Below are 56,981 nucleotides of genomic sequence, written 5' to 3'. Positions count from 1 at the left end.
CGGTGCCGCAAGTCGAGCAATAGGCCGGATGTTGCGGCGGTTGCTGCGCGTAGGAAGGTTGGGCGGGCTGCGGTTGTTGCTGGGCGGCTTGTTGAGCGGCTCGCTGCTGGGCTGCCTGTTGCGCCGCTTGTTGCTGAGCGGCCTGTTGCTGGGCAGCCTGCTGCTGTGCCGCGGCCGATTGCTGCGCCGGGCTGGGCGCCGCCGAGTCCACCACAGGCTGTTGCGCGACCGCAGCCGATTGAGTCTGCGGATTCTGTTCCGAGTTGCTGCTTGCCTTCGGGAAGAGCCCGGTCATGGCCGCCGTGGCGACGAGGCTGGCAACGATCACCGCACCCGCCGCCGTCGCGACGAGCGGATGCAAACGCCGCTGCTGCGGCTGCGCGCCGCTCGAAGCGGGCGAAGTATTGAGTTTATTGGTCCCGTTATCCATTTTCTGAACCTCCTTTCGAGGCAAAGTCCCGCGGCCAGAGCCGACTGTCACAGCCCATTGTCGGGCAAACCCGGATTCTTCGCTTTTTCGGGTTGTAACAATTTCCCGGAATAGCACGGCATGATGAAAAGCACAACGGATGCCAGCCTGAAAGGTCTTCGGCAAAGGGACCGCTCGTGACGACGACTTGAAACTTTTACCCGCAGTAACAGAAAAAGCGTTCAGACGAAAAAAAGCGCGCCCGGAAGGGGCGCGCTTCGAGAGCATGGAAAGCCGGAAGAATCAGTCTTCGCGACGCAGATGCGGGAACAGGATCACATCGCGAATGCTCGGGCTGTCGGTGAGCAGCATGACCAGACGGTCGACGCCGATGCCGCAGCCGCCTGTCGGCGGCATGCCGTATTCGAGCGCGCGGATATAGTCGGCGTCGAAGTACATGGCTTCCTCGTCGCCGGCGTCCTTCTGGTCGACCTGCTTCTGGAAGCGCGCGGCCTGGTCTTCTGGATCGTTCAGCTCCGAGAAGCCATTGGCGATTTCACGGCCCGTGATGAACAGCTCGAAACGCTCGGTGATGCCCGGCACCGAATCCGACGCGCGCGCGAGCGGCGACACTTCAATCGGGTAGTCGACGATATAGGTCGGTTCCCACAGTTGCGATTCCGCCGTCTCTTCGAACAGCGCCAGTTGCAGCGAACCGACTCCGGCATTCAAAAAGGCCGGCTGATTCGTATCGACGCCAAATTTCTTCAGTTCCGTGCGCACGAACGCGCCGTCCGACAACTGCGCGTCGGTGTACTGCGGCGCGTATTTCTGAATGGCCTGGCTGATCGTCAGCCGATGGAACGGCTTGGCCAGGTCCAGTTCGCGCCCTTGATAGGTGATGGTCGCGGTGCCGAGCGCGTCGATGGCCGCCTGGCGGATCAGCTGTTCGGTGAAGTCCATCAGCCAGCGGTAATCCGTGAAGGCCGCGTAGAACTCCATCATCGTGAATTCCGGATTGTGACGCGGCGACACGCCTTCGTTCCGGAAGTTACGGTTGATCTCGAACACGCGTTCGAAGCCGCCGACGATCAGCCGCTTCAGATAAAGCTCCGGCGCGATGCGCAGGAACATCTGCATGTCGAGCGCATTGTGATGCGTGACGAAGGGCTTGGCCGCCGCGCCGCCCGGAATCGGGTGCAGCATCGGCGTTTCGACTTCCATGAAGTTGGCCTGCGCCATGAAGTTGCGGATCGACGTGACGGCTTTGGTGCGCGCCATGAAGGTCTGGCGCGATTCCGGCGTGACGATCAGATCCACATAACGCTGGCGATAGCGCGTTTCCTGGTCGGCGAGGCCATGGAACTTGTCCGGCAGCGGACGCAGTGCTTTGGAGAGCAAACGCAATTCCGTGCAGCGCACCGACAGTTCGCCCTTGTTGGTCCGGAACAGCACGCCCTTCGCGGCAATGATGTCGCCCAGATCCCACTTCTTGAAGGCGTCGTAGGTGTCGGCGCCGACATCTGCGGGCGTCACGAAGAACTGGATCTGGCCGCTGCCGTCCTGAACCGTGGCGAAGCTCGCCTTGCCCATCACACGCTTGAGCATCATCCGTCCGGCCAGCGCGACGGGCAGGGGATTTGCCTCGAGCGCGTCCTTGTCGGTGTCGGCATAGCCGGCTTGCAGCGCGGCGGCCTGGTGCGTCGGGCGGAAGTCGTTCGGATAGGCGACGCCCTGCTCGCGTAGCGCGCGCAGTTTCTCGCGCCGCTCGGCCATGATCTGGTTTTCTTCCAGTTCGGGAGCGGCGCCCGGTTGAGTCGGTTCGGTCATGATGGTGTGGCTTGGATATGAGGCAAAAGCGAGACAAAGGCGCGGCGCAGTGAAACGAACACGGCGCGGCCAAAAAGCCGCGCCGCTTGGGCAGGTCAGACGCCCTGTTTCAGGCTCGCGCTGATGAAGTCGTCGAGGTCGCCGTCGAGCACGGCGCGCGTGTTGCTCATTTCGACGCTGGTGCGCAGGTCCTTCACGCGGCTCTGGTCGAGCACGTAGGAGCGGATCTGATGGCCCCAGCCCACGTCGGTCTTGCTCGATTCGAGCTTGTCCTGTTCGGCCTGGCGCTTGCGCATCTCGAACTCATAGAGACGCGCCTTCAGCATCTGCATGGCTTCCGCGCGGTTGCGGTGCTGCGAGCGGTCGTTCTGGCACTGCACGACGATGCCGGTCGGCGCGTGCGTGAGACGCACGGCGGAGTCGGTCTTGTTGATGTGCTGGCCGCCCGCGCCCGACGCGCGATACGTGTCGGTGCGGATGTCGGCCGGATTGATCTCGATTTCGATGGAATCGTCGATTTCCGGATACACGAACACCGACGAGAACGACGTATGCCGTCCGCCCGACGAATCGAACGGCGACTTGCGCACCAGCCGGTGAATGCCGGTTTCCGTGCGCAGATAGCCGTAGGCGTATTCGCCCTCGACCTTGATGGTCGCGCTCTTGATGCCGGCGACGTCGCCTTCGGATTCTTCCAGCACTTCGGTCTTGAAGCCCTTGCGCTCGCAGTAGCGCAGATACTGGCGCAGCAGCATGGACGCCCAGTCGCAGGCCTCGGTGCCGCCGGCGCCGGCCTGGATGTCGATGAAGCAGTTGTTCGGATCGGCCGGGTTGGAGAACATCCGGCGGAATTCCATGTCCTCGACGCGCACCCGCAAGGCGTCGGCATCGGCTTCGGACGCGACCAGCGTGTCCTCGTCCTCTTCCTCGCGCGCCATCTCGAAGAGTTCGTTGGCGTCGCTCAGGTCGCTGTCGAGCGCGGTGAGCGTCGAGACGACGCCGTCGAGCAGCTTCTTTTCACGACCGAGCGCCTGGGCGTTCTTCGAGTCGTTCCAGACGTTCGGGTCTTCGAGTTCCTTGTTGACTTCAACTAGACGCGCGGACTTGGCGTCGTAGTCAAAGATACCCCCGTAGCTCGCCCGCGCGACGGCGCAGGTCGGCCAGAAGGCTTTCGATCGCGTTGAGACGTTCCGCTTCCATTGTCGATCTTCGGCTTCGTAAAAAGAGCAAATTATAGCCGATCGACCGCGTTTTCCCGCGCAAGACCGGCCGTGGAGGCCGTTTTCAGCCTGCGTGCTCGACAATCAACTGCACCCGCGCGACGCCATTCCACGAATCGCTGACGAGCCGGTACGCGACGGTGGCGCGCGGCGGCAGCAGATCGACGTGGTTGAACCAGATCGCGTTGAAGCGCTGGCGGCCGCGCAGCAGCGAAAGCTTCAGATGCTTGTCCTTCACGAGCGCCTGCGAGGCGACTTCGAATTCGCCGGAGAAGGTGGGCGCGGGAAAGCCCTGGCCCCAGACGGCGGTGTCCAGCATCTCGACGAACTGCGGCGTGAAGTACGCATCCTCCAGTTCGCCGTCGGTTTCGACGGTGCGCGCCAGCGCGTCCGCGGTCAGCCATTCGCGGCCGACCGCTTCGAACGCGGCGGTGAAGCGGGGGATGTCGGCGGTGGCGAGCGTGAGGCCCGCGGCCATTGCGTGGCCGCCGAACTTGTGGATCAGGCCCGGCTCGCGCTTGCTGATGAGATCCACTGCATCGCGCAGATGAAACCCCGGGATCGAGCGGCCGGAGCCCTTGCAGAGCACGCCGCTGTCGTCGGCGTGGGCGAACGTGAAGGAAGGCCGGTGGAAGCGCTCCTTCAGGCGCCCCGCGACAATCCCGATCACGCCCTGATGCCAGCTCGCGTCGTAGAGCGTGAGGGTGGCGCGCTCGCCGCAATCGAGCGTCTGCAGTTCGGCCAGCGCCTGCTGCTGCATGCCGGCTTCGATTTCACGGCGTTCGCGGTTCATGCCATCCAGTTGCTGCGCAAGTTCCCAGGCGCGGCCGATGTCGTCGGTGGTCAGGCATTCGATGCCCAGCGACATGTCCGACAGACGGCCCGCCGCGTTCAGGCGCGGCCCGAGCGCGAAGCCGAGATCGAAACCCGAGGCGGTACGCGCATCGCGGGCGGCGGCGCGGAACAGCGCCGCGATGCCCGGCTGCATGCGCCCCGAGCGGATCCGCTTGAGCCCTTGCGCGACCAGGATGCGATTGTTGCAGTCGAGCTTCACGACATCGGCGACGGTGCCGAGCGCGACCAGATCGAGCAGGCCGTCGAGGCGCGGTTCGGGCACATCCTGATTCTGATAGGCGCCGCGGCGGCGCAGTTCGGCGCGCAACGCGAGCAGCACGTAGAACATCACGCCGACGCCCGCGATGCATTTGCTCGGAAACGCGCAGCCCGGCTGGTTCGGATTGACGATGGCGCGTGCGGCGGGGAGTTCGTCGCCGGGCAGGTGATGATCGGTCACGAGCACGTCGATGCCGAGCGCATTCGCGGCCGCGACGCCGTCCACGCTGGCGATGCCGTTGTCGACCGTGATCAGCAGTTCGGGCAAGCCGGACGTCGAGCGCGCCGCCAGGTCGACGATTTCCGGCGTCAGCCCGTAGCCATATTCAAAGCGGTTCGGCACCAGGTAGTCGATGTTCGCGCCGAACATGCGCAGGCCGCGCACGGCCACGGCGCAGGCGGTGGCGCCGTCGCAGTCGTAGTCCGCGACGACCAGCATGCGCTTGCCCGCTTCAAGCGCGTCGGCGAGCACGACGGCCGCGTCGTCGCAACCCTTGAGGCCGGCGGGGGGATGCAGGCGCTTGAACTCGGTTTCCACCTCGTCGGGCGTGCGCACGCCGCGCGCCGCGTACAGCCGCGCGATGACGGGATGCAGCCCGTGGCGCGCGAGCGCGTCGGCATCGGCGGGGGAGGCAGCGCGGGTAACGATTCGCGTCATTCGGAAAACCTTATTCGATGAGCAGCGCCGCGACCGGCCGGCGGCGCCAGAATTTGCGCAGGTCGCCGCGCGTGACGGTGAGCGTGACCGACCCGGTGTCGCCGCACAGCGTCAGTTCGAGGCGGCCGAGCGAGCCGTCGGTGAGCGCCTGTAGCGCCGGCGCGAACCACGTCTCTTCGAGCGTCCTGAGTGCCGCATTCCAGCCCGCCCAGTCCTGTTCGATGAACGGCGCCGAGAACGGATCGAGTTCGACGAGCGTCGTGCCGGACTTGCCGGACGTATCCGCGCCTGGCAGCGCTGCGAACGACTCCGGCGGCCGCGACGGCTCGATGCCCGCCGCCAGCGCCAGTCCGCGCGTGGCAGCGGCCTCCGACAGCACGCGTGCAAACGGGCTCGTCACCGGACGCAGCGCGCCTTGCGCGTGCAGCCAGATCGAGTTGATGGCGGGCAGGCCGCGCGACTCGCGTTCGAGGTTCAGCGGCTGTTCGAACCAGGCCATCTGCACTTCGTTCTGCAGTTTCATCCACGCGCGCGAACGCTCGCCGGTGCGGGCTTCGTGCGGCAGCCAGATTTCGATATTGCGGCCCGTTGCGCGCAGCGGCGCCGCGCCGGCCAACGTGCCTAGCGCCGCGCCCGACACGTACCAGCGCAAGGGCGTCGGCGCCTGCAACGTCAGGCCCTGATCCTCGATCACCGGGCGCGCGAGTTCGAGCAGCACGCGCGCTTCCTCGGTATGCACGCCGAGCGTGTCCGGATCGATCAGTACCAGATGATCGTGGGCGATCCGCACGTGAACCGGCTCGATGCAGGCCCACGAGGCGTCGCCCGGTGTGCCGCCGTCGGCGAGCAGCATGAAAGGGGCGAGCGGGGCATCGTCTGAATAGCGCTGATCGGCGGGCGTTACTGCGCCGAAACGTCGCGCGATCCAGCGCTCGTGCGGCAGCGTGCGCTGAAAGTCTTCGCCGATCACGCGTTCTTCGAGCGTGGCGCGGGCCAGCAGTTTGTCGAGCGCCGCGCCCTCCAGACCATGCAGGGCGGTGGCCGCATCCGCCGCCGAGGGCAGCGCGAAGGGCAGCAGGAGATGAAGTGCGGGGAGTGCGTGAGCGGGCATGATGCCCGGCATTGTAGGGCAAAGCGCTTTTGCCGATGCCGGGCGCCGCGCGGTTTTTGACTCGTCCGAGAGGCAGGTTCGTGCGTCGCTTTCTTCATATATGGCAAACTTTCGCAAATTTCACGCGCGGGGCGGTGGCATCGGCGTCGTGCGGGGCGGATGTGCGTTGATCGTCATGCATCCACCACGGCCGCCCGGGCGTATTCACACGGTGTCATCGGGGCGCCGCCACGCTTGACCAGCAGCAAAAAAAGGATTCGCTTGAAACTTCCGTACGAATGGCAGATCGGCTGGCGCTACACGCGCGCCAGCAAACGCACCACAGGCAACGGCTTCATTTCGTTCATCGCGCTCGTTTCGATGGCGGGCATCGCGCTCGGCGTCGCCGCGCTGATCGTCGTGCTCTCCGTGATGAACGGCTTCCAGAAGGAAGTGCGCGACCGCATGCTGTCCGTGCTCGCGCACGTCGAGATTTTCTCGCCGTCCGGTTCCATGCCCAACTGGCAACTCACCGCGCAGGAAGCGCGCCGCAATCCGGAAGTGATCGGCGCGGCGCCTTATGTCGAGGCGCAGGCGCTGCTCACGCGCCAGGGCGCGGTCAGCGGCGTCGCGCTGCGCGGCGTGGAGCCTTCGCTGGAACCGGAAGTCTCGGACATCGGCAAGGAGATGCGCGCCGGCAAGCTCACGGATCTCGTGCCGGGCGGCTTCGGCATCGTGCTGGGCAAGGATCTCGCGATGAATCTGGGCGTCATGACCGGCGACAAGATCACGCTGGTCGCGCCCGAAGGCACCATCACGCCCGCCGGGATGATGCCGCGCCTCAAGCAGTTCACGGTGGTAGGCATCTTCGAGTCCGGCCACTACGAGTACGACTCCACGCTGGCGCTGATCGAGATCAAGGACGCGCAAGCGCTGTTCCGCCTGCCCGCGCCCACCGGCGTGCGGCTGCGCCTGAAGGACATGCAGCGCGCGCCGCAAGTGGCGCGCGAGCTGGCGAAGACCCTGTCCGGCGATCTCTACATCCGCGACTGGACGCAGCAGAACAAGACCTGGTTCTCGGCCGTGCAGATCGAGAAGCGCATGATGTTCATCATTCTCACGCTGATCATCGCGGTGGCGGCGTTCAACCTGGTGTCGTCGCTGGTGATGACCGTCACCGACAAGCAGGCCGACATCGCCATCCTGCGCACGCTCGGCGCGCAGCCGGGCTCGATCATGAAGATTTTCGTCGTGCAGGGCGTGACGATCGGTTTCATCGGTACGGCGCTCGGCGTGACCTTCGGCTGCCTGATCGCGTGGAGCATTCCGTGGCTGGTGCCGATGATCGAGCATCTGTTCAACGTGCAGTTCCTGCCGTCCTCGGTGTATTTCATCAGCGAGCTGCCGTCCGAGCTCGTCCCCGGCGATGTCGCGAAGATCGGCGTCATCGCATTCCTGTTGTCGTCGCTCGCGACGCTCTATCCGAGCTGGCGCGGCGCAAAGATTCGTCCGGCGGAGGCGCTGCGCTATGAGTGATCTGATTCCCGCCGACAACGTGGTGCTGAACGCCTCGGCCATTTCGAAGACCTTCGTGCAGGGCGGCTTCAACGTGCCCGTCCTCAACAACGCGCAGTTGCAGGTGATGAAGGGCGAGAAGCTGGCGATCGTCGGCGCGTCGGGTTCGGGCAAGAGCACGTTGCTGCACGTGCTCGGCGGCCTCGACGAACCGAGCGCCGGCAAGGTGTCGCTGCTCGGCAAGCCGTTCACCGAGCTGAAGGAAAAGGAGCGCAACGAACTGCGCAACCGGGCGCTCGGCTTCGTCTATCAGTTTCATCATCTGCTGCCGGAGTTCACCGCGCTCGACAACGTCGGGATGCCGCTGCGCATCCGCCGCATGTCCGAGGAGGCGTCCCGCAAGGAGGCGCAGGAGATGCTGGACCGGGTAGGCGTGGGGCATCGGGCGAAGCATCGTCCGGGCGAGCTGTCGGGCGGCGAGCGGCAGCGCGTCGCGATTGCCCGCGCGCTCGTCACGCGGCCCGCCTGCGTGCTCGCCGACGAGCCCACCGGCAACCTCGACAGCGGCACAGCGGACACGGTGTTCAACCTGATGCTGGAGCTGTCGCAGACGCTGGAGACGAGCTTCGTGATCGTCACGCACGACACGGATCTGGCCGCGCGCTGCGACCGCATCATGCGTCTGCGCGACGGCGTGCTGCACGAAGAGCCGGTGGTGCCGGTCTGAGCGTTCTGGTGCACGGAGGGCGTCATGTGGATCGATACGCACTGTCATCTCGATGCCGGCGAATTCGACGCCGATCGTGACGCCGTCGCCGAGGCCGCGCACGCGGCGAAGGTCGCGCGCATCGTGATTCCGGGCGTGGGGCGCTTCAACTTCGACGCGGTGCGCGAGCTGGCGCATCGGGTCGCGGGCGGGGCGTATGCGCTCGGCATTCATCCGCTGTACACGCCGGGCGCCACCGACGACGACCTGCGCGTGCTGCGCGAGCAAATCGCGGCGAGCATGCACGATCCGCGCTTCGTGGGTATTGGTGAGATCGGGCTCGACTACTTCGTGCCGACGCTCGACGATGCCCGCCAGCAGTTCTTCTTCAATGCGCAACTGAAGCTGGCGCGCGAGTTCGGCCTGCCGGTGATCTGCCACGTGCGCAAGTCGCAGGACAAGGTGCTGAAAGGCCTGCGCGTGCACGACATTCATCAGGGCATCGCGCATGCGTTCAACGGCAGTTTCCAGCAGGCAGAGGCGTTCATCGCGCAGGGCATGCGGCTTGGTTTCGGCGGCAACCTGACCTTCGAACGCGCGCTGCAGATCCGGCGGCTCGCGACCGATCTGCCGCTCGACGCGATCGTGCTCGAAACCGACGCGCCCGATATCGCGCCCGCATGGCGCTACAAGCAGCGCAACACGCCGGATCAGGTGGCGCGCATCGCGCAGGTGCTGGCGCAACTGCGCGGCATCGACGAAACCACGCTTTCCCTAGGCACAACGGCCAGCGCGCACGCGGCGCTGCCACGGCTCGCGCTCGCTTCCTCATAATGTTTCAGTCGAATGCAAAGCGGTTTGCGTTCGCGACGGCAATGAGGACGAGGAAGCGGTGCGGGCGATTCTGCTGGGATATGCGTTGGGCATCGGATGGCTTCAGCAGCAGGCGCACTTGCCGGGCGGCTTCGGGTGGCTCGTTTGCTGTGCCGGCTTCCTTCTCTCGATAGGGTTGGGGATTGCGAAGCCACGGCTGCGCGTGGCGAGCTTCACAATTGCTGTTTGCTTCGCGGGCTTTGCGTATGCGGCATGGCGGGCCGAAGTGCGCTTGCAGCGGCAGTTGCCGGTTGCTTACGAACAGCGGGATATCGAGCTGAGCGGTTTCGTGCGCGGCATGCCCGACGCGCGCGCCGATGGCACGCGTTTGCTCTTCGAAGTCGAATCGAATAGTGCGCGGCTCGAGGACTTTCCACGCATCGTGCGCTTGCTCTGGATGGAGAAGGAGGGCGCGCCGCTGCCAGCCCTTTACGCAGGTGAGCGTTGGCGATTGACTGCGCGCCTGAAACGCCCGCACGCCGAAGCGAACTTCGCGCTTCGGGATGGCGAAGCGAGCTTGCTGGAACGCAATATCCGCGCGACGGGCGTCGTGTCCGCCACGCCCGCGCCGCAGCGTTTGAAGCCAGACGCCAGCGGGCCGCTGCTGGCGCTCGACCGCTTGCGTACGCGGTTGCGTGAGCGCATCGACAGCGTGCTGCACGATGCGCCGCATCGCGGCATCGTCGTCGCACTGGCGGTCGGCGCACAGAACGCCGTCAGCGACGAGGACTGGAGCGTGATGCGCGCCACCGGCACGAGCCATCTCGTCGCGATCTCGGGCTTGCATATCGGCTTCGTTGCGGGACTGGCGGGTTTGCTGTGCGGCTTCGTCTGGAAGCGCCTGAGGCTGCGCGGCGTCGCCGCGCCGCTGATTGCGGCCACGCCGAAGGCGGCGATGCTCGGCGCGGCCGCGTGCGCCGCGTTCTACGCGGCGCTGGCCGGCTTCAACGTGCCCGCGCAACGCACGCTGTGGATGCTGCTGATCGCCGCCTGCGCGCTGTTCAGCGGGCGGCGGCCGGCGTCGTCGCTGGTGCTGCTGTGGGCGCTCGCATGCGTGCTGAGCGCGGATCCGTGGGCGGTGACGTCGCCGGGGTTCTGGCTGTCGTTCGGGGCAGTGGGCGCGATTCTGTTCGCGCTCGCTTCGGCGGGTCGCACCGCCTCCCGGTCGATGACGCCGGATGACGACGACATCGACCCATGGGATCGCGCGGATCCGGGCGAATTGGGCCAGCGGCCCGTGCCAGCTTCCGGCGCGCGGCGCACCGTCGCACGCGTGCTCCACTTCATGCGCCGCTGCGCGCGTCGCGTGCGCGTCCGGATGGCCGCCGGCATGCGCGTGCAGTACGCGGTGACGCTCGCGCTCGCGCCGCTCACGGTCTGGTGGTTCTCGCAGATCCCCTTGCTCGGGCCATTCGCGAACGCCTTCGCCATTCCATGGATCAGCGTGCTCGTCACGCCCGCGACGCTCGCCGGCTTGCTGCTGCCCGAGCCCCTCGACGCGCCTCTGCTGCACGCAGCCCACGCCGCGCTCGCCGTGCTGTGCGACGTGCTCGCGCGCCTCGCCGCCGCGGCGCCCGCGTCGCTCTGGCACTTGCCCCGGCCGGAGCCGTTCGCGCTGGCGGCGGCGTGCATCGGCGTTGCATGGGCGCTGGCGCCGCAGGGCTGGCCGCTGCGCTGGGCCGCGCCGCTGACCTGGCTGCCGCTGCTCGCGCCCGCGCCGCACCCCGCGCCGCCGGGCGCGTTCCGCGTGACCGCGCTGGATATCGGCCAAGGCTCGGCGCTCGTCATCGAGACCGCGCATCATGCGCTGCTGTTCGACGCCGGTCCCGGCCCGGAATCGAACCATGCGGGCGAGCGCATCGTCGCGCCGTATCTGCTCGCCACTGGCGTGACCGCGCTCGATGCGCTCGTCGTCAGTCATTCCGATTCGGATCACGCGGGCGGCGCGCCGGCCGTGTTGCGGACGGTCGTCGTGCGGCAACTGCTCGCCTCGCTGCCGGCGCAGGATGTGCTCTGGGCATCCGCCCGCGCGCGCGGCATCAAGACGCTGCGCTGCGCGGCGGGCCAGCGCTGGGAGTGGGACGGCGTCGAGTTCCGCGTGTTGTGGCCGGAGCCCGCGCCGCTCACAGGCAAGCCGAACCGGCAGTCGTGTGTGCTCAAGGTGACGAGCGCGGCGGGACGGGCGGCGCTGTTCACGGCGGATATCGAAGCCGACGTCGAACGCGCGTTGCTCTTGCGCGACCGCGACGCCCTGCGCGCCGACCTGCTGATCGCGCCGCATCACGGCAGCCGCACGTCGTCGACCGAGCCTTTCCTCGATGCCGTCGAGCCGCGCGCCGCGCTATTTCAGGTAGGCTATCGCAACCGTTTTCATCACCCGAATGCCAGCGTGTTCGCGCGTTACGGCCTGCGCGCCATGCCGCTGTCACGCAGCGACGAAGACGGCGCGGCGCGCGTCGAGATTGGCGCGGACCTTACGCTCGAACGCTTCAGACACACGCACGCCCGCTACTGGATGGGGCGCTGATCAGAACAAAAGGAACGGCACGGAGGCGTCCCCGCGTGAAAGACATCATCCAGTTTTCGCATGCGAACGGCTTTCCCGCATCGACCTATCGCACGATGTTCGCCGAGCTGGCCGACGAATTCGAGATTCGCGGCATCGAATGCATCGGTCACGATCCGCGCTTTCCGGTCACGCAGGATTGGCCGCATCTGGTGGAACAGCTCATCGACGACCTGAACCGCCAGCGCGCCGCCGCCGACGGCGAACCCGCGAAAGTCTGGCTGGTCGGGCATTCGCTGGGTGGCTATCTGTCGCTGCTGGCGGCGCTGAAGCGGCCCAACTGGGTGAAGGGCGTCGTGATGCTCGATTCGCCGGTGATCGCGGGCTGGAAAAGCGGTTTGCTGCGCATCACGCAGTGGACCGGACTGGACGAGCGGCTGTCGCCCGCCGCCGCCACGCGCAAGCGGCGCACGCACTGGGCGGGCCGCGACGAGGCATGGCGGCATTTTCACGCCAAACCCGCTTTCGCGCGCTGGGACGAGCGCATGCTGGCTGACTACATCGACCGCGGCATGCGCGAAGCGCAGCCGGACGGCGGGCGCACGCTGGCCTTCGACCGGCAGGTCGAATATCGGATCTATCGGACCTTGCCGCACACGCTCGGTGCGCGGCTCGCGCACGGCGCGCCGGTGCCGGTGGGCTTCATCGCGGGGACGCGCTCGCGCGAGGTACGCCACGTGGGGCTCGGCATGACGCGGCGCGTGGTCGGCGAGCGGCTCGAATGGCTGGACGGCAGCCATCTGTTCCCGATGGAACGTCCGATCGACACCGCGCGCGCCGTGCAGCGCATGATTACGTCGATGCGCGACACTGTCTGACACCGCGCCGACCAACTCTATGCCGGTTTGTAAAGGGGCACGAGGCCCACATCGCCGTGCAGCGCATGATTACGTCGATGCGCGCCGCCGTCTGAAGCTGCGCCGGAGCGTCCGTATGCGCGCATGAAAAAGGGCACGACGCCCCCATGCCGCGCGGCGAAATGACTTCCCGGAAACCGGATGAAAACGCATGCATTCGCAGCCCGCCCGGCGTCCAGGCACGCTTCGTGGGGCGCGGCCTTTACGGTATAATCCGTTTTTCCCGCGAGCATCTAGCGATGACCAAATATGTATTCGTCACCGGCGGCGTAGTGTCTTCCCTCGGCAAGGGTATTGCCGCCGCCTCCCTCGCCGCGATCCTCGAATCGCGCGGTCTGAAAGTCACCCTCCTCAAGCTCGATCCCTACATCAACGTCGACCCCGGCACGATGTCCCCGTTTCAGCACGGCGAAGTGTTCGTGACGGAAGACGGCGCGGAAACCGACCTCGACCTCGGCCACTACGAGCGCTTCATCAGCACGAAGATGCGCAAGGCCAACAATTTCACCACCGGCCAGATCTACGAATCGGTGATCCGCAAGGAACGCCGCGGCGAGTACCTCGGCAAGACGGTGCAGGTCATTCCGCACATCACCAACGAAATCCAGGCGTTCGTCGAGCGCGGCGCGGCGGCGGCCACCTGCGGCCAGCCGGATGTCGCGATCGTCGAAATCGGCGGCACGGTGGGCGACATCGAGTCGCTGCCGTTCCTCGAAGCCGCGCGGCAGATGAGCCTGCGCATGGGCCGCAACAGCGCGTGCTTCGTGCACCTGACGCTCGTGCCGTTCATCGCCACCGCCGGCGAACTGAAGACCAAACCCACGCAGCACAGCGTGCAGAAGCTGCGCGAAATCGGTATCTATCCGAACGTGCTGCTGTGCCGCGCCGACCGCCCGATTCCCGACGACGAGCGCTCGAAGATCTCGATGTTCTCGAACGTGCCGGAAGACGCCGTGATTTCCGTGTGGGACGCGGACAGCATCTACAAGATTCCGCAGATGCTGAACGACCAGCATCTCGACGACATCATCTGCGAGGAGCTTAAGCTCGCGCCGCCGCCGGCCGACCTCGCGATGTGGGCGGACCTCGTGCGGAAGCTCGAGCATCCGAAGAGCGAAGTGACCATCGGCATGGTCGGCAAGTATGTCGAGCTCACGGAGTCGTACAAGTCGCTGATCGAGGCGCTGCGTCACGCGGCCATCCATACGTCGACCAAGGTCAACATCGAGTACATCGATTCCGAGCAGATCGACGCCGAAGGCACCGACGCCCTCAAGCATCTCGACGCCGTTCTGGTGCCGGGCGGCTTCGGCCGGCGCGGCACGGAAGGCAAGATCAAGGCCATCCGCTACGCGCGCGAATCGAAGACGCCGTATCTCGGCATCTGTCTCGGCATGCAGCTCGCGGTGATCGAGTTCGCGCGCGACGTCGCCGGTCTCGCCGACGCGAACTCCACCGAGTTCGATCAGGACACGCAGAACCCGGTCGTCGCGCTCATCACCGAGTGGTATGACCGCGCGGGCCGCGTCGAAAAGCGCAGCGAGGAATCGGATCTGGGCGGCACCATGCGCCTCGGTTCGCAGAAGTGCCCGATCAAGCCCGGCACCATGGCCGAGCGCATCTATGGCACGGATGTGAATGAGCGTCATCGTCACCGTTATGAAGTCAATAACCGTTTCGTGCCCCAGCTCGAAGCAGGCGGGCTTATCATCAGCGCCCGTACTCCGAGCGAGGACCTGCCCGAAATGATGGAGCTGCCGCAAGCGCTGCATCCGTGGTTCGTCGGCGTGCAGTTCCACCCCGAGTTCACCTCGACGCCGCGCGACGGGCATCCGCTCTTCAAGGCCTTCGTCGAAGCCGCGCGCGCACATGCGCAAGGCGCGGGCGCGGCGTCGCAGGCCAAGGCCACCGCTGGAGCGCAAGCATGAAGCTGTGTCACTTCGAAGCCGGTCTGGACCAGCCGTTCTTCCTGATCGCCGGAACGTGTGTCGTCGAGTCGGAGCAGATGACCATCGACGTCGCCGGACGGCTGAAGGAAATCACCACGAAGCTGGGCATTCCGTTCATCTACAAGTCGTCGTTCGACAAGGCGAACCGTAGCTCCGGCAAGTCTTATCGCGGCCCGGGCATGGACGAAGGCCTGCGCATCCTGGGCGAAGTGAAGAAGCAACTGGGCGTGCCTGTCCTCACGGACGTGCATGCGGAAGAGGAAATCGAAGCCGTGGCATCGGTCGTGGACGTGCTGCAGACGCCCGCGTTCCTCTGCCGCCAGACGGATTTCATCCACGCGTGCGCGCGTTCGGGCAAGCCGGTCAACATCAAGAAGGGCCAGTTTCTCGCGCCGCACGACATGAAGAACGTGATCGACAAGGCACGCGACGCCGCGCGCGAAGCGGGCTTGTCGGATGACCGTTTCATGGCGTGCGAGCGCGGCGTGTCGTTCGGCTATAACAACCTCGTCTCCGACATGCGCTCGCTCGCGATCATGCGCGAGACGAACGCGCCCGTCGTGTTCGACGCCACCCACTCGGTGCAGTTGCCGGGCGGGCAGGGCACCAGCTCCGGCGGCCAGCGCGAGTTCGTGCCGGTGCTGGCGCGCGCGGCCATTGCCACGGGCGTCGCGGGCGTGTTCATGGAGACGCATCCGGACCCGGCCTGCGCGAAGTCGGATGGTCCGAACGCGGTGCCGCTGCATCGCATGGAAGCGCTGCTTGAAACGCTCATCACGATCGATCGCGCCGTCAAGAGCGGTCCGTTTCTCGAAAGCGATTTCAACTGAAACTGAGCGGCAACCGCCATTGCAGTTTCGCGGTGAAGAAGTACGATAGCGGGCGCCCATGTCGGCGCCCGCATGCAGAACAGCGGTCACGTGACGTGGCCGTGCAGGAGGAGCGGGTCGTGCCTGACAGGTTCGAAGGCATGGCCGTCATGACGAACCTGAAGCCGAACTTGGAGCATTCCGCGGTCACGCAGCAGTATCGTGATCGCATGTGCCGGTCCCGCATCGGCCCGACGGGTTCAGTTCACCGCAGCGTCGGCCGCGCTTGTTACGAGTCGCGCAACGCCGTCGCGCCACTGAACCGGCAGGTCGTGCAAAGGGTCCGGGCGAAGCGCAGCAGGCGCGAGCGCCACGGCCAGTCCGGCCGCGCCGCGTCGTAACGCCTGACAGAATTCATCGTCATTTCTTGAGGAAACCATGAGTGCTATCGTAGATATCATCGGCCGCGAGATTCTCGATTCGCGAGGCAATCCCACTGTCGAATGCGACGTGTTGCTCGAATCGGGCACGATGGGCCGCGCCGCGGTGCCGTCGGGTGCGTCCACCGGATCGCGCGAAGCCATCGAACTGCGCGACGACGAAGCCGGCCGCTATAACGGCAAGGGCGTGCTGAAAGCCGTCGAACACATCAATACCGAGATTTCCGAAGCCATCATGGGCCTCGATGCCTCGGAACAAGCCTTCCTCGACAAGACCCTGCTCGAACTCGACGGCACCGACAACAAGTCGCGTCTCGGCGCGAACGCGATGCTGGCCGTGTCCATGGCTGTCGCGAAGGCCGCTGCTGAAGAAGCGGGTCTGCCGCTGTATCGCTACTTCGGCGGCTCGGGCGCGATGCAACTGCCGGTGCCGATGATGAACATCGTCAACGGCGGCGCGCACGCGAACAACAGCCTGGACATCCAGGAATTCATGATCGTGCCGGTGAGCCAGCCGACCTTCCGCGAAGCGCTGCGCTGCGGCGCCGAAGTGTTCCACGCGCTGAAGAAGATCCTGGCCGAGCGCGGCATGAGCACCGCCGTGGGCGACGAAGGCGGCTTCGCGCCGAACTTCGGCAGTAACGACGAGTGCCTGTCGACCATCCTGCAAGCCATCGAAAAGGCGGGTTATCGCGCGGGTGAAGACGTGCTGCTCGCGCTCGACTGCGCGGCGAGCGAGTTCTATCACGACGGCAAGTACCAGCTCGCGGGCGAAGGCCTGCAACTGTCGTCGAGCGAGTTCGCCGACTACCTCGCCACGCTGGCCGACAAGTTCCCGATCGTTTCGATCGAGGACGGCATGCACGAGTCCGACTGGGACGGCTGGAAGACGCTGACCGACAAGCTCGGCAAGAAGATCCAGCTGGTCGGCGACGACCTCTTCGTGACCAACACGCGCATCCTGAAGGAAGGCATCGAGAAGGGCATCGCCAACTCGATCCTCATCAAGATCAACCAGATCGGCACGCTGACGGAAACCTTCGCGGCGATCGAAATGGCGAAGCGCGCGGGCTACACGGCCGTCATCTCGCATCGTTCGGGCGAGACGGAAGATTCGACCATCGCGGATATCGCAGTGGGCCTGAATGCCGGCCAGATCAAGACCGGCTCGCTGTCGCGCAGCGACCGCATCTCGAAGTACAACCAGTTGCTGCGCATCGAGGAAGATCTCGGCGATATCGCGAGCTATCCGGGCAAGTCGGCGTTTTACAACCTGCGCTAAAGCCTTCGCCGCTTTAGTCGATAAAGGTTCGTCAGTCTTATTTTCAGCCCTTCGCCCTCGGTCATCTGTCTTCGCCGTCGGGCGACGCTTCTTTCGGCTACTTGAATGCGGCTCGTCACTGTCGTTCTGATTCTGTTGCTGGCGCTGGTCCAGTACCCGCTCTGGTGGGGACACGGCGGCTGGCTGCGCGTGCATGAATTGCAGCAGCAGCTCGCGCAGCAGACGGACAAGAACACCAATCTGCGCCTGCGCAACGAGCGGGTGCAGGGCGAGGTTCAGGATCTGCAGAACGGCACATCGGCGGTCGAGGAACGGGCGCGCTACGAGATGGGCATGGTGAAGGACAGCGAGGTGTTCGTGCAGTTCGTCTCGCCGAATTCCACCGCGCCCGTCAACTCGGCCAACGTGCCGGGCATGAGCGGGTCGACGCGCGGTCAGGTGTCGTCGGCGCCGTTGCGCGTGGTGCCGAATCCGGTGTCGCGCTCGAAGCAGGAGTTGCGCGATCTCGACCGCAAGGCGCAGAAGGACAAGACGGCTGCAGCGAAGAAAAAACAGGGCGGCGCGCAGTAGGGCGAGCCGTCAGAGCAGACGAAAAAATGGCGCGGTCACTTCAAGTGATCGCGCCATTTTTGTTTTCATGCGCCGTGTGTTGCTGCGCTCACCACCAGGTGCCGATGCCCACTCCCGTGCCCCAGTACGGTCCGCCCCAGCCGCCGCTCGAATAGCCGCCGTACACCGAGACGGGTGCGGGCGCCGGCGCGTAGAACTGCGACATCGTCCGGGCGGCCTCGCTGGCCGTGGCGGCCTGCTGCGATTCGTTGAGCGCCTGTTTGTCGATGGCGTTGTAGCGCGCCATCTGTTGCTGCGGGGTCAGCGCCTGTTGCGGCGCGGGCGCGGCGTCAGGCAGACGGCTATAGATGGGCGACGGGCCGGGCGGTTCCATCGCGCAGCCCGCGACGAGCGCGAACCCCGCGACGAGTGCGAACAACCCCGTCAGCCGTTTCCAGTCGGGCAGTGCGGTTTTCATCTTGCGACCTCCAGCGGGCCGGACATCTGAACGGAAATTCAACCAGAGCCTGCGACGGGCTTTCCGTGAACCGGACCGCAGGCGGCGCTTCATCGCCCTTTTTCAGCCCTGTTTCGCCGACGCTCAATGCCGCCGGTCGGACGCAGGGCTCACGCCTTGTGAGAGCTCTTTCGCGACGAAAAGTTGCGCCACGTCCACCGGGTCGAAGTCATAGCGCTGGTTGCAGAACTCGCAGTGCACCTCGACGCCGCCGCGCTCCTCGATCACGCTGTCCACTTCCTCGCGGCCCAGCATCTTCAGCATGCCGCCCACTTTCTCGCGCGAGCAGCTGCACTGGAAGCGCGCCGGCGCGGGATCGAAATGCTGGACGTTCTCCTGCCAGAAGAGCCGCTTGAACACGGTGTCCGGTTCTTCCTTCAGCAGTTCCTCGTTGGACAGCGTGCTGCCGAGATGGCAGACGCGCTGCCACGTGTCGGCGTCGTGCTCGCCCGGATGCGGGACGATGCCGCCGTCGCCGGGCAGCTTCTGCAGCAGCATGCCGACCGCGCGATCGGTGTCGGCGGCGAGCCACAGGCGCGTGTCGAGCTGTTCGGAATGGTGCATGTAGTGCTCGAGCACCTCGGCCATCGACGCCAGCGGGCCATGCTCGCCCGACAGCGGCACGATGCCCTGATACGGCTGCTGGCCCGGCTTCTTGTCGGACGGATCGAGCGTGATTACGCAGCGGCCGCGGCCATGCTGGTTCAGCAGCTCGCTGAGCGACATTTCGTCCTTCAGCTCGTTTTCAGCGCCGTCGGCCAGCTTGGCCGTGGCGCGCAGCGACAGGTTCGAATGGCACTGCACGACCAGCATCTTCACAGGGCCGTCGCCGTAGATCTGCATGACGAGCGTGCCGTCGAACTTGAGATTGGCTGACAGCAGCGCGCACGCCGCCATCATCTCGCCGAGCACGTTGCGCACGGCAACCGGATACTGGCGGCGCGCGAGCACTTCCTGCCACGTCTGGCGCAGCGAAACGATCTCGCCGCGCACCGGCGCCGCATTGAACATGAATTTCTGCAACTGGTCGTTCACAACTCTTCCTTGGGTGTTGAGACTGGCCCGGATGTCCGGGTCTCAGCCGATGCGCACGAGCTGCGCCTTGTAATATTCGCGCCGGTCGGCATAGCTTGCCGTGGCCCCGCGCATGCGGGCGATATCCGCTTCGCCGATTTCCCGGATGGCTTTCGCCGGCGCGCCGAGAATCAGCATGTTGTCCGGAAAGACCTTGCCTTCGGTGACCACGGCGCCCGCGCCAACCAGACAGTTGCGGCCGATCACCGCACCATTCAAGACCACCGCCTGAATCCCGATCAGCGAGCCTTCCTTGACCGTGCAACCATGCAGCATCGCCTGATGGCCGACGGTGACGTCGTTTTCAATCGTCAGCGGAAAACCCGGGTCGGCGTGCAGCACCGCGCCTTCCTGCACGTTGCTGCCGCGCCCGACGACGATCGGCTCGTTGTCGCCGCGCAGGGCGGCGCCGGGCCACACGCTGGCGTTTTCCGCGAGCGTCACGCGACCGATGATGGTCGCCGTGTCGGCCAGAAACACGCTTTCGTGGATGGTGGGGGCGTCGTCGCCGAGTTTGTAGATGGCCACATTGTCTCCTGAGGCGTGGAATTGTCTGAATGAATGCGAACGGGGCAGGGCCGGGCGGATCCGGCGGCGGCGCTACAATGCGCGCCTGCCGGCACGGCGGCCGACGTCGCTGCGCGCTGCGCGGGCGTGCGCCAGGATGACCATTTTAGCCGTTTGCACCGGATGCCCGCCGATCGGGAATTTTTCGGCATCCTCTCTCCAGACCGCCACCATGCACGAGACCGCCACACCCTCCGACATCGATGTCCGCCTGCTCGCGCTCGAGATCCTGCGCGAGCGCGAGCCCGCTTTGAAGGCTTCGCGCACGCGCGCGTTGTGGGAAGCGGTGCGCGCGCAGGCAGCGCGGATCGATCCGGCAAGCACCCTGGCCGATCCTGGCGATCTTCCCGGTCGTCCGGCGCGGCCCGCGCTGGTCGAGCCGTCGGCGCTGAAGCGGCGCGGCATGCAGTCGGAAGCGGGGCGGGCCGTGCTGCTGCACGCGCTCGCGCACATCGAATTCAACGCGATCAACCTGGCCCTCGATGCCGTCTGGCGCTTCCCGGCCATGCCTGACGATTTCTATCTCGACTGGCTGAAAGTCGCCGCCGAGGAAGCCCATCATTTCTCGCTGCTGAGCGCGAGGCTGGCCGAATTCGGTCATGCCTACGGCGATTTTCCGGCGCACGACGGCTTGTGGGACATGGCGCAGCGCACCCGTGGCGATGTGCTCGGCCGCATGGCGCTGGTGCCACGCACGCTGGAGGCGCGCGGGCTGGACGCTTCGCCGCCCATTCGCAAGCGGCTCGCACAGGCGGGCGATCACGCTTCTGCTGCGATCCTGGATATCATCCTGCGCGATGAAATCGGCCATGTGCTGATCGGCAACCGCTGGTTCCGCTTTCTCTGCGACGCCCGGCAACTCGATCCCCACGCGACCTACGAAGACCTCGCCGCCCACTATCACGCGCCACGGCTGCGCGGACCGTTCAACTTCGAGGCGCGTCGCGAGGCGGGTTTCGACGAAGCGGAATTGCGCGCGCTCTCAGGTCTCGATGACGCGCCGCCGGTATAATCGAACGATCATCCTTTTTTATCTTGAGAAGGCGGGAACATGAAGGAATCGCGCTCCGAATTCGTCGATGCGCACGGCGTGCGTCTGCACGTGCGCCGCTGGGGTCCGCCCGATGCACCGATGCTCTTCATGCTGCACGGCTGGATGGATATCGGCGCATCGTTCCAGTTCGTCGTCGATGCACTCCTGGGCGACTGGCAAGTGCTCGCGCCGGATGCGCGCGGGTTCGGCCTGTCCGATTGGCCGGTGGCCCGCAGCGGCGGCGGCCATTACCACTTTCCGGACTATCTCGCGGATCTCGAACGGCTCCTCGACCACTTCACGCCCGACGCGCCGGCGAATCTCGTCGGTCACAGCATGGGCGCCAATCTCGCGCTGCTGTACGCGGGCGTGCGGCCGGGGCGCGTGCGGCGCGTGGTCGATCTGGAAGGGTTCGGCTTGCCGGCGGCGCGCGCGTCGCAGGCGCCCGGCCGTCTGGCGCAATGGCTGGACGACCAGCGCGCGCCGCCCACGCTGCGCAGCTACGCGAGCCTCGACGAAGTGGCCGAGCGCCTGATCCGCACCAATCCGCGTCTCGCGCCGGACCGCGCACGTCATCTGGCGCAGTATTGGTCGCGCGAGGAAGCGGACGGACGGTTCCACCTGCTCGCCGATCCGGCACACAAGATGCGCGGACCGACGCTGTACCGTCTGGACGAAGTCAGCGCAACCTGGTCGCGCGTCACGGCGCCGGTGCTGCACGTCGAAGCGAAGGATTCCTCGACCCTCGCGGGCTTTGCCGGCCAGACGCCCGTCGCCGAGTTCAAGCAGCGCTTCGAGGTGTTTGCCGACTGGCGCGAGGAGGTCATCGACGACGCCGGCCACATGGTCCATCACGATCAGCCGGAGCGCGTTGCGGCGCTGATCGCGGCGTTCTGTGCGTGAGCCCGCCCGCGCGTCACGATGGGACGCCATGCCCGGACTGTCATGCCATTAAACTAGAATGTCAGTGAACCGCGAGAACCGATGATGAACGCCGATCTGCATTGCCACTCCACTGTGTCCGACGGCCAGTTCGCGCCCGCCGAGGTCGCGGCGCGGGCGCATGCGAACGGCGTGACGCTGTGGTCGCTGACCGATCACGATCAGCTGGGCGGCCAGCGGGAAGCGCGCGCGGCGGCCGAGGCGCTCGGCATGGGCTATCTGGCGGGCGTCGAGATTTCGGTGACGTGGGCGGCGCGGACGGTGCATATCGTCGGCATGAACGTCGATGCCGAACACGAGGGGCTGCAACGCGGCCTCGAATCCACGCGCAACGGCCGGGCGGCGCGCGGCGAGGCGATCGGCGAGGCGCTGGCGGCCGTCGGCATTCCGGACTGTCTCAAAGGCGCGCTGCGCTATACCGACGACCCGGACATGATCTCGCGCACGCACTTCGCGCGCTATCTGGTCGATGCGGGTTACGCGACATCCACGTCCGAGGTGTTCTCGCGCTATCTCGGCGACGGCAAGCCGGGGTTCGTCGAACATCGCTGGGCGAAGCTGGCCGACGCCGTGAAGTGGATCCGGGAGGCGGGCGGCGAGCCGATCATCGCGCATCCCGGCCGCTATGATTTCACGCCGGTGGAATTCGCCGCGCTGTTCGACGAGTTCATCCAGCTCGGCGGGCGCGCCATCGAGGTGGTGACGGGCAGTCACACGCCCGATCAATATCGCGAGTACGCTGACGTCGCCCGGCGCTATGGCTTCGAGGCGTCGCGCGGGTCGGACTTCCACGGCGCGGGCGAAGGCCGCGTCGATCTCGGCCGGCTGCCGCCGCTGCCCGACGACCTCACGCCTGTCTGGGAGCGCTGGCTGTAACGCTCCTTCACGCGCGGCTTTTGCGTGGTTCCGGCGCGGTTCTTTATCGCGCGCACAGTCTTTGCATCACCCGTCATGTCCCCGCACGCGGTCCGCGTGACGGCGCGCGTGCAGGGACCGGCATGTGACCGGCACCTGGCCCGCGCGCCCCGTGCCATGCGCGCAAACGATCGAAACAACAAGGCGTCGTCATGTCCCAATTCTTTCGCATTCATCCGGACAATCCGCAGCCGCGGCTCATCAACCAGGCCGTGCAGATCATCAAGGACGGCGGGCTCGTCGCCTTGCCGACGGATTCGAGCTACGCGCTCGCCTGCCATCTCGACGACAAGGACGCCGTCGAGCGTCTGCGACGCATTCGCGGCATCGACGACAAGCAACTGCTGTCGCTGCTCGTGCGCGACCTGTCCGAGCTGTCCAATTTCGCCCAGGTCGACAACCAGCAATACCGTCTCATCAAGTCGGTGACGCCGGGACCTTATGTGTTCGTGCTGCAGGCCACCAAGGAAGTGCCGCGCCGGCTGTCGCATCCGTCGCGCAAGACCATTGGCCTGCGGGTGCCGGATCACACGATCACGCTCGGACTGCTCGAAGCGCTCGGCGAGCCGCTGCTGGCCTCGACGCTGATCCTGCCGCCCGACACCGAGCCGCTCAACGACGCCGAAGAGATTCGCGAGCGCCTGGAGAAACAGATCGAACTGGTGATCGACGCGGGCGCGTGCCCGGCGGAGCCTTCCACAGTGATCGACCTGTCCGGGGGGGAGCCGGTGCTCGTGCGCGCGGGGAGAGGCAGTCTCGAACCGTTCGGGCTCACGGCCTAGCGCCGCGCAGTGACGCACACGAGCACAAGACCCGCATAAGTCCAGATTAAGTCTCGTGCTGCACCCTGTGGCCAAGAGCGTGCGCGCGCGGCGACACAGCGAGCGCCGGAACCTGCCTGCCTGCTTGATACAATACCGCCCTATGGATTCTTCCCTGATACAAACCATCGCGGTCTACGCGCTCCCGGTGATCTTCGCGATCACGCTGCACGAGGCCGCGCACGGTTACGCCGCGCGCCTGCTCGGCGACAACACGGCCTACGTGCTCGGCCGCGTTTCCATGAATCCGATGCGCCATATCGATCCCATCGGCACGATCGTGATTCCCATCGTCCTGTATTTCGTGACGAGCGGCGCGTTCATGTTCGGCTATGCCAAACCGGTGCCGGTCGCGTTCGGCAATCTGCGCAATCCGCGCTGGGGCAGCCTCTGGGTGGCCGCCGCCGGTCCCGGCAGCAACTTCGTGCAGGCGCTTGTGTGGGGCGTGATCGCGGTGCTGCTCATGGTCTTTCACGTCGACGAACCGTTCTTCACGCGCATGGCGGCCGCAGGCGTCGGCGTGAATCTCGTGCTCGGCGTGCTCAACCTGTTTCCGCTGCCGCCGCTCGACGGCGGACGCGTGCTGATGGCGCTCCTGCCGGTGCGCGCGTCCATCGCGTTCTCGAAGCTCGAACCTTACGGCTTCTTCATCGTGATGGCGCTCGTGGTCACCGGCGTGCTGACGCGCTTCTGGCTCGGGCCGCTCGTGAGCGTCGGCTATGCGGCGGTATCGGCCATCCTGAATCCCCTCGCTTCACTCTTTCCATAACATCATGTTCCCTGACCGTATTTTCTCCGGCATGCGCCCCACTGGGTCGCTGCATCTCGGCCACTATCACGGCGTGCTGAAAAACTGGGTGCGGTTGCAGTCCGAATACCCGTGCTTCTTCGCGGTCGTGGACTGGCATGCGCTCACCACGCACTACGAGACGCCCGAGGTCATCGAGAAAAACGTCTGGGAGGTGCTGATCGACTGGCTGGCGTCGGGCATCGATCCGGCGCAGGCCACGCTGTTCATCCAGAGCCGCGTGCCCGAGCACGCCGAGCTGTCGCTGTTGCTTGGCATGGGCACGCCGCTCGGCTGGCTCGAACGCGTGCCGACCTACAAGGAGCAGATCGAGAAGCTGAAGGAAAAGGATCTCGACACCTACGGCTTCCTCGGTTATCCGGTGCTGATGGCGGCGGACATCCTGCTGTATCGCGCGTCGCTCGTGCCGGTGGGCGAGGATCAGGTGCCGCACGTCGAGATGACGCGTGAAATCGCGCGCCGCTTCAACTATCTCTACGGCCGCGAACCGGGCTTCGACGAGAAGGCGATGGAAGCCGCGAAGAAGCTCGGCGGCAAGCGCTCGAAGCTGTATCACGAGTTGCGCGTCGCGTATCAGCAGGAAGGCGACGACGAAGCGCTCGAACAAGCGCGCGCGATGCTGCAGGAATCGCAGAGCCTCTCGATGAGCGACCGCGAGCGCCTGTTCGGCTATCTGGAAGGCTCGCGCAAGATCATCCTGGTCGAGCCGCAGGTGCTGCTGACCGAAGCGTCGCGCATGCCGGGGCTCGACGGGCAGAAGATGTCGAAGTCCTATGGCAACACCATCGGCTTGCGCGAGGATGCGGCGACCATCGAACAGAAGGTGCGCCGCATGCCGACCGACCCGGCGCGCGTGCGCCGCACCGATCCGGGCGATCCGGACAAGTGCCCGGTCTGGAAGCTGCACGAGGTCTATACCGACGAGACGGTTCACGCGTGGGTGCAGAAGGGCTGCCGCAGCGCGGGCATCGGTTGCCTGGAGTGCAAGCAGCCGGTGATCGAAGGCATCCTGCGCGAACAGCAGCCGATGCTCGAACGCGCGCAGAAATACATGGACGATCCGTCGCTGCTGCGCGCGATCGTCGCGGACGGCTGTGACAAGGCCCGCAAGTTCGCCGTGGAGACGATGCGCGACGTGCGCGAGGCCATGGGCCTGTCCTACAACTGATGGACAGCGTGGCGAGCGCCTGGATCGCGCGCTGGGCGCATCTGATCGCGGCGGGCGGCACGGTGCTCGATGTCGCCGCGGGCAGCGGGCGCCATGCGCGCTGGCTGGCGGCGCGGGGGCATCGCGTGCTGGCAGTCGATCGCGATGCGCCGGCGCTCGAGTCGATGGCATCGGAGCGCGGCATTGACACCTTGCACGCCGATCTCGAAGACGGCTCGCCCTGGCCGCTTTCCGGCCGAACGTTCGATGCAGTCGTCGTCACGAACTATCTGCACCGGCCGTTGTTCGGCGCCCTGGTGGCGTCCCTAGCGCCGGGCGGCGTGCTGCTTTACGAGACCTTCGCGGCGGGCAATGCAAGCGTGGGCAAGCCGTCCAATCCGGCGTTCCTGCTCGCGCCCGGCGAACTGCTCGAGGCGGTGCGCGAACCGTTGCGCGTGATCGGCTACGAAGACGGCTTTCTCGACGATCCGCGGCCCGCTTACGTGCAGCGCATCTGCGCGGTCCGAGAGGCAGATCGGCTCACGATTGGTAACACGCCCCCGGGTCCGCCGCGTTACGCGTTGCACGGCTAATCCGCTACAATCGCGAGAGATCGCGTTTCGCGGCTAAATTCACGATTAAATTCATAGAGTTTCATGACAAACGGCACAAGCGGCACCAACCAGGGCGGTCTTCAGATCCGCGGCAGCATTCCTGCCATCGTTACCCCGATGCACGAAGACGGTAGTCTCGATCTGCCGGCGTTCCGAAAACTGGTGGACTGGCATGTCGAACAGGGTTCGAACGGTCTCGTCGTGGTGGGCACGAGCGGCGAATCGGCCACGCTGTCGGTCGAGGAACACATCCTGATGATCCAGACGGCCGTCGAGCACGCGGCCAAGCGCTTCCCGATCATCGCGGGCGCGGGCGGCAACTCCACCGCTGAAGCCATCGAACTCTCGAAGCACGCGAAGAAGGTCGGCGCCGACGCCACGCTGCAAGTCGTTCCGTATTACAACAAGCCGACGCAGGAAGGCATCTATCGCCATTTCAAGGCGATCGCGGAAGCCGTCGACCTGCCCGTGATCCTCTACAACGTCCCCGGCCGCACGGTCGCGGACATGAGCAACGAAACCATCCTGCGCGCGGCGCAAGTGCCCGGCATCATCGGCGTGAAGGAAGCGACCGGCAACATCGATCGTGCCGCGCACCTGATCAAGCACGCGCCGGCGCACTTCGGCATTTATAGCGGCGACGACCCCACGGCCATCGCGCTGATGCTGCTGGGCGGTCACGGCAACATCTCGGTGACGGCCAACGTCGCGCCGAAGGCCATGAGCCAGCTGTGCCACGCGGCGCTCGAAGGCGACGCGGTCACCGCGCGCCGCATCCACATGCAGTTGCTGTCGCTGCACAAACAGCTCTTCTGCGAATCGAATCCGATTCCGGCCAAGTGGGCGCTCGCCGAACTGGGCCACATGCAGTACGGCATCCGTCTGCCGCTCACGCCGCTCGATGCGCGCTTCCACGACGTCGTGCGCGACGCGCTGCGCGACTCCGGGCTGCTCGGCTGATCGCATGCGGCGGCGCGCCATGGTCACGCTCACGTGATCGCCGTGCCGCCGCAAGCGATCGACATGAATCACTGCCTCCATCCTCAACCCACGCTCCTTGGCCTCATCGGCTGGTCCCGATGAACCGCTCGGCCCGAGCGGGATCCGCGCCAGGATCCAAGCGTCATCAGCAGCAACGAAGGACCTCATGAAACGTTCCGCTCTTCTTGTTCATGCCAAACGCCTGAGCGTGCTGTCGCTTGGCGCCAGTGCCCTGTTTGCCCTCGCCGGTTGCGATACGCTCAACGACTGGCTCGCGCCGGACCGCGTCAACTACAAATCTGCTGAAACCGCGCCGTCGCTCAACGTGCCGTCGGACCTGACCACGGCCAACATCAGCCAGCGTTACGCCGCGCCGCCGAAGATCAATGCGCTGGGCGGCGCTGCCGAGCGTTCGGTCACGCCGGCCGGCAACGCGACGCTCGGCGTGCCGAACACGCAGGATCCCTACGGCATGCACGTCGAGAAGGACGGCGATCGCCGCTGGCTCGTCGTCGACGGCCGCTCGCCCGACCAGATCTGGGACCCGCTCAAGGAGTTCTGGCAGGAGAACGGCTTCACGCTCAAGACCGACGCGCCCGCTACCGGCATCATGGCGACCGACTGGGCTGAGAATCGCGCCAACATTCCGAGCGACTGGTTCAGGAACAGCGTGGGAAAGCTGATCGATTTCGCGTATTCGTCGGGCACGCGCGACATGTTCCGCACCCAGGTGGACCGCGCGCAGGACGGCTCCACGGACATCTCCATCACGCACAGCGCGATGGAAGAAGTGCTGACGGGCCAGGACAAGACCGGCTCGCGCTGGGAAACGCGTCCGCGCAATCCGGAGCTCGAAGCGGCGGTCCTTACGAAGCTGATGCAGAAGTTCGGTCTCACCGAAGAGCAGTCGAAGAAGCTGATCGCCAATGCGCGGCCGGCAGGCGCGAAGGTAGCGGTCGATCCGGGCGCGGGCGGCACGTCGCTCGATCTCGCCGAGCCGTTCGATCGCGCGTGGCTGCGCGTGGGCTTGGCGCTCGATCGCACGAACTTCACGGTCGACAATCGCGATCGCGAGAAGGGCATCTACTACGTGCATTACTCGGACTCGATGGCCGAGCTCAAGAAAGACGGCCTGTTCGGCAAGTTCTTTTCGAGCAACACGCCGAAGCCGACGCGCCAGTTCCTCGTCAACGTGAAGCCGAAGGCGGACGCGGTCACGCAGATCGGCGTCGTGGATGCGAACGGGCAACCGGATACCTCGTCCGATGCGCAGCGCATCGTCTCGTTGCTTCATGCACAGTTGAACTAGACCCGTGCGGGACTTCAGTTGATCAGGGTTGAATCGTGAGATTTGCCAGTCTGGGCAGCGGCAGCGAAGGCAATGCATTGCTCGTCGAGGCGTCGTGCGGCACCACTACGACGCGCGTGCTGCTCGACTGCGGCTTCTCCGCGAAGGAAATCGAGCGGCGTCTCGCGCGGCTCGATTGCCGCGCCGAAGATCTCGACGCCATTGTCATCACGCACGAGCATACGGATCACATCGGCAGCGCCATGACGCTGGCGCGCAAGTTCTCCATTCCGTTGCACATGAGCTGGGGCACGGCGCGCGCGATCGGCGCCGATGAAGGCAAGGTCGAACTGAACGTGCTGTGGGGCGACGAGCGGGTGGCCATCGGCGATCTGAGCGTGTTGCCGTACACCGTGCCGCACGACGCCCGCGAGCCGCTGCAATACGTCTTCTCCGACGGCGCCAGCCGCCTGGGCGTGCTCACTGACGTGGGCGTTTCAACGCCTCACATCACGAACATGCTGAGCGGTTGCGACGCACTCGTGCTCGAATCCAATCACGACCTCGCGATGCTCGCGGCAAGCCGCTATCCGCCTTCGCTGAAGGCGCGCATCGGCGGAACGCACGGACACCTGAATAACGACGCGGCCGCGGCCATTCTCGCTTCGCTGGATCGATCGAAGCTGCGTCATCTCGTGGCCGCTCACCTGAGTCAGCAGAACAACCAGCCGCATCTGGCGCAGGCGGCGCTTGCGTCGGTGCTGGGAGTGTCGGCGCTTGAGGTGGTCGTAGCCACGCAGACGGAAGGCTTCGACTGGCTGACGTTATAAACCGCGTCGAGACCGGCAATACACGGCATGAAGCACGCATAAAAAAACCGGCTCGAAAGCCGGTTTTTTCGTTTGCAGGCCGCGTTAAGCGACCTGCGGGGGCATAGCGCCTGAAGCCTTACTGGCTTGCGCCCGATGCCGGAGCAGCAGCCGAAGCGGCAGCGTCCGAAGCAGCGCCAGCAGCCGAAGCTGCGTCGCTTGCAGCGGCCGAAGCGCTTGATGCTGCAGCGTTTGCGTCCGAAGCGGCAGCAGCCGGTGCCGAAGCAGCCGACGTATCGCTTGCAGCGCTCGGAGCAGCCGAATCGCTAGACTTGTTGCATGCAGCAAGAGCAACAGCAGCCAACAGGGATGCTACGAGGAGGGATTTCTTCATGATCACGTCCTTTTATGGTTAAAGGTAAGCAACAGCGCAAAGTACCGGTAATGTGTGCTCCAACACCGACCTGGGCCGCTGTGGAGACTCACAATTCTTTTTTGTGTGAGACTTCCGACGGCTTGGCCGGAAATTATAGGCACTTTCGCAACGACCGTCGATAAATCGGGGGCCGATACGTTGTCTTTCTCATACAAACTTTCATATTGCGGAACGCCGCATTCTAGCACCTGCAGCGTCTCTGGAAGTCTTGTCGAGCCAAGCCTGTCAAGCCCAAACGCCCAATTGAATCCAGCCCGCACGATACCATTCGTGCAGCAACGCTGTCATTGTCGAATCGTCTGTAAGTGTTACAAAGCGTTTCGCCTCCAGATGCTTTGAATCGGCCAATTCAGGGAGCCACTTTTTCAGCTTCGACGATAACGATGCCGCCTCGCCATTTACGAAATATGACTTCTGGTCATAGAGCAAAATGGCCTTTCTATCCAGCTTTACGCCCGTCTTTTTCGCACGTTCAACAAAGCGTTCTTCATTCAACGCGCGTTCCGGCGAATCGAACACGACATTCGCCTTCGGCTCGCTCAGATAAGTGCCCAGAAACGCAGCGATGTCCTTTTCATTCCAGTCGATGTTCGCAAGGATCGCGCCTACACGCTCCTTCAACAGTCCAGGCAGCGCGGCCGGGTTTGCCACGGGCTCTTGAGCGGGGTCGCGATAACGTGCGCCAGCGCGGGCGCCCTCGGTTGCTTCGCCTGCACGTTCAGCCAGGTGATAGAGGAACTGCGCCGTGAGTTCATGCTCCGACGGCGCGCGAAAGCCAATGGACGCCGTCATGCATTCGCCTTCGGCAATGCCGTCGTGTGCGACGTGCGGCGGCAGATAGAGCATGTCGCCGGGCTCCAGCAGCCATTCTTCCTCGGGCTCGAAGTGCTGTAAAACTTTCAACGGCAGTCCGGGTTTTAGCGAAAGATCGCGCTGTTTCCCAATACGCCAACGACGCTTGCCATGCACTTGCAGCAGAAACACATCGTAGGAGTCGAAGTGCGGACCGACGCCGCCGCCATCGGTGGCATAGGAGATCATCAGATCGTCCAGGCGCGCGTCCGGAATGAAACGGAACGGGTTCATCAGTGCATGGGCGCGGTCGTCGTGCAGATTCGCGCCTTGCACGAGCAGCGTCCATTCACGCTTTTTCACCGACGGCAGTTCGTCAGGCGCGAACGGTCCGTGCTCCATGTCCCATTTGTCGCGAAAATGGGTGATGAGACGCGACTCGACGTCGTCGAGATCGGCGAGCGCGAACAGTTCGTCACGCGGCAGCGGAGCGACAAGACCAGGGAATGCCTGGCGGATCAGCAGCGGTTTTTTCTGCCAGTAGCGACGCATGAACTGAAGCGGCGTGCGGTTGCCCAACAGGGGTGTGGTTTCGTTCGGCAAGGGCGCACGAGTGTGCCCGGGCGGGGTGGAACGGGGGGACGGACTGGCGTGGTGTGGCCGCTTGGGCATCGTATAATCGAGTCTTGTATCTTGGAGGATCCAATGAAAATTGCGAAAGACAAAGTCGTTTCGGTCGCGTACAAGCTATCGGATGCGCAAGGCAATCTGATCGAGGAAAGCGACGAGCCGATGGTCTATCTGCACGGCGGCTATGATGGCACGTTCCCCAAGATCGAGGAAGCGCTGGCCGGGCATGAAGCCGGCTTCGAAACGCTCATCCAGCTCGAGCCGCAGGACGCATTCGGCGAGTACGATCCCGAGCTCGTAAAGGTCGAGGAGCGCAGCCGCTTTCCCGAGCCGCTGGAAGTGGGCATGCAGTTCGAAGGCACGCCGGAGGATGCGGACGACGAACTGGACTCGCTGATCTACACCGTCACCGACGTCGCCGAGGACAAGGTCGTGCTGGACGGCAATCATCCGCTCGCGGGCATGGCCTTGCGTTTCGCGCTGTCGGTGCAGGAAGTGCGCGACGCCACGGATGACGAGATCGAGCATCAGCACGCGCATGGCGCGGACGGACTGCAAGTCGTCGATGAAGACGACGAAGAAGACGATAACGAACCGCGCAAGGACGCGGGCCCCACGCTGCATTGAACGCACGGCGCGAGACCACTCATTGATGAAGAAAGCGCAGCTTCGGCTGCGCTTTTTTATTGGGTCGGCGTTGGCGAGGTCGGGGCCGCGCCGTTCTGCGCGCTCGAGGCCGGTGTCGGATAGATGGGCGGCAGCGACTGCGGTGGCGTCAGGATGGGGGGAAGATCGGACGCGGGCAAGGGCATGGTCGGCGGCGCGGGCACGGCCTCGGGCAGGTCGTTGCGCGGCAGCGCGGTCGGTGTTGGTTGCGATTGAGGCACCGGATACGCCAAGTCCGACGCGCTCGATGGCGCGCTGGACTCCGCGCCGGCCGCTCCGTTCACGGTACGCACGCGCAGACGGAACGGCGGATGCCATTGCGCATCGGTCTGCACGTCGAGCCATTGAGACTGCGGCTTGCCGAAGGCGATGGCCACGCGCGTCAGGTTCGTGACGATCAACCCTTTGTCGTTGCGCAGCGGCTGGTCGATATGAAAGCCGGTGGGCTCGGACGCATCCGTGTCGTGGATCACGATGACCGGTCCGCGAAACGTTTCGGCGGCCTTCACGAGACTGCGTTTGAGTTCGAGGAAGCCGTCGCGCGGCGGGTTCGCACGCGAAAAGCGCAGCCATGCGAAGCGTTCGCGCCGTTCATAGCGCGAGAAATCCGGATCGCCTTGAAGCAGGATGACGAGCGCACGCATGTCCGTGCGCCGCGCGGTTTCCGCCGCATGTTCGAGCCAGAAACTGGTGGCGACGGCGCGGTCTTCGAACTCGCCGTTGCGTCCGCCCGCGGTCAGATAGTGATTGTTCGCACTCGGCACATTGAGGCCGATGAAGGCGACGCCCTGCGACTGCCAGCGCACGATCTCGCGAAAGGTGCGAAACCGCGCGACATCGCTCTGGCGCGACAACGTGAGCGGCGTCTGGCCGAGCGCATTGGCGTCGGCGAAGAACAGCTGGCGTATGAAGTCGAGACGTTCCACGGGGTCGTAGCCCCCCGCGTGAACCTGACCGCAATCGGCCCAGTCGTGCTGGCCCAGCAGGACGATTACCGGCGTGCGCGACGCATCCAGCAGATCATGGCGCGACTGATAGATGCTGTCGCGGCATGCTTCGGCGCCGCCCTTGACATTGCCGTTGTAGACGATAAAAGCGATGTTGTTGTCGCGCCCGATGACATCGAGCATGCGGCGCACCGGGGCTTCGTCGGCGGGACGCGAGAGCGCGTTGGCGAGCACCGCGAAACCGAGCGGCCCGCTGGCCTGCGCATGCCCGGCGGCACTCCACAGGAGCGCCGCCAGCAGCACGGCCGCGCTGGTCAGACGAGGCCCGTAAGAGAGGCGCGAGAATCCGGCACGCTCAACGCGCGTCATCCGGCGGCGCATTCGCCAGCTCGTGCAGTTCGTAGAGCAGATCGAGCGCGTCGCGCGGACGCAGTTCGTTCGGATCGAATCCACGCAGTTTCGCTAACACCGGATGTTCGGGCGCTTCGACAGCGTCAGGCGGCGCCTCCGTTTCGTCTCCATACGGCGCATAAGGCTGGCTCGCGAAGAGATCGAATTGTGCGGCGGGCTGGTTGATGGACTGCTGTTCGAGCAGCACCAGATGCTTGCGCGCCGCCCGGATCACCGCCGACGGCACGCCCGCGAGTTGCGCCACCTGCAGGCCGTAGCTCTGATTGGCCGGCCCTTCGCTGACGGCATGCAGGAACACGATGCCATGGTCGTGCTCGACCGCCGAGAGATGCACGTTCGCCGCCTGCGCGAACTCACTCGGCAGTTGCGTGAGCTCGAAGTAGTGCGTGGCGAACAGCGTGTAGCAGGCGTTGTGCGTGAGCAGATGCCGCGCGATGGCCCACGCGAGCGCGAGGCCGTCGAAGGTCGAGGTGCCGCGGCCGATCTCGTCCATCAGCACGAGACTCGACGCGCTGGCGTCGTTGAGGATCGCGGCGGCTTCGGTCATCTCGACCATGAAGGTGGAGCGGCCGCCGGCGAGGTCGTCGGCGGCGCCGATGCGCGTGAAGATGCGGTCCAGCGCGCCGAAGCGCGCGCGCTTCGCGGGCACGTAGCTGCCGACATAGGCCATCAGCGCAATCAGCGCGGTCTGACGCATGAAGGTGGATTTGCCGCCCATGTTCGGGCCGGTGATGAGCAGGAGCTTGCGATCCTGGCTCAGGCAGCAGTCGTTGGCGATGAACTGCTCGACCTGCGCCTCGACCACCGGATGTCGCCCTTGTTCGATATCGATGCCTGCTTCGGCCGAAAACTGCGGCGCGACCCAGTCGAGCGCGCGGGCGCGTTCGGCGAAAGCACACAGCAGATCCAGCTCGGCGAGCGCGCCGGCCACGCGCTGGCAGTCCGCGATGAAAGGCAGCAGGTTCTGCAGCAACGCTTCATAGAGCGCGCGTTCGCGGGCCAGCGCGCGTTCCTGCGCGGACAGCGCCTTGTCCTCGAAGGTCTTCAGCTCGGGCGTGATATAGCGCTCGGCGTTCTTCAGCGTCTGGCGGCGGCGATAGTCGTCGGGCACTTTGTCCGTCTGGCCACGCGTCACTTCGATATAGAAGCCATGCACCTTGTTGTACTCGACGCGCAGGTTCGCAATGCCGGTGCGCTCGCGCTCGCGTGCTTCGAGATCGATCAGGAACTGGTCGCAGTTCTCCGAGATGCCGCGCAGTTCGTCGAGATCGGGATCGTAGCCACGCGCGATGACGCCGCCGTCGCGGATCAGCGCGGCTGGTTCAGGCGCGATGGCGCTGCTCAGCAGGTCGAGACATTCGTGCGGCGGTTCGAGCGCGGCGCTGATGCGTTCCAGCGCGCTCGCATGCGCCGATACGCCCGCGACCTGCGCACGCAGTTCGGGCAGTGCGGCGAAGGTGTCGCGCAAACTCGACAGGTCACGTGGACGCGCCGAGAGCAGCGCGAGGCGCCCGGTAATGCGCTCGATGTCCGACACCCGGCGCAGTGCCGTGCGCACGGCGTCGAGGCCGCTGGCGGCGGGCGCTTCGATGAGCGCGCCAATGGCCTGCTGGCGCGCCCGTGAGATGGCGGCGTCGCGCGGCGGATGATGCAGCCAGTGGCGCAGCAGCCGGCTGCCCATGGTCGTGCAGCAGGTGTCGAGCAGGGAGAACAAGGTGGGCGATTCCGTGCCGCGCAGCGTCTCGGTCAATTCGAGATTGCGCCGTGTGGCGGGATCCAGCCCGATGTATTCCGACTCGTATTCCACCTTCAGGCTGCGCACATGGCGCAACTGTTGGCCCTGGGTCGCCGCCGCATAGAGCAGCAACGCGCCCGCCGCCCCGCACGCGCAGGTGAGCGTTTGCGCGCCGAAGCCGTCGAGGCTCGCGACATCCAGTTGCTCGCGCAGGCGCTGCGTGCCCGAGCCGACGTCGAAATGCCAGGCGGGCACCCGTGTGATGGCGACGTGACTTGCGCCGAGATTCGTCACGCCGAGCGAGCTTTGCAGGTCCATGATCGCATCCGCGACCAGCGTTTCCGCCGGGCGGATGCGCTCCAGCGCCGCGCCCACTTGAGCGGGCACGACTTCCGCGAGGCGCAGTGCGCCGCTCGCCAGATTGAGCCATGCGAGCCCGACGCTTGTGACCACGCCGCGCCGGTTGTGAGTCGGGCAGAGCGCAAGCAGGTAGACGTCGCTTTTATCGGAGAGCAGGGCGGCGTCGGTCAGCGTGCCCGGCGTGACCACGCGCATGACCTTGCGTTCGACGGGCCCCTTCGAGGTGGCCGGGTCGCCGATCTGTTCGCAGATCGCCACCGACTCGCCGAGCTTCACGAGCTTGGCGAGATACTGCTCGCACGCGTGATGCGGCACGCCCGCCATGCGAATGGGATTGCCGCCGGACGCGCCGCGCTGCGTGAGCGTGAGATCGAGCAGACGCGCGGCTTTCTCGGCGTCCTCGAAGAACAGCTCGTAGAAGTCGCCCATGCGATAGAACACCAGCGTGCCGGGATGCTGCGCCTTGATGCGCAGATACTGCTGCATCATCGGCGTGTGTTGCGACAGGTCCGCAGGCGTGGCGGTTTCGCTGGAGGAGTCGGGAGTTGCCGTTTGATTGCCCATCATGCGTGCTGTGAAAGCCGGAACGTGCCGACGGCCGGACGCAACGTGCGCCCGCCGCGGACGGCGGATAGCGGCGGCGGTGACCAGTCGTGACCGGTTACCACCAACAGGGCATGAGTTTAACCTGTCGTGAAGGGCGGGCGGAGTCGGCCGGATGGGCTAGCCTGGATGGGCATGAGGTAGCCCATTCAACGAGACCGGCTGTATGCCGGCGGTGCGGTCACACCGGGGCTGCCAAGTTGCTCGGGAAAGACGCCGCGACTTACCTGCACCCCCCGCCTACGCAACCAGGGCCACTCGAAAGTGGCCCCAGGATTTGCCGCCGCAGGCTTGGCGCCCCGAACGACTCTTGCGTAATAGCATTGTGCTCAGCGAGGTGTGACGCCTGATGCGCACGCGATTCGGGTTTCAGATTTCGAGGGTGCCCGGTATGCGCGCACGCCCGAACACCGGGCGATCGGACCGCCCGTCCGGAGACAGCAACCCGCCCACCGAACCCGGGCTTTACGCACGCGCGGCCAGGAATCCAACCAGCAGCGCGAGTCCCGCCACCGCGCCCAGCGTGTGCCAAGGCTTGTCATGCACGAATTCATCGGCATAGCCGGCCGCGTCGCCGAGCTTGCCCGAGAACACGCTGCTCGCGCCGTTCATCTGCGAGCGCGCCGACTTCAGCTTGCCTTGCAGGTCGCGCCGCAGCTTGTCCGCGTCGATGTCCTTCGCGCCGTGAATCGAGCTTTCCAGATCATCGAGCAGGCTGCGCAACTGGCTGCTGGCCGAATCGACCGCGTCGCTCGCACCGCGCACCGCGCGCTCGCCGACATTGGCTGCGCCATTGATTTTGCTGTCGAGCGTCGAACGTGTGAACAATCCCATTTCCTTGCTCCTTTATTGACGTTGCCGAATAAGATTAGCGCCGGATTCGCCGCCTGCCACGACTTATTGCAACGGCCTGACGACCGTTCGTTTGCCACCCTGCGCTTGTTTGTCAACAAGGTGCGCAAGGCCTGCGAATCCAGATTCATCCCCGCAGCAAGGATCATTCCTCAACCATCGCGCCCAGGTCGACTTCGCGGCCGTTGCGGGCGTGGCGGCGCATCGCGAGCGCCATCATCAGGCAGACGAACAGGCCGAAGACGACGATGATCCACTGTACCGGCACCTGAATGGTCAGGAGCAACGCGTAAGCGCCGAGCATCGCCAATACGGCAATATTCTGGTTGAAGTTCTGCACCGCGATGGAATGTCCCGCCGACAGCAGGGTAGCACCGCGATGCTGCAGGATTGCGTTCATCGGCACGATGAAGAAGCCGGACAGGCCGCCCAGCGCGATCATCAGCGGATACGCCATCAGGATGAAGGCGGGCGCGAACCACGGACCGATATGCACGCCCGCGCCGGCCGGAAACAGATCCTTGTTGTAGAACGCCATCGCGACCGATACCGCGCCGATCAGCACGCCCACCGGCAGCACCTTCAGCGACTGGCGCAGCACGATCCACGCGGATGCCGCCGCCGCGCCGAGCGCGATGCCCACGCCCGTGATGCCTTGCAGCACGGCCGCCTTCGACAGCGACAAACCGAGGTTCGCGTCGGCCCACTTGAGCACCAGCAGTTGCAGCGTGACGGCGGCGCCCCACAGCAGCGTGGTGACCCACAGCGCAATCTGCGCGAGCCGGTCTTTCCACAGCACCTTGAAGCAGTGCGAGAAGTCGTGCACGAGGCGGGTCGGCTGGTTCAGCAGGTTCGGATAGCGTGCGCCGGTATCGGGAATGAACGCGTTGATCGCCGCCGCCGACGCGTAGATCAGCATCACGGTAAACAGAGCAGCGTGGGCGGCGGTGTGTACGAAGGGCAGGTGCGCCTGCGCCACCCAGTGCGTGACCACCTGGCTCACGAGCGCGCCGCCGATCACGGTGCCGAGGATGGTCGACCCGACCGTCGCGGATTCGAGCCACGCATTCGCCGCGATCAGTTTCTGCGGCGGCAGGAGCTCCGTGAGGATGCCGTATTTGGCGGGCGAGTAGGCCGCCGCGCCGAGACCCACCACGCCATACGCGATCATCGGATGCACGCCCGCGATCATCAGCGCGCAGCCGGCCGCCTTCAGCGCATTCGAGATGAACATGACGTGGCGTTTCTGGAGCGCGTCCGCGAATGCGCCGACGAAGGGCGCGAGCACCACGTAGGAAATCGTGAAGAAGATTTGCAGCAGCGGCGTGACCCAGGGCGCCGACTGCACGACGGCGAGCATGGCGATGGCGGCGATCAGGAGCGCATTGTCGGCGAGCGACGAGACGAACTGCGCGGCGATGATCGTGTAGAAGCCTTTTTTCATGACGGGCTCGATGGCAGGCTCGGCGCGCGGTCCCGAAGCGCAATGCCTGACGCGGACGGGACGCGCATCGCCCGATGCGGCCGGGGCAAAAGAGTGCATCGTAACGGAGCCCCGCGATCGATGCAGACCCGGCGCGCGTGCGCAAACGTGCGGAAAAAGCGGGGCGCGCCCTGCGTACGGCTTATTCGCCGGTCAAACGCGTGCGCGAGTACATGTCGAGGATCTTGATCATCTGCGCGTAGACCTTCGGGTTCGCCGCGACGATCTCGTTCTTGAACAGGAAGTCCGATTCGCCGGTGTAGTTGCCGACCAGGCCGCCCGCTTCCGTGACGATCAGGCTGCCTGCCGCGACGTCCCACGGATGGATGCCCTGCTCGAAGAAGCCGTCGAGCCGGCCCGCCGCGACGTTCGCGAGGTCCAGCGCCGCCGCGCCCGGACGGCGCAGGCCCGCGCACGACAGCGTCATTTCGCTGAACATGCGCATGTAGGCGTTGAGGCCCTGGCCGTCGCGGAACGGGAAGCCCGTGCCGACCAGCGCGTCCGACAGCCGGTCCAGCTTGCCGACGCGGATGCGGCGCTCGTTCAGATAGGCGCCACGGCCGCGCGAGGCGGTGAACAGGTCGTTGCGGGTCGGATCGTAGATGACGGCCTGCTGCACCACGCCCTTGTGCGCGAGCGCAATCGACACGCAGTAATACTGGAAGCCGTGGATGAAGTTGGTGGTGCCGTCGAGCGGGTCGATGATCCACTGGAACTCGGACTCGCGCTCGGTCGCGCCAGATTCTTCGGCAAGGATGGCGTGGTCGGGATAGGCGGTGGTCAGCGTCTCGATGATCGCGGCTTCGGACGCCTTGTCGACTTCCGTCACGAAGTCGTTGTGCTGCTTCTTGCTGATCTGGATGCGGTCCAGGTCCAGCGATGCGCGGTTGATGATCTGTCCGGCGCGGCGCGCGGCCTTGACAGCGATATTGAGCATCGGATGCATGAGCGAAATCCTCTGGCCGCCTGCGCGTTCGAATGGACGCGGCAAGCGAAAAAGTTGGCGACAACGACTGTCGACGAAAGACGAATTGAATAAGAGCGAGGCGGCCGCAAGACAGTCCGGAGTGAATCCGGCCATCATTCACGACGCGCGAGGGCGCCATTTTACCCGAAACTCGGCGCCGGGCTGCGCCCGATGCGGCCGCAACATGCGGCCCGCGCGTCGGATGGCCGGCAAAAGCGCGTTAACATAGCGGGCTCAAACGCTTTATTCCCAGCCCCTTTTCAGCACGAACCGCGCCTTGGACACCATCGATCTTTCCCCGCCCGCCGGAGGCTTCACCTCCACCCGCTTCGTCCTCGTCGAGCCGAGCCATCCGGGCAATGTCGGCGCGGCCGCGCGCGCGCTCAAGACCATGGGCTTCGCACGACTCGTGCTGGTCGCGCCGCGGATCGCGGACGTCAAGAACACGCCGGAAGCCATCGCGATGGCCTCCGGCGCCGATGACGTGCTCGCCTCCGCGCACGTCGTCGACACGCTCGCCGACGCGCTCACCGGCGTCCGCTGGTCCGTCGCGCTGACGGCGCGCACGCGCGAATACGGCCCGCCGCAGATGCCGCCGCGCGCGCTGGCCGAGCGCGCGCACGAGTTCGTGCGGCACGGCGATATCGCGCTCGTGTTCGGCAACGAGCGCACCGGGCTCTCGAATGCGGACGTCGAACGCTGCAGCGCGCTCGCGCACATCCCGGCCAATCCGGCCTACAGCTCGCTCAATCTCGCGCAGGCCGTGCAGGTGCTGGCGTACGAACTGCGTCTCGCGTTCCAGGCGCCGGCCAGTCCGCTCGCGCTCGTCGAAACGGCGGAGCCGGGCGCGTCGAGCGATGAAATCGAAGGCATGTATGCGCATCTCGAAGAAGCGCTCATCGCGCTGGCGTTTCTCGATCCGGCCAACCCGAAGAAGCTAATGTCGCGTATTCGGCAGATGTTCGCGCGTGCCGGACTCGAGCACGAGGAAGTCAATATCCTGCGCGGCATCGCCAAGCACGTGCTGCTGCAGGCGGGCAAGGATCGCAACGGATAAAGGACCGACCGGCCGACCGCATTCGCATCGTGGGCATCACGGCAGACTCCGCGCGCGCGCCCTACAATCGCCGGAAAACGGCCCGAGCCGATATAAGCTTTGCGCGTTCCGTGCTATGCAGGCAGCTGCCGCACGGAACGGCGCGGGCCCCGTCCCTGTCCCTCAATCGAGACCTCGCCATGTTCGACCGACTTCGCGAAGACATCGCCGCCATCCGCGAGCGCGATCCCGCCGCCCGCAGCGCGTGGGAAGTCGCCACCTGCTATCCGGGGCTGCACGCCATCGTGCTGCATCGGTTCGCGCATGCATGCTGGCGCGGACAGTGGCGCTGGCTCGCACGCTTCGTGTCGCAGGTCGCGCGCTTTCTCACCGGTATCGAGATCCATCCGGGCGCGACGCTCGGCCGGCGCGTGTTCATCGATCACGGCATGGGCGTCGTGATCGGCGAAACCGCCGAGATCGGCGACGATTGCACGATCTATCAAGGCGTGACGCTGGGCGGCACTTCGCTCACACGCGGCGCGAAGCGCCATCCGACACTCGAACGCGGCGTGATCGTCGGGGCGGGGGCGAAGGTGCTCGGCGGCTTCACGGTGGGCGCGGAGGCCAAGATCGGCTCGAATGCCGTGGTGGTGAAGCCGGTGCCGGCAGGCGGCACGGCGGTCGGCAATCCGGCGCGCATCGTGATGCCTGCGGTCGGCGGGAAACCGGCCGAAGCGCCGGCGCGCAGCGGCTTCTGCGCCTACGGCATCACGCCGAACGCCGACGATCCCATGTCGCTCGCCATCCACGGCCTGATCGATCACGCCTCGACGCAGACCCAGCGCATCGACGAGATCGTCGCGGCGCTGGAGCGGCTCGGCGCGCGCATGGAGGCGTTGAATCCGGCGGACGGCGCGACGCTCATCGACCTCAAGCGCCTGTGTACGTCGATGGACGGCAAGACCAACGCCGCCGCCGTACACACGGCGGACGCCGCGCGCTGACCCTTCACAGCGGCAACGCGCGCAGGCCCTGTTCGTCCAGACGCAGATAGCCGCCGCGCGGCGCCGCGACATCGAGTTCCCAATCCGGCAACACCCAGCGCACGCCTTCGACTTCACGATGCATCGCGGGCCGGTGCGTGTGCCCGTGAATCAGCGTATGCGTATGGCTCGCGATGAAGAGCTCGGACACGGCCTTTCTCGTGACATCGTACTTGGGCGCGGCGCCCGCCATGCGGCCGCCTTCGCGCTGCGTGCTCTTCGTGCGCATGCGTTGGCCGATGCCCATGCGCGTGTCGAGCGGCAACGCGAGAAACAGCCGTTGCGCGATGCGGTTGCGCGCGAGCGCACGGAAGGCCTGGTAACCGCGATCGGCCGTGCAGAGCCCGTCGCCGTGCGCGAGCACGATGCGCTTGCCGAAGCCGGTGATGACGAACGGCTCGGGCAGCAGCATGGCGCCTGCGTCCTTCATGAAGCGCGGCCCGAGCAGGAAATCGCGGTTGCCGTGCATCACATACAGACCGATGCCGCGTTCCGACAGCGTATGCATCAGGCGCGTCATGCGGCGCGCGAAGGCGGCGCGCGGGTGGGACGAGGGCGCATCGAGGATATCGTCGCCGATCCAGAATTCGAACAGGTCGCCGAGAATGAAGACGGAATCCGCCTCGTTCGCGGTGACCTCGACGAAATGCTCGAACGCCGTGACCGTGTTCGGCAGCGCCTCGCTCAAGTGCAGGTCGGAAATGAAAAACAGCGGGCGCGGCTGTTTCGCCGCACCCGCTGCGCCGCGATCGAATGACGCGTTCGTAGCGATCATGCAGTGACCGCGATCAGACCACCACGGCCTTCTCGATCACCACGTCGTCCGCCGGCACGTCCTGATGGAAACCCTTCGAGCCGGTCTTCACCTTCTTGATCTTGTCGACCACGTCCATGCCCTCGACCACGCGGCCGAACACGGTGTAGCCCCAGCCTTGCGGCGTCGGCGACGAGTGGTTCAGGAAGTCGTTGTCCTTCACGTTGATGAAGAACTGCGCGGTGGCCGAATGCGGATCATTCGTGCGGGCCATCGCGACCGTGTAGTTGTCGTTCGCGAGGCCGTTGTTGGCTTCGTTGGTGATCGGCGCGTCGGTGGGCTTCTGCTTCATGCCCGGCTCGAAACCGCCGCCCTGAATCATGAAGCCGTCGATCACGCGGTGGAACACGGTGTTGTCGTAGTGTCCCTTCTTCACGTAGTTGAGGAAGTTTTCCACCGACTTCGGCGCCTTTTCAGCGTCCAGTTCGATCTTGATGACGCCGTGGTTCGTATGCAGTTCGACCATGATTGTGTTCTCCAGTGTTCCAGTATGTTGATGGGGGCCGTGGCGCGGCCTGAAGCACGATGGCGCCACGAGCGCGAAGGGCGTTGCAGCTTACGGCGAGACCACGCTGGCCGATTCGATCACGACCGGCTTCTGCGGCACGTCCTGCATCGGGCCGCGCGTGGTGGTCGGACTTCCTTCGATCTTCTTCACGACATCCATCCCGGCGACGACCTTGCCGAACACGGCATAGCCGTTGCCGTCGGGGCTCGGATAGTCGAGACCCGCATTATCGACCGTATTGATGAAGAACTGGGCCGTGGCCGAATTCGGGTCGCTGGTGCGCGCCATCGCGAGGGTGCCCGTCAGGTTCTTCAGGCCGTTCTTGCTTTCGAGCGGGATCGGCGCGCGCGTGGGCTTCTCAGCAAAACTCGTGCTGAAGCCGCCGCCCTGGATCATGAAGCCCGGAATCACGCGATGAAAGATCGTGCCGCTGTATTGACCGGACTTCACGTAGCTCAGAAAGTTCGCCACGGTCTTCGGCGCCTTTTCGGGATACAGCTCGACCTTGATGTCGCCTTGCGTGGTCTTGAGGAGCACGGTGGGGTGCGCCGCCTGTGCGTTGGGCTGGGCGAACGACGGCGCGCTCGCGATCAGGGCAGCGCCGGAAAGCGCCAGCATCAGGAATTTCATGAAGGATCGATCCTCGTGTGGTGAATGCAATGCGTCAGCCGCGGCAACCGGTTTGCAAAACAAGCGCGCCGGAATCAAGCCGCAAGCGCGTGGTCAGCGCCGCGAGGCGACAGCTTACCGTGCGCGCCGCGCCGGATGCCGAACCGGCGCGTGTCCAGCGTCGTGTGCTCAGTGTTGCGTGAAGGCTGCGTGCTCAAGGCTGCGCGTTCGGCGCGATGTAGGGCGTGCTCGGCAGCGGGCTGCTCGGGCCGCCGAAGGGCGAGTAATCGTCGGGCGAGGGCATGGTCGAGGTCGGGCTGCTCCCTGATGTCGTCCCCGATGCCGTTCCTGAAGCCGGCGCCCATTCGTCCGCCGTGCCGCGCGCGGCCGCGGCCCCCGAGGCGCCCGATGCCGCCGCGGCCTCCGCCCCGCGCTTGCGCGCCGGCGGCGTATAGATGTTCTGGATGGCCGCGATGCGCCGGGCCGTGAGCGGGCTCTTCGAGCCGAGCGTCTGCGCGCGCTTGTACGACTCGCTCGCGAGCCGCAGGTACAGGTCGCCGAGATTGTCGTAGGCGAGCGCATAGCCGGGGTTCGCCTTCACCGCTGTTTCGAGCGCGACGCGCGCGTCGTCATAGCGGCCTTTCTTCGCGTAGAGCGCGGCCAGGTTGTTGTACGGCTCCGGCAGTTCGGGATAGGCCTGCGTGAGCTCGGTGAACGCGGCGATGGCGTCGTCGTCGCGGTTCAGGCGGGCGAGCACGGTGGCGCGCTTGAACTTCGCCTGAACGTCGCGCGGATGGCTCGCGATGCGCGCATCGAGTTGCGTAAGCGCCGCGTTCCAGTCCTTGTTCGCAATGGCCGAGTCGATTTGCGGCGTATCGTCGCGCGTGGCGGGCGAAGTCTGCGCGAACGCGGCGGTCGAGACGCCGATGCAGAGCGCGGCCACGGCGAGCGAGCGCGCCGCGAATGCACTGAGGGTCCCGGGCAGGAGCCCGCGGGAGAGTGGCGAAGCCATGCGCGCTGAGCGATGAGTCACTTGGGATCGATTCAATGAATGATGCTGCGAAGGATGCCGGAAAGCGGCGAAAGCGTGCGGCAAGAAAAACGCCGGCGGCTTCGGCGCACGGACCGTGACGGAGTCTGAAACAATCCCTTCGGCGGGTGCTTCGAGCGGGCTTGGCGCCCGGCCCGGAACGCGCCTTGCAAGGCGCGCTGCCCGGCCGCCTGGGGTTTTCATAGGCTCAAGTCCCGGTGTTATACTCCGACCCATTCTAACAAAAGGTCTGCACGTCCCGCGCACGCATCTTGCCCCTTGTCTCCGGGTTCGTTCCCGCGAGCAATGCATGCGGCGCCGAGTCCAGACTTTCCTTTGCCACTCGTGGCCGTGTCCGTCCAGGTCGCATGACCGTCGTGTTCGCGCTCGCGTGTGGGTCTCGTCCGCTCCCCGTCCACGCCGCTCTCGTGCACGCCGCTTTTGCCTGGCGTTACCCGGCACACGGTGATTTCCGTTCTACGTTTTGCCTTCTATGAACTCGCTGCGCATCTACAACACGCTCGCCCGTGACAAGCAAACCTTCACGCCGCTTCGCGCCGGCGAGGTGCGCATGTATGTCTGCGGAATGACGGTGTATGACTACTGTCACATCGGTCATGCGCGCGTGATGGTGGTGTTCGACATCGTGCAACGCTGGCTGCGCGCGCTCGGCTACAAGGTCACGTATGTGCAGAACATCACGGACATCGACGACAAGATCATTCGTCGCGCCGTGGAGAACAACGAGCCCATCAAGGCGCTCACGCATCGCTTCATCGAGGCCATGCATGAAGACGCGGCGGCGCTCGGCGTCGCGCGTCCGGACCTCGAGCCGCGCGCGACCGACTACATCCCGCAGATGCTCGGCATGATCGATGCATTGCAGTCGAACGGCTATGCCTACCAGGCGAAGGACGGCGACGTGAACTTCGCCGTGCGCAAGTTCGCCGACTACGGCAAGCTGTCCGGCAAGTCGATCGAGGACCTGCGCGCCGGCGAGCGCGTTGCCGCGAACGATGCGAAGGAAGATCCGCTCGACTTCGTGCTGTGGAAGCAGGCGAAGGCGGATGAGCCCGCCGACTCCGGCTGGGACTCGCGCTGGGGCCGCGGCCGTCCGGGCTGGCACATCGAATGTTCGGCGATGGGCTGCACGCTGCTCGGCGACCAGTTCGACATCCACGGCGGCGGACAGGACCTGCAGTTTCCGCATCACGAGAACGAGATTGCGCAGAGCGAAGGCGCGACCGGCCAGACCTTCGTGAACTACTGGATGCACAACGGCTATGTGCAGATCGATAACGAGAAGATGTCGAAGTCGCTCGGCAACTTCTTCACGATCCGCGAAGTGCTGAAGAAATTCGATGCCGAAGTGGTGCGTTTCTTTATTGCACGGGCACACTATCGTTCGCCGCTGAACTACAGCGACGTGCACATCGACGACGCCCGCAACGGACTCACGAGGCTGTACACGGCGTTGAAGGATGCCGAGCCGGACAATCAGCCACTTGACTGGAACGAGCCGAACGCGCAGCGTTTCCAGTCAGCAATGAACGATGATTTCAATACGCCGCTGGCGGTATCCGTGCTGTTCGATCTCGCGGGCCAGGTGAACCGCTCGCGCGACCCGGCGTCCGCACGGCAGCTGAAGGGTCTCGCCGGCGTGCTCGGCCTGCTCGTGCGCGAGCCGCGCGTGTTCCTGCAGCAGGCCGCCGGCACGGACGAGGCGCCGGGACTGACGCCGCAGGAGATCGAAGCGAAGATCGCCGGGCGCGTCGCCGCCAAGCAGGCGAAGAACTATGCCGAAGCAGACCGGATTCGTGCCGAATTGCTCGAAGCCGGTATTGCCCTTGAAGACAAACCGGGTGGGTCGACCGAATGGCGCCGCGTCTGAACGCGGACCTTCAAACCCTCTGATCGACTCACCAGGCAGGAGGCACGATGGCAACGGCCAGGAAGACGCCGGTCAAACGACCCGCGTCTGTTAGCGATGCGTCGCGCGCAACGAAGCGAACGCGCGTCGCGCGAACGGAAACACACGTGGAAGGTCAGGCTGCAACGGACACGCGCAAGATCGACGGCGCGGGCGCGGTGAACGGCCGCAAGAGCACGCTCAAGCGCGCGGACGGCGGCAAGCCGGCCATCGACGTGACGCGCGCCGCGAAAGCTGCGCCCGTGCGTGTGAATGGAACCGCGGGTGCGGCAGGTAACGCGCGCGCCACGAAGGCCAACGGCCGCGCCGCGGACGACGCGCACGCGCAAGCGCTCGTGCCGGACACGCGCGAGGGCGAGATCATCCGCAAGTCGCACGTCGTCACCGCCGACGCGGCGAAGCCGGTACAGATCGGCGGTCTCACGCGCGAAGCCGTGCGTCCCGATTACTGGGATCGCGCGTGTGCGGACCTGATGAAGCGCGACCGCATTCTCAAGAAGCTGATCCCGAAGTTCGGCGAGATTCATCTCGTGAATCTGGGCGATCCGTTCTCGACGCTCGCACGTTCCGTCGCGGGCCAGCAGATCTCGACCAAAGCCGCGCAGGCCATCTGGGAACGCGTGAAGACCGCATGTCCGGAGATTCATCCCGCGCGCTTCATCCGGCTCGGCCACGACAAGTTGCAGGCGTGCGGACTGTCGCGGCGCAAGGCCGAATACATTCTCGATCTCGCGCAGCATTTCGAGAACGGCGCGCTGCACGTCGACGCGTGGACCTCGATGGACGACGAAGCCGTGATCGCCGAACTCACGCAGATTCGCGGCATCGGCCGCTGGACGGCGGAGATGTTCCTGATCTTCAACCTGTCGCGCCCGGACGTGCTGCCGCTCGACGACCTCGGCCTGATCCAGGCGATCAGCGTCAACTATTTCAGCGGCGAACCGGTCACGCGCAGCGAGGCGCGCGAAGTGGCGGCCAACTGGGAGCCGTGGCGCACGGTCGCGACCTGGTACATGTGGCGCAGCCTCAATCCGATCCCGGCCGATCACTAGACCGGACTCAAGTTACGACTCAAGGAAGGACGCGCGCAGGGGCGCGCGTGGCAGGCGCGCAAGGGCGGACTATCGTTGCTTTATAATCGATAGTTCGCGCGCGAATTTTAGAGGGACGGACGCGGTTAGAATACGCGCTGCCCGATGTTTCCCAGGACTCGAACACATGAAGACCACGTTTCTGGATTTCGAGCAGCCGATCGCTGAACTCGAAGCGAAGATCGAAGAACTCCGCTTCGTTCAGGACGATTCCGCTGTCGATATTTCGGAAGAAATCGAGCGGCTGTCGAAAAAGAGCCAGCAGCTTACGAAGGATCTCTACCAGAACCTGTCGCCCTGGCAGGTGTCGCAAATCGCGCGTCATCCGCAGCGTCCTTACACGCTGGACTATGTCAGCGAGCTGTTCACCGACTTCCACGAACTGCATGGCGACCGCTCCTTCGCGGACGACCTCGCGATCGTCGGCGGCTTCGCGCGTTTCAATGGCCAGCCGTGCATGGTGATCGGCCATCAGAAGGGCCGCGACACGAAGGAACGCGCGCTGCGCAACTTCGGCATGCCGCGTCCGGAAGGCTATCGCAAGGCCGTGCGCCTGATGCGCACGGCCGAGAAGTTCAATCTGCCCATCTTCACCTTCGTCGATACGCCGGGCGCGTATCCGGGCATCGGCGCGGAAGAGCGCGGGCAGTCGGAAGCCATCGGGCGCAATCTGTATGTGATGGCCGAGCTCAAGACGCCGATCATCACGACGATCATTGGCGAAGGCGGTTCGGGCGGGGCGCTCGCCGTCGCTGTCGCGGACGTCGTCATGATGCTGCAGTTCTCCACCTATTCGGTGATCTCGCCGGAAGGCTGCGCGTCGATCCTCTGGAAGAGCGCGGCCAAGGCGCCGGAAGCGGCCGAGGCGCTCGGTCTGACTGCGCATCGGCTGAAGGCGCTCGGTCTGATCGACAAGATCATCAACGAGCCGCTCGGCGGCGCGCATCGCGATCCGAAGGGCATGGCCGCGCTGCTGCGCCGCGGACTCGCCGACTCGCTGCGTCAGTTCCAGGGCATGAGCGCGACCGAACTGCGCGATCGCCGCTTCGACAAGCTGATGGCTTACGGCAAGTTCAAGGAATCGATCCCGGGCGCGTAAGCGGCCCGAGGCATCCTTCCACAGCGCTTTTCATTCCTCACTCACGAAACCATCGTGACCTCCGATCGTGACACGCCCGCCGGCCGCCTCGTCCTCGAGGCGGTGCGCGCGGCGGTCGCGGACGCGGCACTTCCCGCGCATTCTGTTCTTGCCGTCGCGCTCAGCGGCGGGCTCGATTCCACCGTGCTTCTCGATGCCGCCGTGCGTTGCTTCGGCGCGGCGCGGGTTGTCGCGTTCCATGTGCATCACGGACTGAGCCTGAACGCCGACGCATGGGACGCGCATTGCGAGCGCTTCGCGGCGTCGCTCGGCGTGAGCTATGCGGCGCGTCGGGTCGAGATCGCGCGCGCGGGTGGCGAAAGCCTGGAAGCGGCGGCGCGTGACGCCCGTTATCGCGCGCTGGACGCTTTGTGCGACGAGTACGGCGCGGCTGCGCTGCTGATCGCCCATCACGCCGACGATCAGGCCGAGACCGTGCTGCTGCAATTGCTGCGAGGCGCAGGCGTCGCGGGTCTCGCGGCGATGGCGCCGCAGCACGCGGACGGCGCCGTTGCGCGTCTGCGGCCGCTGCTGCGGCTGTTGCGCGCGCAGCTCGAACAGTATGCGCACGAGCGCGACCTGAGCTGGATCGACGACGAATCCAATGCCGACACGCGCTACGCCCGCAACGCGTTGCGGCACGACGTGTTGCCGGTGCTGGCGGTGCATTTTCCGGGCTTTCGCGATGCACTCGCGCGCACGGCGTCGCATGCGGCGTCCGCGCAGCGCCTGCTGGATCAACTGGCGCGCATCGATCTCGCGCAGGCCGGGCATGACGGCGAGCCGGATGCGCTCAGGCTCGACGCCTTGCTCGCGCTCGATCCCGAACGCGCGATCAATCTGCTGCGTCACTGGATCCGCGCGTGCGGATTGCAGGCGGCATCGACGGCGCGTATCGCCGACATGCTGCGTCAGCTGCGCGATACCGCCGTCGCGCGCGATGGTCATGCGCTGCGGGTCGATCACGCGGGTCATTGCTTGCGCGCGTATCGCAACGCGCTGTTCTGGGAAACGGGCGACAGCGACGATGCACCCGATCTCGACGCGGGCGCCAGCGCACCGAGAAGCCCAGTGGAATGGCAATGGCAGGGCGAGGAAGTCTGGCGCCTGCCGCAATGGCGTGGCTCGTTCGTATTCGAACCCGTGACCGCACCCGATGGCGACGTAGTGGGCGAGGGCGTGCTGCGCGCCGCGCCGCTCGTCGCGCGCTCGCGGGCGGGCGGCGAGCGCATGCGCGTGGCGGCCGAAGCGCCGGGCCGCACGCTCAAGAACCTGTTTCAGGAGCGCGGTGTGCCGGCCTGGAAGCGCGACGTGCCGCTGCTGTTCATCGGCGAGGCGCTGTTGTATGTGCCGCACCTCGGCGTGAATCGCGAGGCGGCGCCGGCCGCGGCGCACGGGCCGCTGCGGCGCATCTCCTGGCGGGCGGATCTGCTGCTCGCGTGAGCGCGACGCGCCGCAACCGGTAAAACCGTCCGCGCCGCCGCTGCGCCTTGTAATTTCAGCCTCGATCGGGTACGGTAACTCGTTTTCGCCCAGCGTGTTTTGCGCGGCAACGCCGTTCAAAAGACCCGAATTCGTCCGCAACCACGCACCCGTGCGCGCCGCTCCTGATCGCAACCTGATCCAGTCGAGTTGGCGGGCAGGCGGCAGCGCCCTCCGCATCGAGCCGGCTTCACCATCCTCCGAAGTCTCGCGAAGCACCGTGGCGCGCGTATCGAGCGCTCTCGCGTTGGCGCGTGAAGCGCGGTTTTCCCTTCAGTTCAAGAACGACAATGGCACTCATCGTACACAAATACGGCGGCACTTCGATGGGCTCGGTCGAGCGCATCAAGAACGTCGCCAAGCGCGTCGCGAAATGGCATCGGGCCGGCCACAAGATGGTCGTCGTGCCCTCGGCGATGTCCGGCGAAACCAATCGCCTGCTCGGTCTCGCGCGAGACATCAAGGCGGACCCGGACCCGCGCGAACTCGACATGATTGCCTCCACCGGCGAACAGGTGAGCGTCGGGCTCCTCGCCATCGCGCTGCATGCCGAAGGCCTCGAAGCCGTGAGCTATGCCGGCTGGCAAGTGCCGATCCGAACCGACAGCGCGTTCACGAAAGCGCGCATCAGCGAAATCGACGGCGAGCGCGTGCTCAAGGATCTCGATGCCGGCAAGGTTGTCGTCATCACCGGTTTCCAGGGCGTCGATCCCGAAGGCCATATCGCGACGCTCGGCCGCGGCGGTTCGGATACGTCGGCGGTGGCGATCGCAGCCGCGATGAAAGCCGACGAGTGCCTGATCTATACCGACGTCGACGGCGTGTACACAACCGACCCGCGCGTGGTCGAAGAGGCGCGCCGGCTCGACCGCGTGACCTTTGAGGAAATGCTGGAGATGGCGAGCCTCGGCTCGAAGGTGCTGCAGATCCGCTCGGTGGAATTCGCCGGCAAGTATCAGGTGAAGACGCGCGTGCTCTCCAGCCTGACCGATCCGCTGATGCCGCTCGACACCGAGATGCACTCCGGCACCCTGATCACTTTTGAAGAAGACGAGAATATGGAAAAAGCAGTCATCTCCGGCATCGCGTTCCAGCGCGACGAAGCGCGCATCGCGGTCATGGGCGTGCCCGACAAGCCGGGCGTCGCGTATCAGATCCTGGGCCCGGTCGCCGATGCGAACATCGACATCGACATGATCATCCAGAACCAGAGCGTGAACGGCAAGACCGACTTCACGTTCACCGTCGGCCGAGGCGACTACGCGCGCGCCCTCGAGATCCTAAACGGCCAGGTCAAGGGGCACGTGCAGGCGGAAACCGTGCTGGGCGACCCGAAGGTGTCGAAGGTGTCGGTGGTCGGCGTCGGCATGCGTTCGCACGTGGGCATCGCGAGCACGATGTTCCGCACGCTGTCGGAAGAGGGCATCAACATCCAGATGATCTCGACTTCCGAGATCAAGATCTCGGTGCTGATCGACGAGAAATACACCGAACTCGCCGTGCGCGCGCTGCACAAGGCGTTCGAGCTGGATCGGGCTTAAGCGCGAGGATGACAGGCGTGGAAGGCTCGCGGGCCCTCCTGGTGCAGCACCGAGGCATGCATGGCGATTTAAAAAAATCATCATGCGAATTTGACCGGCGTGAGCAGACACGCTATTATCTCGATCTCGTTGCGCTGCACTCCCGGCGTAACGGACAGTTTGGGAGACGTGGCCGAGAGGTCGAAGGCACTCCCCTGCTAAGGGAGCATCTGGGCCAAAACCTGGATCGAGGGTTCGAATCCCTCCGTCTCCGCCAGTGATGGCGGAAAAAAGCCCCGCAAGGTTAAAAACTTGCGGGGCTTTTTGTTTGGGTCTTCGAGCATGATCGGGTGTTGATCAAGATTCCGAAGTGATCGCCGATGGCATCGCATCGGCCCCGCCCGATCTCATTTTCCCGACGCCAGCCGTTCCTGAATATGCTTCGCCCGCGCCGGCGAAGAAGGATGCGAAGCAAGCAGGCTCGACTTGCCGCCGTCGATCGACGCCAGCTTCTGAAACGCCGTCACGAGTCCGGCCGGGCTGTAACCCTTCTTCTTCTGCGTATCGAACGAGTAATCGTCGGCGGCGCTTTCCTGCGACTGCGAAAACTGCGCGTTGACGAACTTCTCGGTCAGATCGCCGAGTTGCGATCCGGAAAGACTGGCAATCATTCCCGAGCCCGACGCCGCCACCGAGCGCGCCGCCGACGTCGCGAATGCCACCTGCATCGCGCGCTTCGTGTGGCCCAGCGCAACGTGTCCCATCTCGTGGCCGACCACGCCGCGCACTTCGTCGTCGTTCATCAGGTCCATGAGACCGCTGTAGACGCGCACGCAGCCGTTTGCCATGGCCCAGGCATTGACGTCCTTCGTCATGTAGACCTTGTAGTTCACCGGCACGCCGTTGATGTTGTTGCCAAGCTGCGTGGCGATCTTGTTGAGGCGTTGCGTGTACGGACTGTTCGCCGGCGCGATCTGGTTCTCCTTGTCCATCTGCGCGCAGGACTTGTCCGATAGCGTGCGCACATCGCTATCGTTCAGCATCAGCGCCTGCGAGGCGAGCTGCCCCGACTGGGCAAGGGAGTTCGGATCGAAACTGCTCATTCCGCTGCACGAAGCGAGCAAAACGGTAGCGGACGCGGCGGACGCGGCGGCGCCCAGGCGAAAGAACGTCATCGTGGTCTTCTCTCAGGTTTCGGATTGCAGATTGCGGTTCGCCCGGGTCACAGCAGGCTGACGGACGATATGGAAGGCTCGAGGGAGATCGACTCGTCGATCCGTCGAAAATTCCAAAGCCTTTACAAAACCTGACGAATTTAAGACAGTGTGTCTGTCAGTCCTGCCGCTGACGGCACGCGGCGCGGACGCGCGCGGCGGCGCTCGCGACCGATCCAGCCTCCATCGCGATCGATGCTGCTTCAGGCAGCGCGTCGGCCGCAAGCGACGTGAGCGTGCGGCCCGGCGGCATTTCGACGAACACCTTCATGCCGAGTTCGGACAGCGCGACGGTCGAGTCGTGCCAGCGCACCGGATAACGCAGATTGGTGGCGAGGTCATCGCGGACGGCATCGGCGCTGCGCAGCACACGTGCGCCGCGATTGCCGACATAAGGGATGCGCGGTGCATCGACGCGCACCGTGCGCGCCGCGTCGATCAGGCGTGCGGACGCGTCCTCCATCAGCACGCAATGCGACGGCACGCTGACCGCGAGCCGCTCCGCCTTGCGCGCGCCGCGCATTAGCACGAGGTCACGAAGCATCGAAAGCGCGTCGTCGCTGCCCGACAACACGATCTGGCGCGGCGCGTTCAGATTGCCGATCCACACCGCTGCGCCGCTTTCGTCGATCGCGCGCGTCATCTCGCGCTCGTCGAGTCCGAGCACCGCGAGCATGCCGTATCCGTGCGGACAGGCGTTCTCCATCAGTTGCGCGCGCAGTTGCACGAGCCGGAGCGCAGCGGGGAACTCGATTGCGCCCGCCATGACCGCCGCGCCGTAAGCGCCGACCGAAAGACCCGCCACCGCGTGCGGCGCGATGCCTTCGTCAGCGAGCGCGCGTGCCGCCGCCACGCCCGCGACCACGAGCGTCACCTGAACCGCGACGGTGGAGGCGAGCGCCGTTGCAGTGTCGAGCGTGAGCACATTGAGGCCAAGTGCTTCGGACGCTTCGTCGAGCGTCTTGCGAATGGCCGGATGCGGATCCGCGCCGCCGAGCCGGTGCAGGAAGTCCGGCGTCTGCGCGCCTTGTCCGGGAAACAGATACGCGATCATGACGCGGCCCAAGGATCGTCGACGAGACGCGGGCCTGCGGCGTGACGCAGCATCACGCGCAGCTGCGGGCGCGCGTATTCGGCGAGCGAGAACGCGGCCTCAGGCGTTTCGATCTGCACGTCGATGCGCGCGGCGCAGCGCTGCGCCGCGCGCGAAAGAGCATCGAAGAGCGCGGCGGCGTCGTCGCGCGGCAGCGGCGTATCGGCGCGCACGACGAGGTCGAGATCGCTCGCCGCCGTGACGGTCGGCAGGCAGCTCGCGAGTTCGAAACCCGCGCTGCCGGCCGGTCCCCAACGCAGCGCGCGATCATCAAGCATGCCGGCGATGCTGTGCATCAGCGTGAACGCAGGAAGCTCGCGCCGCGGGGGTTCAGGCTCGCGCGTTTGCAGGTCTTCCGGCGTGAATGTCGCCTCGATCCAGCCAACGTCCATCCACGTGCCAAAGCGCTCGCCGCGCACGCTGCCGCGCACGCCCACCGCCAGCTTTCCCCCGAGCGGCGGCGCGCGCCGCACCACGACGAACGGCGCGCGCGCAAGCGCCGCCTCGACCCAGCCGGGCGCGCCGTCGAACTGCGGCGCGTCCGGCGTGAGCCGCAGCAAGTCGTGCGGACGCGGCGCGTGCTTCATCACGCGTGCCACTGCTCGCGCATGCGGCGACGCACCTCGATCGACGCCGCGCGCGTGCGCTGCGCATCGGCGGAAGCGAGCCGGTTCGAGAGGTCGCGCGGACCGTTGCGCGCATCCCGCACCGCCGCCACCAGCGACATCTGCACGCGCGCGATGTCGGCGGAAGAGGGCGCATCGGCATCAATGCCTTCCAGCAATTCATGCAGCAAACCAAGCTTCGCGTAGGCGCTCATCTTGTAGGACATCGGCAGCACGGTGTCGCCGAGCGCGTCGAGGCTTTCGACGCTGCGCCGCGTGACGCGCGCCGCCGCTTCCTTGCCCATCGCGTGCACGGCGGTGCCGGGCGCATCGAGCGCGACGATGCGGTTGGCCTGATAGCCGTGCGCGAGATACGCACCCGACATCGCCGGCCCGACGATCAGCGCGATCACCGGATGTCCGGCGAGCCGCGCGCTCGCGTAGGCATCGGCGGCGGCCGCGCAGGCGAGATGGACGCCCAGCAGTTCCTCGCGGCGTCCATACGCCTGGCTCTTGACATCAACCACGGCGACGATTGGCCGCTTCATCGGCGCGTCGCGATCGGCATCGATGAGCGCGCGCACGACACGCGCGAGCAGCCAGCCTTGTTCGAGGCCGACGACGTTGTCGGTCGCGCGCGGGAAGCGGTTATGCGGATCGGGCACGACGGCGATGAACGTGGCGCGCGCATCGTCCAGTTGGCCTTCGCGGACGCGCACCGGGCCGCTTTCATCGGGCAATGCGGGTTCGGCGAGCGCGTCGAGCCAGCGTGCGCCGCGTGATCGAGTGTCGGTCATGATGTGCCCCATAGTTGACGCAAGGTATCGGGATCGATGGCGTCCGGATTCACTTCGGCCAGCCGCGCGAGATAGCCGTCGACGTCCTCGCTGCGATGCTTTCGCGGCACGCCGCGTTCGAACGCCGCGAGCACGGCCGCGCGCACCTCGCCGGTGTCGTCCTCGACCAGCGTATCCGCGAGTCCGACGGCCACGCGTTGCTCGCCGCCGATCATCGACCAGATGAGGCGGCGGTCGCCGGAGTCGAGTTCCTCGATACCCGCTTCCTGCTCGATGACTTCCGGCCCGTTCATGCCGAGCCGCCCCTGCCGCGTCATCACGAGTTCGGTACAGAGCGCGGCCGCGAGCGACATGCCGCCGAAGCAGCCCACCATGCCGCCGATCACGCCGACCACCGGCACATGACGCCTGAGCGCGACGATCGCCGCGTGAATTTCGGCGATGACCGCGAGCCCGAGATTCGCTTCCTGCAAGCGCACGCCGCCGGTTTCGAACAGCACGACCGGGCGCACCGGGCGTCCGGCTTCGATTTCGCTCGCCGCCATTTCGAGCGCGGCCGCGATCTTCGCGCCCGACACTTCGCCGATGCTGCCGCCCTGGAACGCGGGCTCGATCGCGGCGATGACGGCCGGCTGGCCGCCGAGGAGGCCGCGCGCGATCACGACGCCGTCATCGGCCTGGCAGACGATGTCCTGCATCGCGAGCCACGGCGATTCGAGCCGGTCGAACGGACCGAGCAGTTCGCGGAAGCTGCCCGGGTCGAGCAGCGCGCGGGCGCGTTCGCGCGCGCCCATTTCGATGAAGCTGTGGCGCGCGAGAAAGGTATCGTGGGCATTCATGGCGCGTCTCCTTCGCTTGCTTCCACCGCTTCGTTGAGGCGCAGCATCACGACGCCGGGCGTCGCGCCGAAGTCGTTCAGTTCGATCTTCGCCGCACCGTCATAACGCTGGAAGAAGCGGTCGAGCACGCTCTTCCACACGTGCCCGTAGCCATCGACGCTTGTGCGGATCACCACTTCCGCCTGCATCGACGAAGAGGGCGACAGCAGCACTTCGAGATCGCCCGAGCCGACCACGCCCACGTGCGCGCGGCGCGCGACAGGCCGTGTGGCGGGATATTCGTATCGCATGTTTTCCATCGTTCGTTCCTCTTTACGTTTCGATGCGCGTCAATCGAGACGCCTGAGACTGTCGAGAAAGAGTGTTGCCGCGAGCAGGTCGGCGGCGCCGCCGGGCGATGCGTTCAGCGCCAGCAGTGCGTCGTCGAGTTGCGCGAGTGCGGCGCGGCCTTCGTCGGTGGCGACGCCGCCGCGCGCCATCACGACGCGCGCGCCGTCCTGCGCCGCCGTAAGCGCGCGCCGGCCGCCGCGATGCAGCAGGCAGGTGTCGTCGAGCGACGCGATGATCGCGAGCAGTGCATCGAGTTGCGCGTCGTTCTCGCAGACACCGCGTGCGCGCGCGGCATCGAGCGCCGGCAGGCCGATCAGCCGTGCATGCGGAAAGCCGTTGCGTGCTTCGCCGCGCGCGCCGGCCACCTGATACCGTGCGCTCGCGCGCGCGCCGTGACTCGCCGACGCCGACGGCGGCGCATAGCGATCCTCATGACACGCGATGGCTGCCGCGGACGCGCAAATGGCCGCGCTGTCGTGCAGCGCATGCAAGGCCGCGCCGGCGCACAACAAGCCGACAATCCAGATCGCGCCGCGATGCGCGTTGCTGCCGCCGGTCGCGTTCATCATCGCGATTTCGCCTTCGCGGCCGATGCGCGCCAGCTGCTCGCGCAGCGCCTGCGATGGCTGCGCCCG

The 56,981-nt window shown here is 65.7% G+C and carries 54 protein-coding genes and 1 tRNA gene (2 of these 55 only partly in view); 29 read left to right on the top strand and 26 right to left on the bottom strand.

The window, feature by feature from the left end:
• The 5 genes from QCE63_RS10390 to QCE63_RS10370 form a co-directional block, all read right to left on the bottom strand.
• Positions 1-430: the 5' portion of a glycine zipper 2TM domain-containing protein gene (locus QCE63_RS10390; protein WP_309832709.1), read on the bottom strand. It extends 314 nt beyond the left edge of the window; 430 of the gene's 744 nt are visible here — the first part of the coding sequence; the start codon lies at positions 428-430; its stop codon lies beyond the left edge, outside the window.
• Between the two features lie 282 nt (positions 431-712).
• Entirely contained in the window at positions 713-2,239 is a 1,527-nt protein-coding gene (gene lysS, locus QCE63_RS10385) for a lysine--tRNA ligase (RefSeq protein WP_309832708.1), read from the bottom strand.
• Between the two features lie 95 nt (positions 2,240-2,334).
• Positions 2,335-3,439, bottom strand: a protein-coding gene (gene prfB, locus QCE63_RS10380; RefSeq protein WP_309832706.1) for a peptide chain release factor 2 whose coding sequence is annotated in 2 segments (ribosomal slippage) — positions 2,335-3,366 and positions 3,368-3,439 — 1,104 coding nt in all. Because the reading frame shifts where the segments join, the coding sequence is not laid out codon by codon here.
• Between the two features lie 84 nt (positions 3,440-3,523).
• On the bottom strand, positions 3,524-5,230 hold the full coding sequence (gene recJ / locus QCE63_RS10375) for a single-stranded-DNA-specific exonuclease RecJ (RefSeq protein WP_309832705.1): 1,707 nt from the start codon (positions 5,228-5,230) through the stop codon (positions 3,524-3,526).
• Positions 5,231-5,240: 10 nt separating this feature from the next.
• Complete coding sequence (locus tag QCE63_RS10370; protein ID WP_309832703.1) at positions 5,241-6,353, bottom strand: regulator; 1,113 nt, start codon at positions 6,351-6,353, stop codon at positions 5,241-5,243.
• 249 nt (positions 6,354-6,602) lie between these two features.
• On the opposite strand from QCE63_RS10370, the gene QCE63_RS10365 reads away from it, so the two are divergent.
• From QCE63_RS10365 to ftsB, 10 genes are all read left to right on the top strand, one after another.
• Positions 6,603-7,856 carry a lipoprotein-releasing ABC transporter permease subunit gene (locus tag QCE63_RS10365; protein WP_309832701.1) on the top strand — a complete coding sequence of 418 codons (1,254 nt, stop codon included), beginning with the start codon at positions 6,603-6,605 and terminating at the stop codon, positions 7,854-7,856.
• On the top strand, positions 7,849-8,562 hold the full coding sequence (gene lolD / locus QCE63_RS10360) for a lipoprotein-releasing ABC transporter ATP-binding protein LolD (RefSeq protein ID WP_309832700.1): 714 nt from the start codon (positions 7,849-7,851) through the stop codon (positions 8,560-8,562). The genes QCE63_RS10365 and lolD overlap by 8 nt, the downstream gene beginning before the upstream one ends.
• Before the next feature lie 24 nt (positions 8,563-8,586).
• Entirely contained in the window at positions 8,587-9,375 is a 789-nt protein-coding gene (locus tag QCE63_RS10355; RefSeq protein WP_309832699.1) for a TatD family hydrolase, read from the top strand.
• Positions 9,376-9,433: 58 nt separating this feature from the next.
• A complete protein-coding gene (locus tag QCE63_RS10350; RefSeq protein ID WP_309832698.1) occupies positions 9,434-11,941 on the top strand; it encodes a ComEC/Rec2 family competence protein in 2,508 nt (835 codons plus the stop codon).
• Between the two features lie 35 nt (positions 11,942-11,976).
• Positions 11,977-12,798: an alpha/beta hydrolase gene (locus QCE63_RS10345; protein WP_309832696.1), complete on the top strand. Its 822-nt coding sequence runs from the start codon at positions 11,977-11,979 to the stop codon at positions 12,796-12,798.
• Between the two features lie 278 nt (positions 12,799-13,076).
• Positions 13,077-14,765, top strand: coding sequence for a CTP synthase (locus QCE63_RS10340; protein WP_309832695.1), 1,689 nt, complete (start codon positions 13,077-13,079; stop codon positions 14,763-14,765).
• Positions 14,762-15,616 carry a 3-deoxy-8-phosphooctulonate synthase gene (gene kdsA / locus QCE63_RS10335; protein ID WP_309832694.1) on the top strand — a complete coding sequence of 285 codons (855 nt, stop codon included), beginning with the start codon at positions 14,762-14,764 and terminating at the stop codon, positions 15,614-15,616. Before QCE63_RS10340 ends, kdsA begins: the two co-directional genes overlap by 4 nt.
• A gap of 119 nt (positions 15,617-15,735) precedes the next feature.
• Positions 15,736-15,996 (top strand): hypothetical protein, encoded by a 261-nt coding sequence (locus tag QCE63_RS10330; protein WP_309832692.1) that lies wholly within the window; start codon positions 15,736-15,738, stop codon positions 15,994-15,996.
• Between the two features lie 37 nt (positions 15,997-16,033).
• A complete protein-coding gene (eno, locus tag QCE63_RS10325; protein ID WP_309832691.1) occupies positions 16,034-17,317 on the top strand; it encodes a phosphopyruvate hydratase in 1,284 nt (427 codons plus the stop codon).
• Between the two features lie 105 nt (positions 17,318-17,422).
• A complete protein-coding gene (gene ftsB / locus QCE63_RS10320; protein WP_309832690.1) occupies positions 17,423-17,887 on the top strand; it encodes a cell division protein FtsB in 465 nt (154 codons plus the stop codon).
• A gap of 88 nt (positions 17,888-17,975) precedes the next feature.
• Here ftsB and QCE63_RS10315 read toward each other — a convergent pair whose 3' ends face one another.
• The 3 genes from QCE63_RS10315 to QCE63_RS10305 all read right to left on the bottom strand — a co-directional run bounded on the left by QCE63_RS10315 (position 17,976) and on the right by QCE63_RS10305 (position 19,985).
• Positions 17,976-18,344: a hypothetical protein gene (locus QCE63_RS10315; RefSeq protein WP_309832689.1), complete on the bottom strand. Its 369-nt coding sequence runs from the start codon at positions 18,342-18,344 to the stop codon at positions 17,976-17,978.
• A 123-nt stretch (positions 18,345-18,467) separates the two neighbouring features.
• On the bottom strand, positions 18,468-19,418 hold the full coding sequence (hslO, locus tag QCE63_RS10310; RefSeq protein WP_309832688.1) for an Hsp33 family molecular chaperone HslO: 951 nt from the start codon (positions 19,416-19,418) through the stop codon (positions 18,468-18,470).
• Between the two features lie 42 nt (positions 19,419-19,460).
• Positions 19,461-19,985 (bottom strand): gamma carbonic anhydrase family protein, encoded by a 525-nt coding sequence (locus QCE63_RS10305; protein ID WP_309808838.1) that lies wholly within the window; start codon positions 19,983-19,985, stop codon positions 19,461-19,463.
• A gap of 211 nt (positions 19,986-20,196) precedes the next feature.
• Here QCE63_RS10305 and QCE63_RS10300 point away from each other — a divergent pair, with 211 nt between their 5' ends.
• The 10 genes from QCE63_RS10300 (at position 20,197) to QCE63_RS10255 (ending at position 29,403) form a co-directional block, all read left to right on the top strand.
• The gene (locus QCE63_RS10300) at positions 20,197-21,036 is read left to right on the top strand and encodes a ferritin-like domain-containing protein (protein ID WP_309832687.1); all 840 of its coding nucleotides are present in this window, start codon (positions 20,197-20,199) and stop codon (positions 21,034-21,036) included.
• Positions 21,037-21,075: 39 nt separating this feature from the next.
• On the top strand, positions 21,076-21,960 hold the full coding sequence (locus tag QCE63_RS10295) for an alpha/beta hydrolase (RefSeq protein ID WP_309832686.1): 885 nt from the start codon (positions 21,076-21,078) through the stop codon (positions 21,958-21,960).
• A gap of 84 nt (positions 21,961-22,044) precedes the next feature.
• A complete protein-coding gene (locus QCE63_RS10290; RefSeq protein ID WP_309833763.1) occupies positions 22,045-22,875 on the top strand; it encodes a 3',5'-nucleoside bisphosphate phosphatase in 831 nt (276 codons plus the stop codon).
• 191 nt (positions 22,876-23,066) lie between these two features.
• A complete protein-coding gene (locus QCE63_RS10285) occupies positions 23,067-23,696 on the top strand; it encodes an L-threonylcarbamoyladenylate synthase (RefSeq protein WP_309832684.1) in 630 nt (209 codons plus the stop codon).
• A gap of 142 nt (positions 23,697-23,838) precedes the next feature.
• On the top strand, positions 23,839-24,504 hold the full coding sequence (locus tag QCE63_RS10280) for a site-2 protease family protein (RefSeq protein WP_309808827.1): 666 nt from the start codon (positions 23,839-23,841) through the stop codon (positions 24,502-24,504).
• A 4-nt stretch (positions 24,505-24,508) separates the two neighbouring features.
• Positions 24,509-25,711: a tryptophan--tRNA ligase gene (locus tag QCE63_RS10275; protein WP_309832682.1), complete on the top strand. Its 1,203-nt coding sequence runs from the start codon at positions 24,509-24,511 to the stop codon at positions 25,709-25,711.
• A complete protein-coding gene (locus tag QCE63_RS10270) occupies positions 25,711-26,283 on the top strand; it encodes a class I SAM-dependent methyltransferase (RefSeq protein ID WP_309832680.1) in 573 nt (190 codons plus the stop codon). The genes QCE63_RS10275 and QCE63_RS10270 overlap by 1 nt, the downstream gene beginning before the upstream one ends.
• A gap of 63 nt (positions 26,284-26,346) precedes the next feature.
• The gene (gene dapA, locus QCE63_RS10265) at positions 26,347-27,264 is read left to right on the top strand and encodes a 4-hydroxy-tetrahydrodipicolinate synthase (protein WP_309832679.1); all 918 of its coding nucleotides are present in this window, start codon (positions 26,347-26,349) and stop codon (positions 27,262-27,264) included.
• 187 nt (positions 27,265-27,451) lie between these two features.
• Positions 27,452-28,594: an outer membrane protein assembly factor BamC gene (gene bamC, locus QCE63_RS10260; RefSeq protein ID WP_309832678.1), complete on the top strand. Its 1,143-nt coding sequence runs from the start codon at positions 27,452-27,454 to the stop codon at positions 28,592-28,594.
• Between the two features lie 35 nt (positions 28,595-28,629).
• Positions 28,630-29,403 carry an MBL fold metallo-hydrolase gene (locus QCE63_RS10255; protein ID WP_309832677.1) on the top strand — a complete coding sequence of 258 codons (774 nt, stop codon included), beginning with the start codon at positions 28,630-28,632 and terminating at the stop codon, positions 29,401-29,403.
• A gap of 118 nt (positions 29,404-29,521) precedes the next feature.
• Here the strand turns inward: QCE63_RS10255 and QCE63_RS10250 are convergent, their stop codons facing one another.
• Positions 29,522-29,776 carry a hypothetical protein gene (locus QCE63_RS10250; RefSeq protein WP_309832676.1) on the bottom strand — a complete coding sequence of 85 codons (255 nt, stop codon included), beginning with the start codon at positions 29,774-29,776 and terminating at the stop codon, positions 29,522-29,524.
• 267 nt (positions 29,777-30,043) lie between these two features.
• Positions 30,044-31,282, bottom strand: a complete 1,239-nt coding sequence (locus tag QCE63_RS10245) for a cupin domain-containing protein (protein WP_309832675.1) — start codon at positions 31,280-31,282, stop codon at positions 30,044-30,046.
• Positions 31,283-31,315: 33 nt separating this feature from the next.
• On the opposite strand from QCE63_RS10245, the gene QCE63_RS10240 reads away from it, so the two are divergent.
• A complete protein-coding gene (locus QCE63_RS10240) occupies positions 31,316-31,867 on the top strand; it encodes a peptidylprolyl isomerase (RefSeq protein ID WP_309832674.1) in 552 nt (183 codons plus the stop codon).
• A gap of 56 nt (positions 31,868-31,923) precedes the next feature.
• Here QCE63_RS10240 and QCE63_RS10235 read toward each other — a convergent pair whose 3' ends face one another.
• The 5 genes from QCE63_RS10235 to QCE63_RS10215 form a co-directional block, all read right to left on the bottom strand.
• On the bottom strand, positions 31,924-33,234 hold the full coding sequence (locus QCE63_RS10235; protein ID WP_309832673.1) for a hypothetical protein: 1,311 nt from the start codon (positions 33,232-33,234) through the stop codon (positions 31,924-31,926).
• On the bottom strand, positions 33,209-35,923 hold the full coding sequence (gene mutS / locus QCE63_RS10230) for a DNA mismatch repair protein MutS (RefSeq protein WP_309833762.1): 2,715 nt from the start codon (positions 35,921-35,923) through the stop codon (positions 33,209-33,211). Before mutS ends, QCE63_RS10235 begins: the two co-directional genes overlap by 26 nt.
• Positions 35,924-36,427: 504 nt before the next feature.
• Positions 36,428-36,796 (bottom strand): glycine zipper domain-containing protein, encoded by a 369-nt coding sequence (locus QCE63_RS10225; RefSeq protein WP_309832672.1) that lies wholly within the window; start codon positions 36,794-36,796, stop codon positions 36,428-36,430.
• A gap of 163 nt (positions 36,797-36,959) precedes the next feature.
• Complete coding sequence (lplT, locus tag QCE63_RS10220; protein ID WP_309832671.1) at positions 36,960-38,258, bottom strand: lysophospholipid transporter LplT; 1,299 nt, start codon at positions 38,256-38,258, stop codon at positions 36,960-36,962.
• A 181-nt stretch (positions 38,259-38,439) separates the two neighbouring features.
• Positions 38,440-39,243, bottom strand: coding sequence for an inositol monophosphatase family protein (locus tag QCE63_RS10215; protein ID WP_309832670.1), 804 nt, complete (start codon positions 39,241-39,243; stop codon positions 38,440-38,442).
• Positions 39,244-39,541: 298 nt separating this feature from the next.
• Here QCE63_RS10215 and QCE63_RS10210 point away from each other — a divergent pair, with 298 nt between their 5' ends.
• Both QCE63_RS10210 and cysE read left to right on the top strand, forming a co-directional pair.
• On the top strand, positions 39,542-40,321 hold the full coding sequence (locus QCE63_RS10210; protein WP_309832669.1) for an RNA methyltransferase: 780 nt from the start codon (positions 39,542-39,544) through the stop codon (positions 40,319-40,321).
• A 179-nt stretch (positions 40,322-40,500) separates the two neighbouring features.
• Positions 40,501-41,307: a serine O-acetyltransferase gene (gene cysE / locus QCE63_RS10205; RefSeq protein ID WP_309832668.1), complete on the top strand. Its 807-nt coding sequence runs from the start codon at positions 40,501-40,503 to the stop codon at positions 41,305-41,307.
• Positions 41,308-41,311: 4 nt separating this feature from the next.
• Here cysE and QCE63_RS10200 read toward each other — a convergent pair whose 3' ends face one another.
• The 4 genes from QCE63_RS10200 to QCE63_RS10185 form a co-directional block, all read right to left on the bottom strand.
• On the bottom strand, positions 41,312-42,121 hold the full coding sequence (locus QCE63_RS10200) for a UDP-2,3-diacylglucosamine diphosphatase (protein ID WP_309832667.1): 810 nt from the start codon (positions 42,119-42,121) through the stop codon (positions 41,312-41,314).
• Positions 42,122-42,134: 13 nt separating this feature from the next.
• Complete coding sequence (locus QCE63_RS10195) at positions 42,135-42,626, bottom strand: peptidylprolyl isomerase (protein ID WP_309832666.1); 492 nt, start codon at positions 42,624-42,626, stop codon at positions 42,135-42,137.
• 90 nt (positions 42,627-42,716) lie between these two features.
• Positions 42,717-43,298, bottom strand: coding sequence for a peptidylprolyl isomerase (locus QCE63_RS10190; RefSeq protein WP_309832665.1), 582 nt, complete (start codon positions 43,296-43,298; stop codon positions 42,717-42,719).
• A gap of 193 nt (positions 43,299-43,491) precedes the next feature.
• Positions 43,492-44,289 (bottom strand): tetratricopeptide repeat protein, encoded by a 798-nt coding sequence (locus tag QCE63_RS10185; protein ID WP_309832664.1) that lies wholly within the window; start codon positions 44,287-44,289, stop codon positions 43,492-43,494.
• A 511-nt stretch (positions 44,290-44,800) separates the two neighbouring features.
• On the opposite strand from QCE63_RS10185, the gene cysS reads away from it, so the two are divergent.
• The 6 genes from cysS (at position 44,801) to QCE63_RS10155 (ending at position 51,745) form a co-directional block, all read left to right on the top strand.
• Entirely contained in the window at positions 44,801-46,198 is a 1,398-nt protein-coding gene (cysS, locus tag QCE63_RS10180) for a cysteine--tRNA ligase (RefSeq protein ID WP_309832663.1), read from the top strand.
• 47 nt (positions 46,199-46,245) lie between these two features.
• On the top strand, positions 46,246-47,289 hold the full coding sequence (locus QCE63_RS10175) for a DNA-3-methyladenine glycosylase (RefSeq protein WP_309832662.1): 1,044 nt from the start codon (positions 46,246-46,248) through the stop codon (positions 47,287-47,289).
• Positions 47,290-47,455: 166 nt separating this feature from the next.
• A complete protein-coding gene (locus QCE63_RS10170) occupies positions 47,456-48,427 on the top strand; it encodes an acetyl-CoA carboxylase carboxyltransferase subunit alpha (protein WP_309832661.1) in 972 nt (323 codons plus the stop codon).
• A 54-nt stretch (positions 48,428-48,481) separates the two neighbouring features.
• Positions 48,482-49,909: a tRNA lysidine(34) synthetase TilS gene (gene tilS / locus QCE63_RS10165; protein WP_309832660.1), complete on the top strand. Its 1,428-nt coding sequence runs from the start codon at positions 48,482-48,484 to the stop codon at positions 49,907-49,909.
• Between the two features lie 329 nt (positions 49,910-50,238).
• A complete protein-coding gene (locus tag QCE63_RS10160; protein ID WP_309808778.1) occupies positions 50,239-51,489 on the top strand; it encodes an aspartate kinase in 1,251 nt (416 codons plus the stop codon).
• A 162-nt stretch (positions 51,490-51,651) separates the two neighbouring features.
• Positions 51,652-51,745: transfer RNA gene (locus QCE63_RS10155), tRNA-Ser, on the top strand.
• A gap of 130 nt (positions 51,746-51,875) precedes the next feature.
• On the opposite strand, the gene QCE63_RS10150 is transcribed toward QCE63_RS10155, so the two are convergent.
• The 7 genes from QCE63_RS10150 to QCE63_RS10120 form a co-directional block, all read right to left on the bottom strand.
• The gene (locus QCE63_RS10150) at positions 51,876-52,643 is read right to left on the bottom strand and encodes a M48 family metallopeptidase (RefSeq protein WP_309832658.1); all 768 of its coding nucleotides are present in this window, start codon (positions 52,641-52,643) and stop codon (positions 51,876-51,878) included.
• A 157-nt stretch (positions 52,644-52,800) separates the two neighbouring features.
• Entirely contained in the window at positions 52,801-53,736 is a 936-nt protein-coding gene (gene mdcH, locus QCE63_RS10145) for a malonate decarboxylase subunit epsilon (RefSeq protein ID WP_309832656.1), read from the bottom strand.
• Positions 53,733-54,362, bottom strand: coding sequence for a malonate decarboxylase holo-ACP synthase (locus QCE63_RS10140; protein WP_309833761.1), 630 nt, complete (start codon positions 54,360-54,362; stop codon positions 53,733-53,735). The genes mdcH and QCE63_RS10140 overlap by 4 nt, the downstream gene beginning before the upstream one ends.
• Entirely contained in the window at positions 54,362-55,177 is an 816-nt protein-coding gene (gene mdcE / locus QCE63_RS10135) for a biotin-independent malonate decarboxylase subunit gamma (RefSeq protein WP_309832655.1), read from the bottom strand. Before mdcE ends, QCE63_RS10140 begins: the two co-directional genes overlap by 1 nt.
• Complete coding sequence (locus QCE63_RS10130) at positions 55,174-56,016, bottom strand: biotin-independent malonate decarboxylase subunit beta (RefSeq protein ID WP_309832654.1); 843 nt, start codon at positions 56,014-56,016, stop codon at positions 55,174-55,176. The genes mdcE and QCE63_RS10130 overlap by 4 nt, the downstream gene beginning before the upstream one ends.
• On the bottom strand, positions 56,013-56,315 hold the full coding sequence (locus QCE63_RS10125) for a malonate decarboxylase subunit delta (protein WP_309832653.1): 303 nt from the start codon (positions 56,313-56,315) through the stop codon (positions 56,013-56,015). Before QCE63_RS10125 ends, QCE63_RS10130 begins: the two co-directional genes overlap by 4 nt.
• 30 nt (positions 56,316-56,345) lie before the next feature.
• Positions 56,346-56,981, bottom strand: the 3' portion of a protein-coding gene (locus QCE63_RS10120) for a triphosphoribosyl-dephospho-CoA synthase (RefSeq protein ID WP_309832652.1). 231 nt of this gene lie beyond the right edge of the window; 636 of the gene's 867 nt are visible here — the last part of the coding sequence; its start codon lies off the right edge, out of view — the gene reads right to left on this strand; its stop codon occupies positions 56,346-56,348.

The sequence above is a fragment of the Caballeronia sp. LZ065 genome, assembly GCF_031450975.1.
Lineage (GTDB): Bacteria > Pseudomonadota > Gammaproteobacteria > Burkholderiales > Burkholderiaceae > Caballeronia.
Note: the sequence above shows the minus strand (reverse complement) of the source record. Positions and strands in the feature narration are given on the sequence as shown.

Coding starts and splice junctions, on each gene's coding strand:
- lysS (WP_309832708.1), bottom strand. CDS start 2,239: ATGACCGAACCGACTCAACCGGGCGCCGCTCCCGAACTGGAAGAAAAC.
- recJ (WP_309832705.1), bottom strand. CDS start 5,230: ATGACGCGAATCGTTACCCGCGCTGCCTCCCCCGCCGATGCCGACGCG.
- QCE63_RS10370 (WP_309832703.1), bottom strand. CDS start 6,353: ATGCCGGGCATCATGCCCGCTCACGCACTCCCCGCACTTCATCTCCTG.
- lolD (WP_309832700.1), top strand. CDS start 7,849: ATGAGTGATCTGATTCCCGCCGACAACGTGGTGCTGAACGCCTCGGCC.
- QCE63_RS10355 (WP_309832699.1), top strand. CDS start 8,587: ATGTGGATCGATACGCACTGTCATCTCGATGCCGGCGAATTCGACGCC.
- QCE63_RS10340 (WP_309832695.1), top strand. CDS start 13,077: ATGACCAAATATGTATTCGTCACCGGCGGCGTAGTGTCTTCCCTCGGC.
- kdsA (WP_309832694.1), top strand. CDS start 14,762: ATGAAGCTGTGTCACTTCGAAGCCGGTCTGGACCAGCCGTTCTTCCTG.
- eno (WP_309832691.1), top strand. CDS start 16,034: ATGAGTGCTATCGTAGATATCATCGGCCGCGAGATTCTCGATTCGCGA.
- ftsB (WP_309832690.1), top strand. CDS start 17,423: ATGCGGCTCGTCACTGTCGTTCTGATTCTGTTGCTGGCGCTGGTCCAG.
- QCE63_RS10315 (WP_309832689.1), bottom strand. CDS start 18,344: ATGAAAACCGCACTGCCCGACTGGAAACGGCTGACGGGGTTGTTCGCA.
- QCE63_RS10300 (WP_309832687.1), top strand. CDS start 20,197: ATGCACGAGACCGCCACACCCTCCGACATCGATGTCCGCCTGCTCGCG.
- QCE63_RS10295 (WP_309832686.1), top strand. CDS start 21,076: ATGAAGGAATCGCGCTCCGAATTCGTCGATGCGCACGGCGTGCGTCTG.
- QCE63_RS10290 (WP_309833763.1), top strand. CDS start 22,045: ATGAACGCCGATCTGCATTGCCACTCCACTGTGTCCGACGGCCAGTTC.
- QCE63_RS10285 (WP_309832684.1), top strand. CDS start 23,067: ATGTCCCAATTCTTTCGCATTCATCCGGACAATCCGCAGCCGCGGCTC.
- QCE63_RS10280 (WP_309808827.1), top strand. CDS start 23,839: ATGGATTCTTCCCTGATACAAACCATCGCGGTCTACGCGCTCCCGGTG.
- QCE63_RS10275 (WP_309832682.1), top strand. CDS start 24,509: ATGTTCCCTGACCGTATTTTCTCCGGCATGCGCCCCACTGGGTCGCTG.
- QCE63_RS10270 (WP_309832680.1), top strand. CDS start 25,711: ATGGACAGCGTGGCGAGCGCCTGGATCGCGCGCTGGGCGCATCTGATC.
- dapA (WP_309832679.1), top strand. CDS start 26,347: ATGACAAACGGCACAAGCGGCACCAACCAGGGCGGTCTTCAGATCCGC.
- bamC (WP_309832678.1), top strand. CDS start 27,452: ATGAAACGTTCCGCTCTTCTTGTTCATGCCAAACGCCTGAGCGTGCTG.
- QCE63_RS10250 (WP_309832676.1), bottom strand. CDS start 29,776: ATGAAGAAATCCCTCCTCGTAGCATCCCTGTTGGCTGCTGTTGCTCTT.
- QCE63_RS10245 (WP_309832675.1), bottom strand. CDS start 31,282: ATGCCCAAGCGGCCACACCACGCCAGTCCGTCCCCCCGTTCCACCCCG.
- QCE63_RS10240 (WP_309832674.1), top strand. CDS start 31,316: ATGAAAATTGCGAAAGACAAAGTCGTTTCGGTCGCGTACAAGCTATCG.
- QCE63_RS10235 (WP_309832673.1), bottom strand. CDS start 33,234: ATGCGCCGCCGGATGACGCGCGTTGAGCGTGCCGGATTCTCGCGCCTC.
- mutS (WP_309833762.1), bottom strand. CDS start 35,923: ATGGGCAATCAAACGGCAACTCCCGACTCCTCCAGCGAAACCGCCACG.
- QCE63_RS10225 (WP_309832672.1), bottom strand. CDS start 36,796: ATGGGATTGTTCACACGTTCGACGCTCGACAGCAAAATCAATGGCGCA.
- lplT (WP_309832671.1), bottom strand. CDS start 38,258: ATGAAAAAAGGCTTCTACACGATCATCGCCGCGCAGTTCGTCTCGTCG.
- QCE63_RS10215 (WP_309832670.1), bottom strand. CDS start 39,243: ATGCATCCGATGCTCAATATCGCTGTCAAGGCCGCGCGCCGCGCCGGA.
- cysE (WP_309832668.1), top strand. CDS start 40,501: ATGTTCGACCGACTTCGCGAAGACATCGCCGCCATCCGCGAGCGCGAT.
- QCE63_RS10200 (WP_309832667.1), bottom strand. CDS start 42,121: ATGATCGCTACGAACGCGTCATTCGATCGCGGCGCAGCGGGTGCGGCG.
- QCE63_RS10195 (WP_309832666.1), bottom strand. CDS start 42,626: ATGGTCGAACTGCATACGAACCACGGCGTCATCAAGATCGAACTGGAC.
- QCE63_RS10190 (WP_309832665.1), bottom strand. CDS start 43,298: ATGAAATTCCTGATGCTGGCGCTTTCCGGCGCTGCCCTGATCGCGAGC.
- QCE63_RS10185 (WP_309832664.1), bottom strand. CDS start 44,289: ATGGCTTCGCCACTCTCCCGCGGGCTCCTGCCCGGGACCCTCAGTGCA.
- cysS (WP_309832663.1), top strand. CDS start 44,801: ATGAACTCGCTGCGCATCTACAACACGCTCGCCCGTGACAAGCAAACC.
- QCE63_RS10175 (WP_309832662.1), top strand. CDS start 46,246: ATGGCAACGGCCAGGAAGACGCCGGTCAAACGACCCGCGTCTGTTAGC.
- QCE63_RS10170 (WP_309832661.1), top strand. CDS start 47,456: ATGAAGACCACGTTTCTGGATTTCGAGCAGCCGATCGCTGAACTCGAA.
- QCE63_RS10160 (WP_309808778.1), top strand. CDS start 50,239: ATGGCACTCATCGTACACAAATACGGCGGCACTTCGATGGGCTCGGTC.
- QCE63_RS10150 (WP_309832658.1), bottom strand. CDS start 52,643: ATGACGTTCTTTCGCCTGGGCGCCGCCGCGTCCGCCGCGTCCGCTACC.
- mdcH (WP_309832656.1), bottom strand. CDS start 53,736: ATGATCGCGTATCTGTTTCCCGGACAAGGCGCGCAGACGCCGGACTTC.
- QCE63_RS10140 (WP_309833761.1), bottom strand. CDS start 54,362: ATGAAGCACGCGCCGCGTCCGCACGACTTGCTGCGGCTCACGCCGGAC.
- mdcE (WP_309832655.1), bottom strand. CDS start 55,177: ATGACCGACACTCGATCACGCGGCGCACGCTGGCTCGACGCGCTCGCC.
- QCE63_RS10130 (WP_309832654.1), bottom strand. CDS start 56,016: ATGAATGCCCACGATACCTTTCTCGCGCGCCACAGCTTCATCGAAATG.
- QCE63_RS10125 (WP_309832653.1), bottom strand. CDS start 56,315: ATGGAAAACATGCGATACGAATATCCCGCCACACGGCCTGTCGCGCGC.